This is a genomic window from Streptomyces sp. 7N604 (genome assembly GCF_052245475.1).
In the GTDB taxonomy this organism is placed as follows: domain Bacteria; phylum Actinomycetota; class Actinomycetes; order Streptomycetales; family Streptomycetaceae; genus Streptomyces.
Map to the genome: position 1 here is coordinate 164,946 of NZ_JBQQBX010000014.1, position 45,550 is coordinate 210,495.

Sequence of the window (45,550 nt, forward strand, 5' to 3'; positions counted from 1 at the left end):
CGTCGGCTCCGCCCGCGTACTCGCCCTCGTGGCCTTCGTCCGGGGCGACTTCGGCGTGCGCGGCCGCTTCGCTGAAGCCGGCCTCGGGGTAGTCGGCTCCCGGAGCCTCAGCCGGAGCCGGGGCTTCGTCGCCCGGCTCCTCCAACGCCTCGAAGACGGCGGTGTGTTCAGGCTCGGCCTCCGGCGCCGGGTCGTACGACGCCTCGGCGTACGAGTCCTCGGCGTAGGCTCCCGCGTCCCACTGCGTCGAGTCGTACTGCCCGGTGTCCTGCTGCGTGAAGTCCTGCTGTGCGAAGTCCGCCTGCGTGAAGTCCTGCTGTGCGAAGTCGTGCTGGCCGGACTCGTATGAGCCGGTGGTCCACGCCGTCGCGTCCCACTGGCCGCTGTGGCCGACATGGCCGAGGTGGCCGTCCTGCGCGCTCGTGTCCATGGACTCGACGGGCGCCGGCCCGGCCTGATGCGGAATGCCCCCGGCCCACGCCGCGCTGGCGTCGTAGCCGCCGGTCTCGTACGAGGTGGCCTGATAGGCGTCGCCGCCGTACGGGCCGTAGGAGCTGTAGGCGTCGTAACCGCCGGTCTGCTGGGCGCCCGTGCCCCATTGCGCGGCGTCGTACTGGCCCGAGGCGTACTGGCCCGAGTCGTAACTGCCCGAGCCCGAGCCGTACGTGCCCGGCAGCGCACCGAAGAGCGGGTCGTCGTCGCCGTACGCGCCGCTCAGGCTGTCGAAGGTACCGGTGGAATAACCGTCGTACCCGGCGGCATAGCCGCTGTGGGCTCCCTGCTGCTCATACGTCGTATAGAGCCCGTACGAGGCGTCGGGAGTGTGGACGGTCGGGGTCGAGCTCCCCGACGGGTGACGGTCGTTCACCACCAACTTCTCTTTCGCCTCGGCAACAGGAGCTGGGGGTCTGGGGACTCCCCCAGGGCGGTGCAGTGCGGCGACTGTACCCGGCGGTATGCGGCGCCGACAATCTTCAGCAGGTTTCGGGCTGCCGGGGAGCGGGCATTTGGCCGCCTTTCGGCGGACTGCGCACCGGAGTTTGGCCGGGCGTTCGAATTCAGTTCGACAACCCTTCACGCCCGGGCGTGGTGGTTCAGGCGACCGAGGCCGTCTCCGCGTCGCCGCCGCCGTCCGAGGCCGCGGCGTCCAGCGCCTGGCGGATCCCCGCCGCGACCGCGCCGTGCACCGGCAGTGCGAGGTGTCCGATCCCGCTGACCTGGACGTTGTGCGTGATCAGGTCCGGGTGATGGATCTGGGCGGTCTCCAGCGGGGCCATCAGCTGGTCCAGGTCGCTCCAGAAACTGACGAATTGGGTGGTGCAGCCGGGGGCGGGCTGTGTCAGTTCCTCGATCACATCGGAGTCGGGGAGCATCTGGCGCAGGATGGGGTGCGCCGACAGCAGCGCTACGGCCCGGGTACCGGAGTGCGGCGTACCGAGCGTGACCAGGGTGCGGATGCGGACGTCGCCGCCGAGTCGCTGTACGTAGTAGCGGGCTATGAGGCCGCCCAGGCTGTGTCCCACCACATCCACCTTGGCGTGGCCCGTGCGCTCGCAGACCTCCTCGATGTGCTTGCCGAGCAGGGCGGCCGCGGCCCGTATGTCGAAGCTCAGCGGCGAGTAGTTGAGAGCTTCAACCTGATCCCAGCCGTGCTGGCGGAGGGAGCGGCGCAGGAGCACGAAGACGGAGCGGTTGTCGATGAAGCCGTGCAGGAGGAGGACGGGCAGGCGGTCGGCCTGTGCCGCGTCGGTCGTGGGCAGGCGGGGCGCGTCGGGGGCGTCCTCCGATGCCTCATCCGAGGTGTCGTCGCCCGGAGTGCTGTCCGGGGCGCCGTCCGGCAGGTCGGACGGCGTCGCCGAGTCCGAGGACTGGGCGGGCACCGGTGGTCGGCCCTGCGCGTCCTGGGCGCTCGACGTGCCCGAGGGACCCGAGGGGCGCTCCTGGATTACGCCGGTGGGGTAGAGCACGGCGTGACCGGCGAGAATCGCCAGGTCCAGGGCCGTGGCCTTGATGAGCGCGGCGGAGGGGCGGAGAAGACTCGGAAGATTAGGCAAGGCCCCCATGACCGACCTCCCGACCGGCACGTGAGGGGGACGGCTCCGTCCCCCGTGTGCCCTCACGGAGAGCCCGTGTGAGAAAGGCCGGTGCGGCTCGGCTCCGGCCCTGCTGCGGCTCTCCTGCAAAAGGTGTCCCACAGTGTGATTTCCCCCTCGGCCACCTCCGCGAAACTGCCCGGTGAGGGATGCTGGAGATAACGTTCGTTCACGTATGCGTGCGGTGACGGCAGAGGTACATGGAGGCAGGGATGGGTGTGTCGGGTCCGATCCGCGTGGTGGTGGCCAAGCCTGGGCTCGACGGCCACGACCGCGGCGCCAAGGTCATCGCGCGGGCGCTGCGGGACGCGGGCATGGAGGTCATCTACACCGGTCTGCACCAGACCCCTGAGCAGATCGTCGGCACGGCGATCCAGGAGGACGCGGACGCGATCGGCCTGTCCATCCTGTCCGGTGCGCACAACACGCTCTTCGCGAAGGTGCTGGAGCTGCTGCAGGAGCGCGACGCGCAGGACATCAAGGTCTTCGGGGGCGGCATCATCCCCGAAGCGGATATCGCTCCGCTCAAGAGGCTGGGCGTCGCGGAGATCTTCACCCCCGGCACTCCGACCAGCGACGTCGTGGCCTGGGTCCAGGCCAACGTGCGCCAGCTCGCGGCGTAGCGCACCCTGGGCTGAGAGGCCGGGGGCCTCTCAGCTCTCACCGTGCCGGTTGACCGCTGACCGGCTACGGTCCGTGGCCGGCGTCAGGGTGGTCGACCGCGGGGTCGAGGTCTGCAGGCTCGAGGTCCGTGGGCTCGAGGTCCGTGGGGGCTGCGAGTTCGCGGTGCATCGTGGCGCGCAGGCGAAGGGTGCCGACGAGGCGCTGGAAAGCCTCGGACCAGTAGCCGCCCGCGCCCGGAGAGGCGCTTTCCGTTTCATCCGGTATCGCGGTGAGCAACTCCAGCCGGTCGGCCTGTGCCGGGTCGAGGCACCGCTCGGCCAAGCCCATCACGCCGCTGAAACTCCAGGGGTAGCTGCCCGCGTCCCGCGCGATGTCGAGGGCGTCCACGACCGCCCGGCCGAGCGGCTCGGCCCACGGAACTGTGCACACGCCGAGGAGCTGGAACGCCTCCGAAAGCCCGTGTGCCGCGATGAACTCCGCGGCCCATGCCGCCCGTTCGCCCGGCAGGAGAGTGGACAGCAGTTTCGCCCGCTCACCCAGCGAGGCCGTGGCGGCGGTCGCGCCGGACGGGCCGACCGCGCCGGACGCCGCGCCGGGCGGGCCGAGGAGCGCCCGTGACCATGCGCTGTCCTGCTGCCGTACCGCGGCGCGGCACCAGGCGGCATGCAGGTCCGCCTGCCAGTCGTCGGCGACCGGCAGCGCCACGATCTCCGCGGGGCTGCGGCCGCCGAGCCGGTCCTTCCAGCAGCTCAGCGGCGCCGACTCCACGATCTGGCCCAGCCACCAGGCGCGCTCACCGCACCCGGACGGCGGCTTCGGCGCGACCCCATCGCGCTGCATCGCCGCGTCGCATGCGTGCGGTGCCTCGACGGCGATCATCGAGGCGACACTCGTACGGTCGAGGGCCACGCAGGCGCTGGCCCGCTCGGCCATGCGGGCCGCGAGGGCGGAGTCCGGGAGGGCGGACAGCAGCTCGGCGGCGGTCGCCCGGACGTTGCGGCTGCGGTCCGACAGGGCCTGCTCGAGGAAGGGCTCGTCGGCGGGGGAGAGCCCGGTGCGCAACGAGTCGACGAACATCAGCCGGTCCTCGGCCCGTTCCCTGACCCAGGTCGATCCGAGCAGCGCGAGCGCGGCGGCGGGGTCGCGGCGCCGCAGCGCGGTGAGGAGCGCGACGCGCTCGGCGAACAAGCCTTCCTGCCAGGCACGTTGGACGGCGTCGGACTCGGCGTTCCCGGGCTGGCCGGTTGCGGGTTGGCCGGTCCTGGGCTGGACGCTTGTGGGCTGGGCGGCGCTGGGCTGGACGCTTCTGGGCTGGGCGCTTCCGGGCTGCCAGGTTTCGGGCAGGCCGGATCCGCCGGCCGCCCCGCGCAGTGCGAACTTCCAGTCCGGGTTGAGCCGCGCCAGCCACAGTGCGCGGGGGCCGCCGAGGGCGAGCGCGTCCTGGCGCAGGTCGGTACGGGAACGGGCCGCGTCGAGGAGCGCGGGCAGGAGTGCGGCTGGGGCGCGATAGCCGTGGTGGTTGGCGGCGGTCAGCCACTGGGGGAGGAGCTCGGTGAGGTCGGGTGCGGTGCCGCGGCGGCCACCGCTGTTGCTGGGCGCCGCGGTGCGGTTGGCGAGCAGCGCCGCCAGGCGCCGCTGCGCGGCGGGCGGCAGCGGCGGCCGCCCGTCCTCCGGCGCCACCGCGGGCCGCTCCCGCGCCGGCGCCGGGCGCAGCCCTGCCCGGCGCCGCACGGTGCTGACCGCGGCGGCGTCCAGCAGCGCGGCCGCGGGCTCCCGCTCGTGCCCGGCGCTTCCGGATACGGGCGGCCTACGCCGCTCGGTCCCCAGCAGCGCGGCGCTGACAAGTGCCTCCCAGGAGGCGGCGGGCTGTTGTGTGGTTGTCGTCATGTGTCCCCTGTGTGGTCGTCGTCATATGTCCCCCTGTGCAGTTCCCGCTGGTCCGAAGTCCGGTGCTCTGAAGCCCGCCTCGTTGAGCGTGCCCACGCGCGCGGGTCCGGCGCTGGAGGGGCGGGCGGTTGTGAGGCGGCACGCGGGGTCGCGTGAGTTATCGTTGTGGGGCTGGATGGCTGTGTCCGTGGGTGGCGGGTGGTCATAGCGGGACTGGTTCCGTTGTGGTCGGGGGCCAGGCCGTCAGAGGGGTGAAGCCGCGGTGGCCGCATTCGCCGAAGACCGTGACCGGGGTGCCACCGGAGGCGGCGGCGAGCTGCCAGAGGCCCGTACGGCCCAGGCAGCGCGGGTGCACTGGGAGGGCGTCGTCGGCCGCGTCGGCGACCTGCCATCCGTCGGGGGCTGGTATCGGTACGACGTCCGACAGCACCACTGGCCAGGCGTCCAGCCAGGGGTCGTCGCGCACCGCGTCCCCGTAGGCCGCGAGGGCCTCGCCGACCGTGCAGCCCGGCGGCGGGCCGTCCGCCGCCGGGGCGGCCGGTGGTGCGAACTGCGTGCCCAGGGCGGCGCGGAGTGGCCGGACGCCCGGGTAGAAGGCGAGGTCCGCGTCCAGCGAAAGACCAGTGGGCAGGGCGAGTTCCGGCGCGCGCCCGGCCGCGCCGAACGAGAGCAGCATCGCCACCCGCCCCGTGCCCGCACCGCGTAGCCAGATCCGGCGGGTGGTCAGCGCGCCGTCCTCGCTGTCCCTCAGGCCCAGCACCAGCCAGCGGTCCCGGATGGCCGCGCCCTCCGTGGCGAGCAGCTCCGCCTTGTCCGTCGTGAGGCCGACCCGGGAACGGATGGTTGCCGCGAGCGGCGCGGGCAACCGGGAGATTCCGAGGAACCCCACGTCCAGCAGGTGCAGCAGGGCGCACTCCTCCAGCAGCCGCCCCGGCCACCCGTCGCCCGAGGCCGCGGTCGCCCCCAACTCCCGTACCCGCGCGGCCAGTCCGGGCGCCTGGGCGTCCACCATGCGGGCGGCCGTCTCGTCCCAGGCCGCGTACCCCGCGCGGTCGGCGCCCGCGAGCCCGCCGCGCAGCAGGTCGGCGAGGCGCTGCTCCAGTTCGGACGCGCCTGCGGCCATCCGCTCCGCGCGGCGCTCAGCCCGCCGCTTCGCGGCTTCGGAGTCGGAGCCCCGGCCGCCGCTGCCCGCACCGGCGGCGGGCGCGGACGCCGTCCTCCGCTCGGCGCGCTGCCGGCGGCCCGCGAGCCACGACTCGGCCCACTCAGGGGGTTTCTCCCCGTCCGGCACCGCCGCGGGGCCGTCGGCCCAGAGGAGGAGCAGCCCCAGAGCGTGCTTGCACGGGAACTTCCGGCTCGGGCAGCTGCACTTGTATCCCGGGACCGGCGCGGATGCCGACGCCGGGAGCGGGCCCGGGGCCTGCCCCGCGGCCGTTCCCGAATCCCCCGTCCCGTCGTGGACCGCCACGACCGTCTGATACGGCTTGCTGCCGCTGCCCTTGCACAGCCCCCACACCGCCCCCTCGTCCGCCCCCGTCGCGGACCACGGTCCCGTCACCCCGAGCCTGCTTCCCGCGCTGCGTGACGCGGCGTCAGGAGCCAGTGCCAGCACCTGCTCCGCCGTCCAGCGCACCCCCAACTCAGTCATGCGAACAAAGCTACGGTCCCGCACTGACAGTGGTGCCTGACCTGCTGTTTTGTCGGGGCGCGAGGGCGGTGGAGGGCCGATTGTCAGTGGTGGGGTGCACGGTTGATGCACGTCATGCGACAAGCGCAGCCGTGCGAAGAGGGGGAGCCGTGACCGCCACCACCGCCGCGACGACCACGATCACGACAGCCACAACGAACGCAACCGCGACCACGACCACACCCACGTCCACCGCCACCGCGACCGGCCAGGCGCTCCGGCCGCACGCCGAGGACACCTTCGCCGACGAGCTCGAGGCGCTCGCCGGGGCCGACGACCGCCCGCGCCCTGCCCGCTGGCGGTTGTCGCCGTGGGCCGTGGCGACGTATCTGCTCGGCGGCACGCTTCCGGACGGCACAGTGATCACACCCAAGTACGTGGGCCCGCGCCGCATCGTCGAGGTCGCCGTGACCACGCTCGCCACCGATCGCGCGCTGCTCCTGCTCGGCGTCCCCGGCACGGCCAAGACCTGGGTGTCGGAGCACCTGGCAGCGGCCGTGAGCGGCGACTCGACCCTGCTGGTGCAGGGCACCGCGGGGACGCCGGAGGAAGCCCTCCGCTACGGCTGGAACTACGCCCAGTTGCTCGCCCGAGGCCCGAGCCGCGACGCGCTCGTGCCCAGCCCGGTCATGCGGGCGATGGCGGAGGGGATGACCGCCCGCGTCGAGGAGCTGACCCGCATCCCGGCGGACGTGCAGGACACGCTCATCACCGTGCTGTCGGAGAAGACCCTGCCCATCCCGGAGTTGGGCCAGGAGGTGCAGGCCGTCCGCGGGTTCAATGTCATCGCGACCGCCAACGACCGCGACCGCGGCGTCAACGAGCTCTCCAGCGCGCTCCGCCGCCGCTTCAACACGGTCGTGCTGCCGCTGCCCGCCACGCCCGACGCGGAGGTCGACATCGTCTCCCGCCGCGTCGACCAGATCGGCCGTTCGCTCGATCTGCCCGCCGGCCCGGACGGCATCGACGAGATCCGCCGCGTTGTCACGGTTTTCCGCGAACTCCGGGAGGGCGTGACGGCGGACGGCCGTACGAAGCTCAAGTCCCCGTCCGGCACCCTCTCGACGGCGGAGGCGATCTCCGTCGTCACGAGCGGGCTGGCGCTCGCGGCGCACTTCGGCGACGGGATCCTGCGCGCGGGTGACGTGGCGGCCGGCATCCTCGGCGCGGTCGTCCGCGACCCGGCCGCGGACCGCGTCATCTGGCAGGAGTACCTCGAAGCGGTGGTTCGCGAGCGCGAGGGCTGGAAGGACTTCTACCGCGCCTGCCGTGAGGTGACGGCGTGAGCCCGGGTTCGGGCACGACGGGTACGTGCGAGGGCGCAGGGATGGCCACGAGCGCGGGTACGGCCACCGGCGCGGAGACGGCCACCGGCGCGAGCGCGGCCACTCGTGCCGGTATGGCCGCCCGCGCGGATAGGGCTACTGGCGCGGGTACGGCCACCCGCGTGAGTGCGGCCCCTTGTGCCGGTATGGCCGTCCGCGCGGATAGGGCTACTGGCGCGGAGACGGCTGCTGGCGCGGGTACGGCCGCACGCGCGGGTGCGGGTGCCCATGCGGGCGCGCGTGTTGGCGGGTGGCCGCTGCTGCTCGGTGTGCGGCACCACGGGCCCGGGTCAGCCCGTGCCGTACGGGAGGCGCTCGACCGGCACCGGCCCCAGGCCGTACTCATCGAAGGGCCGCCCGAGGCGGACGCCCTCGTCGCGCTCGCCGCGGACGAGAACATGCGGCCGCCCGTCGCGCTCCTCGCGCACGTGGCCGACGACCCCGCACGCGCGGCGTTCTGGCCGCTGGCCGAGTTCTCGCCCGAGTGGGTGGCGATCCGCTGGGCTCTGGCCCACGGCGCGGAGGTCCGGTTCATCGATCTCCCCGCGGCGCACACGCTCGCGTTGGGCGGCAGCGGCGAGGACGGGGCACTCGCCCCCGGCTCGCCCGAGCAGCCCGACCGGGAGCCCGCCGCCGAAGGCGACGGCACAACTGAGGAGCGCCTGCGCATCGACCCGCTCGCCGTCCTCGCCGAGGCCGCCGGGTACGACGACCCGGAGCGCTGGTGGGAGGACGTGGTCGAGCACCGGACACCCGGAGACCCAACCGACCGGGCGCGCACGGCCCGTCCGCCCGCGGACGCCGCCCCGTCGCCCCGGGCAGCCGCCGACCCCGACGGCCCGCGGACGCACACCACCCATGAGCCGTCGGGCGTCGAGACCGCGCGAGCGGGACAGGCACCGCCTGGGCGCACCGCCGGTGCAGAGCGACACGGTCCGGGCTCCCGGGGTCCGAGTGCCCTTGGCGCCTTCGAGGCGCTGGCGGAGGCGATGGGCGCGCTGCGCGAGATGTACCGGGGCGGCGGGTACGAGCGCGATGCCGTGCGCGAGGCGCACATGCGGCTGCGGATCCGCGACGCGCGGCGCGTGTTCGGGGACCGCTTCGCCGTGGTGTGCGGCGCCTGGCACGTGCCGGCGCTGACCCGGCGGACCACCGCGACGGCCGACCGGCAGCTGGTCAGGGGACTGCCGAAGGCCAAGGTCGAGCTCACCTGGGTCCCTTGGACCCACCGGCGGCTCTCGCGGCACAGCGGCTACGGTGCAGGGATCGCCTCGCCGGGCTGGTACGGGCATCTGTTCAACGCCCCCGACCGCCCGATCGAGCGCTGGATGACGAAGGTCGCGGGGCTCCTCAGGGACGAGGACCACCCCGTCTCCTCCGCCCACGTCATCGAGGCCGTACGGCTCGCCGACACCCTCGCCGCGATGCGCGGCCGCCCGCTCGCGGGGCTCGCCGAGACGACCGATGCGGTGCGCGCCGTGATGTGCGGGGGCTCGGATGTGCCGCTCGCGCTCATCAGGGACCGGCTGGTCGTCGGCGACGTACTGGGCCAGGTGCCGGACTCGGCGCCCGCGGTGCCGCTGCAGCGCGATCTGACGCGGGCTCAGCGGACGCTGCGGCTCAAGCCGGAGGCGGCGGAGCGCGAGCTGGAGCTCGACCTGCGGAAGGACACCGATGCCGGCCGCAGCCGCCTGCTGCACCGGCTGCGGATACTCGGCATCGCGTGGGGCGAGCCGGTGGCCTCGCGCGGGGGGCTCGGGACGTTCCGGGAGTCGTGGCGGCTGCGCTGGGAGCCGGAGTTGTCGGTGCGGGTCGCGGAGGCCGGGGTATGGGGGACGACCGTGTCCGCCGCGGCGACGGCCAAGGCCGAGTCCGAGGCGGCCTCCGCCGCCTCCCTGGCCGAGGTCACCGCGCTCGCCGAGCGCTGCCTGCTGGCCGGGCTCCCGGACGCGCTGCCGGTCGTGATGCGGGTGCTCGCCGACCTGGCCGCACTCGACGCGGACGTCGGCCATCTCGCGCAGGCCCTGCCCGCGCTGGTCCGCTCGGTGCGGTACGGCGACGTGCGCGGCACGGGCTCCGCCGCCCTGACCGAGGTGGCCACGGGCCTGGCCGAGCGCATATTCGTCGGCCTGCCCCCGGCCTGTGGGGGCCTCGACGCGGACGGCGCCGTGGAGATGCGACGGCATGTGGACTCCGTCCACACGGCCGTGAGCCTCCTGTCCGAGACGGCGGCCGAGAGCGACACGGGCCGGCGCTCCGAGCCCGCCCTCCGTGAGCGGTGGGTCGCTGTGCTGGGCGCGCTCGCCCGGCGGGATGGTGTGGGCGGGATGATACGGGGGCGGGCCGGACGGCTGTTGCTGGATGACGGGCGGCTCGCGGAGGGCGAGGCGGCGCGCCTCATGGGGCTCGCGCTGTCCCCGGGCACGGCCCCCGCGGAGGCGGCCGCCTGGATCGAGGGGTTCGTCGGCGGCGGAGCCGGGGGCGGCATGCTGCTCGTTCACGACGAGCGGCTGCTCGGGCTGATCGACGCGTGGCTCACCGGTGTCCCGGCGGAGGCCTTCACCGACGTCCTGCCGCTGCTGCGCCGCACGTTCGCCGCGTACGAGCCGGGCGTACGGCGCACGCTCGGCGAACTCGTCCGGCGCGGACCGGAGGGGCACGGCGGTGCGGTTGGTGGCGCGGCCGGCGGTGCGGCGGTCGGGACCGTACGCGGCTTCGGCCCCGGGCTCGACCCGGACCGTGCCGACGCCGTGCTACCGACGCTGCGCTTGCTGCTCGGGCTCGACGACAACGACCTTGCGGAGGTAGGCAGATGAGTAACCGTACGTCAGCGGCCTCCGGAGCTGCCCCCATCCCTGGTACGCCGGGTGCGGGCCGGTGGTGCCCACCCTCCCCCAGCGCTTCGCCTGGGTGGGGGTCCCCCCGGCGAAGCCAGGGGGAGTACCCCCAGCCCCGCGGAACGAATGCCCACCACCTTGCTGACGGCGCTGAGCGGCTTCGGCGGTGGCGGCTCGTGCTCGGGGGTGGGGAAGGTGGCGACGGGACCGGGTGTGCGCTCGAGGGGCGGGATGCGGCCATGGACCGGACCCTGGCCGCGCTCTACGGGAGCGGCGGCCAGGGCTCCCATCGCCCGGACCGCAGCAGCCGGTCCGCCGGGCTCGGGGGCTCGGCGCCGCAAGTGGCCCGCTGGCTGGGGGACATCCGTACGTACTTCCCGACCTCCGTCGTGCAGGTCATGCAGCGGGACGCCATCGACCGGCTCGGGCTCTCGTCCCTCCTCCTGGAGCCGGAGATGCTCGAGGCCGTCGAGGCGGACGTCCATCTCGTCGGCACGCTGCTGTCCCTCGACAAGGCCATGCCCGAGACGACCAAGGAGACCGCCCGCGCCGTCGTCCGCACGGTGGTCGAGGACCTGGAGAAGCGGCTGGCGGCCAGGACCCGGGCCACCCTCACCGGCGCGCTCGACCGGTCCGCCCGCGTCAGCCGGCCCCGCCACCGGGACATCGACTGGAACCGCACCATACGGGCCAACCTCAAGAACTACCTGCCCGATCACCGCACCGTCGTGCCCGAGCGGCTCATCGGCTACGGCCGCGCGGCCCAGGGCGTGAAGAAAGACGTCGTCCTGTGCATCGACCAGTCCGGTTCGATGGCCGCATCCGTGGTCTACGCGTCCGTCTTCGGCGCGGTCCTGGCCTCGATGCGGTCCATCGCGACGCGCCTTGTCGCCTTCGACACCGCCGTCGTCGACCTCACCGACCAGCTGGACGACCCGGTGGACGTCCTCTTCGGAACCCAGCTCGGCGGCGGCACCGACATCAACCGGGCCCTCGCCTACTGCCAGTCGCAGATCACCAGGCCCGCGGACACTGTCGTCGTGCTCATCAGCGACCTCTACGAGGGCGGCATACGCGACGAGATGTTGAAGCGGGTCGCGGCGATGAAGGCGTCCGGCGTGCAGTTCGTGGCGCTGCTGGCGCTGTCCGACGAGGGCGCGCCCGCGTACGACAGGGAGCACGCGGCGGCGCTGGCCGCCCTCGGCGCACCGGCGTTCGCCTGCACGCCCGACCTCTTCCCCGAGGTGATGGCGGCGGCCATCGAGAAGCGGGCACTTCCGGCGGTGTAGCCGGCGGGTCGCGCAGCGCCGATCCATCCGACGGGCGGTGGCGGAACGAGTGTCAGGTGTCGTGTGCCAGACCTGAGATGAGTGGCTCGATAACCGCCCTGATGTTGCTCTCCTCTTGTGGCGAGTCTCCGAGACTTAGGTGGTGAAGGAGAAGCACTCCTACGTCGACGGAGTGGCGATGCAGGCCGCGCTGGCGCCTGCCGAGGCTGGCTCATGACACGCGGCGTCGGCCGCAGGACACCGGCGCCATGCGCCGGTGTCCTGGTCGTCCCTGTCTAGACGTTCGGCACCCGCAGCTTGTCCCAGCTCGTCTTGCCCGGGATACCGTCCGCGTCCTTCCCCGAGAAGCCCAGCTTGCGCTGCCACGCCGCGTAGGACTTCTTGTCCGCATCCGTCCACTCCGGGCTCGGGCCGACCTCGTAGCGTCCGCAGCCCTCGGCGACGAGGCGCTTCCCCATCGCCGTGATGATGTTGCTGGTGCGGCCGGGGCGGAAGAAGTCGGCGCCCGGGAACGGCTCGTATTTCGCCGGCGGTTTGGGCGCCGGTTCGGATGGGCCGTCCGGTTGGCCGCCCAGGCGTTTCGCGATCCGCTCGCGCATGGAGCGCATCGTGAACCCCCGCGGGTCCTGTTTGCCCGGCTGCCACTCGAGGTGCCCGATCACGGACTTCTCGGTCCAGCCGTGGGCCCGGCAGATCGCGGCCGACGCCTTCTCGATCGCCAGCTTCTGCACCTCCGGCCACGGGTCTTTCCCGTCCCCGAGGTTGATGCACTCGAAGCCGTAGAAGTGCCGGTTGCCGTCCGTGTCGGCCTCGTTGTCGGGTGGCAGGCCGGTCTCGTTGATGACTGCGCGCAGCACGTCGCCGTCGCCCAGTCCTGCGTGGTTGGCGCGGCCGTTGCCGACCAGCCACACTTCGCCCTCCTTGTCGATGACGCCGAGGCACAGGGGCCCCGGCAGGGCCGAGTGGCCCTCGTAGCAGAGCTCTACGGAGTTGCTGGTGCCCTTGGTGACGGTGTGGTGGATCATCACGCCGTTCACCGGGCCCCACGGGCCCTTGTGATTGCGGTTATGAGTGCGCCAGTTGCGGTACTCGTGGACCACAAGTCCCTCGTCGCGCAGGATTTTCACGAGTCGAGAGGCGCTTAGGGGCGTGGCCATGGTGGTGTGCTCCTTCCGGTACGGATCATCGGCTCTCCCTACAGCTGTTCTTCGGCCTCCCCCTCTGTCCACGCGCCCGCACCAGCGCTCGCCCCAGCGCCCGCATCAGGGCCACCGACCGCACCAGCGCCCGCGCGCGCCTCCGCCGCCTCGCGCGCCTCCGTCTCCGCCAGTGCCGCCGCCTCAGCCGCAAGTGCCTCCTCGCTCGCCGCAGGGACGGGCGCCGCCAGCGGACCGAAGGACTGCCGAAGGTCCGACTCCGACTGCTCGCTGAGCACCCAAGCCAGCGGCGCGTAGTGCACCTGAACGCCGAGCGGGGCCCGAAGCAGCGGCTTACGGGCCTCGTTCACCGGCCATTCGACGCTGCCCGTGGTCGTGCGCGCAGGGATCAGCCAGTAGTCCCCTGCCTTATACGTACCCTCTGCGGCGAAGTACACCTCCACGCCGTCCTCCAGAGGCAACCAGCGGCCCTCCTCGACCTTGACCGCGCCGTGCTTCAGCCGCGCCGGAGCCCCGCCCTTGCCGCGCCGCGAACCCTCCCGGTGGTCCCAGCGCCGCAGAAAGGGATGCAGTTCCGGCCGGCGCCCGACGCCCGGCTCCGGCTCGGCGGACAGCCGCACCCGCCGCCCCGGCAGGTCGAGTTCCTCGACCCGCAGCAGCGGCAGCGGCTCGAGCCGGCTGCTGTAGGCGGTGTCCACGAACTCGACCCAGTCGCCGACGTTCAGATCGAGCTTGTCGTCGCTGCCCAGCGATGCCAGCTCCACCCACGTACCGTCCAGGCCGTCCACCGGGAAGACCACGGAGCCGTTCTCCCGCGACCACTTGAACGTCGCGTCCTTCGCCGTCCCGCCGTCGTGCACCTCCACCCGGTACAGCTGGTTCTCCGGGCCCCGGTAGCGGGCGTCCGGCTTCACCAGGCACGGGTCCTCGTCCGCGTGCTCGGGCCGCTCGCTGCGCGCCGCCAGCCGCGACCCCGGCAGCGCGGCCTCCGCCGCCCACCGGCCGAACGCCGCCCGGACCGCGTCCTTGTCGCCGCTCCCGTCCTCCAGGTCCAGCTTCGAGCCCTCCAGCGCCAGCACCTGCCAGACGACCTTCGTACGGGCCGCGGTGTCCGGCAGCGCGGAGCCGAGCGCCACCTCGCGCAGCGCCGGGTCCTCGGCCGCGGTCACCGAGCGCTCCCACACCTTCAGATAGACCAGGAACGGGAGGCCCGTGGGCAGCCGGTCGCCGGGCCGCTCCGGGTCCCGGAACCCGTCGGGCTGGTCCCAGTACGTCCACGTCCTGGGCGGCTCGGGTGCCGCCCCCGCCCCGCCCTGCCCGCCGTCCTCGTCCCTGTCGTGACCGTCGTGACCGTCGTGGCCGTCGTCGTCGACCGCCGTGCCGGGCTGCGGCCGCGTCGCGTCGACCAGGATGCCGTCGACGTAGTAGCGGCCGCCGCCGATGGTCAGGTCGTCCAACTCCCGGTTGCCGCCGAGGAAGTTGATTTTGAAGCCGGTGGCCCCGGCCGGGCCGCCGTGCTGCCCGATCAGGTCGGCGGCGGTCGTACGGGCCTGGTAGAGCTGGATGGCCGTGTTCTCGTTGGCGTCGGCGTCGAGCTGTACGCGGCCCTGCTGGGCGACCACCGCCGAGTAGTGCCGGTCCGGCCGGAAGGTGATGCGGGAGATGTCAGCGTGCATGGGAAGGGGTCCCCCTCGTGAGTTTCGTCAGTCTGCTGTGGTGTGTCAGGTGACGGGGATGATCCCGGCGTCGGTGCCGGCCGGTGCGTACTCCGCGAGCCGGGCCCGCAGGCTGTCCTCGCGCTGCGGCTGGTAGAGGTCGTGGAAGGCGCCCATCTCCGCGCCGTCCTCCGCGCCCCGCCGGATCTCCTCCGCGCAGCCCGCGGCCAACTGCCCGTACGCGGGCGTCCCGTAGCGCTCGCTCGCGAACAGCGGCCGCACCCGCCGGGCCTCGTCCGGGCCCACGAGATCGGGCCGGCAGCGGTGGCGGCGCGGCGTACGGGAGCCCGGCGGCACGTAGCTGAACCGCACACATCCGACCCCGCGCCTGGCGACGTTCATCCGCCCCGTGAAGACGGAGTTCTCGGCGATCTCCACCGCGTGGGTGTGGACTTCGCCGATGACCGTGGTGCGGTGGGCGTGCAGGACGGCGTGCGCGTGCCGGCAGTCCGGGGCGGACAGCGCCTCCCGGTCGTGCCCGGTGGCGTCCAGGATGCTGTCGGCGATGTGGATGTGCAGCGGGTCGGTGTGCACTTCGTCGCCGATGACCTCGATCGTCCCGAGGATGGTGCGCTCGATCTGGACGCACGCGGTGGTGCGGTCCAGGACGAGGCTCGGCTCCTCGGGGGAGTGCGGGTCGCTCCCCCTACCTTCGGTGGGGGGACTCCCAGGCTCCAGCGACCAGCCGGGCACCAGCGTGCAGTGGCGCAGCACCACGGCGCCGACGGGGCCGGTGACATGGAGCCCCCGCCCGGTGACCAGCAGCCCGTCCAGCACGATCCGGGGCTCGTCACCGGGCTCGCAGTCCTCCTGGGCGCGGATGTTGAGCGCGTCGGGCCGGTTGCTGTACCAGTCGAGCAGCCGTATCACCGGCCGCGTCCCCTCGGCGGCGCGCAGCTCGAGCCGGTCGCCGGGGTCCAGGTCGAAGTCCAGCTGCTCCTGGTACGCGCCGCTGTGCGTGATCTCGATGATGCCGTCGGGTCCGCACCTTCCGGCCCTCCGGTCGTTCCGCCACTGCGCGTACGCGTCCATGATCCGTTGGTACGTCTGTCCTGGCCCGACCCTGTAGGTCTCCGCGGCGGGGAGAGTGACGCGGTCCCGCTCGTACTCGCCGCCGCCCAGGTCGTCGGCGAACGCGTAGTGGTAGGTGACCCAGACGCCCTGGCGCGGCGCCGAGCGCGACCCGAACGCGATCCGGCCGAGCGCCGGGTCGACCGCCACCTGCCCGCGCTTCGGCCGGTAGCGCCAGTCCGTCAGGTCGGCCACGACGATGTCCGACATCGGCACCGGCTCGTCCTGCCCGTCCCGCCAGATCGTGAAGCTCTTGCCGGGGCCGTAGTAGTCGGCGAGCCGGTCCTGGAGCTGCCTGCGCCGGATGTACGCGGGCACGTTGTCGATGGTCGCGATGTGGGAAGCCGACGGTTCCGGCTCGGGCTTGGTGACCAGCGGGGTGTCGTTGCCCAGGATCGAGAAGGTGTAGAGGTTGCGGGCCCGGTCGATGCAGTACGCGGGTGCGCTCGTGACGTGATACGGCTTCAGCCGCCAGACGAAGAGGCCGACGCCTGCCGGGGTGTAACCCCCCTGCGTGCGAGCCGAGTTCGCCCGCCGTACGTTCACCGACTGTGCGAGAGTCCCGAAAGGACCGCCCGCGAGGTCGAGCGCCGAGCCGTCCCGTACGTCCACGAGCCTCCCGCGCTCCGACCGCCGCTCGTTCACGGCCGCGGTGCCGGACCCGTAGAGCTTCACCGGCTGCTGGTGCGAGACCAGCCGGGAGAACTCCACGGCCCGCGCGGGCCATCCGGCGACCGACTCCGACAGCTCCTCCAGCAGCGCGAGCGTGCCCTTGCGCCGCCGGTTCGCGACCGTGGAGGCCACGTCACGGCGCGGGGCCAGTGCCTCGGCCAGCCGCCGCCGCGACTCGTCAGAACCCCTCCCGTCCTTCAGCCCCGTGGCCAGCACCCGCTCGTAGCCCGGCAGCGGGCGGTACCCCACCAGGTCGCCGATGTAGGGCAGCACCCACTCGGCGGCGGTCTCCACGAACCAGTCCTCGTATTGCTGCCCGACCCCGTTCCGTACGAGGTCGACCTGCTCGGCGATCACGGCCAGCAGCGCGCGCAAGGGCTCGCCCTGCTCTGCGTCCCGCAGTCGGTGCCACTGCGGGAGCAGCTCCGCGAGCCCGTCCGGCTCCCTGCTCATGTGTCCTTGACCTCCGTCAGAATCAGCGTGTCCGCGACCTGCGGCGAGAACAGCGCGAGCTGTGCCGGCCTGATGCCGCGGAAGACGAACACCGAGCGGCCCTTCTCCAGGCGCCGCGTGTCGTCGATGTCGGGATTGAGGCGCAGCAGGTCCTCCAGGGAGATGCCGTACCGGGCGGCGATGGCGGTGAGCGATTCGCCGTCCCCGGCCGTGACCCGGTGGACGTCCTCCTCGTACTCGGCGAGCCGGGCCGGGACCACGGACCGCGGTTCCGCGAGCCGCCCGGCCAGCTGCGCGAGACCGTCGGGGGTGATGCTCGCGGGCACGCCCGTGAAGGCGTCGGCGTCCACGTAGTCCACGCCGGGTACGGCATGGGCGACCGCCAGCACGTCACTCAGGTGCGCGCTCTGGCCCAGCTCCCGCCCCGGGTAGCCGAGATGGTGCAGCAGAGCCCGGCGCAGCCGGGGCTCGACCAGCTCCCAGGAGTGGTCGCGCGCCACCTTCACGCGCGCCACCAGCACCAGCAGCACCAGCTCTCGTACGTCCACGCGGACCGGCAGCCGGGTGTCCCCGTACTCGGCGAGCGAGGAGCGCAGGGCGCGCAGCACCTCGGAGTCGTCGGCCAGCGGAACGTCGTCCGCGCCCGCGACCGTCACATGCAGCATCTGCCGCCGTCCGTCGAAGAGTTCGCGCGCCGCGGCCCGGCCGATCCCGGCGCGGGAGCGGGCGAAGTCCTCGTAGTCCTGGACCGAGACGAGCCGGTCGAGGGCGGACACGGCCAGCGGGATGTTACGGCGGGTCAGCCCCGGACCGTCCGGGTCGGCGCCGCCGGTCGCGGGCAGCGGGTTGGTGACGGCGGTGACGCCCAGCGGCCGGGTGATGGCCTGGGTGATCCGGTCCGCCGCGACGTTGGCCGCCCTGCCGGTGCCGAACCGGTAGCGGGCGCGTACGTTCTCGTGGCCCGTCGGCAGCCGGGCGCCGTGGACGCCGTCGCCGAAGGTCACGGTCGTCCGCCTGTCCCCGGCGGACCCCAGGACGTAGACCCGGTCCCGCGGGCCGCGCCCGGCGAGGCTGTCCACCGGGTGCCAGAGCAGCCCGTCGACCCGCACCTCCAGCACCGGGGTCGCGCCCAGAGGGTTGTCGTCCGGGAGCCAGGTCAGCGGGGACTGCCAGAGCGTGAACGACTGGTGGGTCTTCGTGGCGTCGCCGCTGCCGATCGGCTCGTCGCGGCTCTCGCCGTGCGTGGCGGGCACGACGTTGCCCTGGATCCGGACCGTTTCGCGCCGGTAGCGGTACGCGAGGTCGGAGGTGAGCGTGAGTTTGGTGTGGATGTGGTCGCCGGGCAGGTCCGGGTCGACGGTCTGCTCGACGGCGGCGATCACGGCGGGCTCGGTGCCGCGCACCCCGGAGACCGTGTCTGGGGGTCCCCCCGCCGAAGGCAGGGGGAGGATGTCGGTGCGCTCGCCGGAGACGACGAGCAGACGGCCGGGCCGCAACCCCTCGTACAGAGCGGCGAGTTCGATCTCGTTGCCGTGCACGTCCTCGCCCAGCGGCTCGTCGGCCATGCGCAGCGCCTCGCCGCCCGCGTGCACGACCGTCTCCCGGATGTGGGAGAGCAGCACGTCGTGCTCGTCCAGCCAGGGGTCGGCCAGGGTCAGTTCGGTGCCGCGGCCCGTGATGCCGTAGTTGGTGTACGCGGCGGTGCGCACGGCGGTGACCCGGGTGGTGACGAAGGCGAGCTTCTTGTCGCCCGGGATCCCGTCCGGCGCGTCCGAGCCCTTGCGGGGGCGCTCGACGGCGACCCAGCTGCCGACCGTGATTCCGCCGTGGACGCTGTCGAGGGGGAGGACGTAGCGGTTCGGCGGGGCCGGGATGGTAGCGAGATTGATCTCGACACTGGGGGGCTCGCTCCCGGCCGCGTACCGGGCGGTCACCTCGTAGCCGCCGTGTGTGGCCTGGACGGGTGGGTCACCGGGCTTGAGCCGCCACTCCTGTGGCGGGCTGCTGCCGTCCGTGATGGCGACGTGGATCCGGCCGTCCTCGCCGGGGCGGGACACGAACAGGGTGCGCTCGGGCAGCTCGGCGAGCAGCCGGGCGGTGACGCCCGACTCCTGCGAGTCTGCCGGGCGCCTGACGAGCCAGCTCAGGTCGTGGTCCTGGCCGGCACGGGTGGACAGCTGGACCTGGCCAGGGGGGAGCTCGATGGTTGCGTCGGAGGGCAGATTCTCCGTGCGCTGCACCGAGTTGCCGGCGTCCGTGTGCTGGAACTCCGCCTTGAGCGGCACCTTGCCTGCGGTGTCGAAGACGACGCGCATGCTGGTGAGCGCGGCGCCGGTGAGCGGCCAGTCGGTCTGCCGGATGACCCGGCCGCGGTCGTCCTGGACGGGCTTGAGCGGTGCGGTGGCACCGAAGGGGGCGGTGGTTACGCGCATTGCCTGGACGGAGCGGAGGGGGGTGGGTGCGGCGGTGGGGGGTACGGCCTGGCGCCAGGCCGCGTACAGGCTGTCGGCCAGTCGCGGGTCCAGCGCGGAGAGGACCTGGGCCGCCAGGTCGGAGTCCGGGGCGAATGTGCTTCGCGGGTTGGGTGTGTGGGTGGCGGGGCGCGTGGCCCCGGTACGGAGGTACGGGACGAGTCCGTTGAGCGTCTGTACGGCTGCCGGGTGCGGGTCGGTGGTGCCCACCCTCCCCCATAGCCTGGACGGCATGGGGGTACCCCCATCGCCCTCGCGGAACGAATGCCCACCACCTTCCACCGAATCTGCCCCGCGGAACGAATGCCCACCACCGTCCTCCAACTCCGACGCGCGCTCCTGGAGGTCTACGAAGATGGCGTTCAGCTGCTCGAACCAGTCGCCCACCTCCTCGTACGGGGCCGCGAGTGCCTGGGCCTCCCACAGTCGCTGTATCGGCTCGTCCAGCCGCCGCGCGAACTTCGCGGGCGTGTCGAGGCGTTCGAGGTCCGCGCGCAGCTGGGCCAGCACCTGCTCGTCGAAGTCCTCGATCAGCGGGCTGCCCGTGGGCCGCGGGTTGGGGCTTGCCGGTCCCTCCGTGATCCACTCCTGCAACTCCTCGACCAGCTCCTTCAGCGACGGCAGGGCCGACACCGGCAGCCCCACGGCCGTCACGTCGTCGTCGCGGTCGATCCGCACCCGCGTCACCGGCAGCAGCAGCCTCTGCGAGGGATCGGCGGAGGAGTCCTCGTTGAAGACGAAGAGGAGCTTGTCGCCGGTCTGGAGGGCGTTCGCGGTCCCGGCGAAGAACAGCTCGGCGCGCTCGCGCAGGTCCTCGGGCGTCAGCAGCATCGGGCGGCGGCGCCGCACCTTCAGGTCGTTCCAGTCCCAGCGCGCGGTGAGGTCCTCGCCGGTCTCGTACGTCTGCGCGTCCTCGTCCGAGGCGGCGGGCACGCTGTGGCTGCGTGCGCCGCGCGGGATCAGCACCGGCGCCTTCCCGCCCGAGCGCGGATCGCGGTCCAGGGTGTACGCGAGGAGCGTGTTCGCGGACACGCCGGGGCGCGGCCGGTGTCCGACCAGCCTCCCCAGCAGTGCCAGTGACCGGTGCTCGTTCGCGGTCCGCAGATAGCCCTCGTCGGCGATCCGCTCGGAGTGGAAGGTCAGCAGATCGCCCAGCACCGCCCAGGCGTCCAGCAGCCCGATGGCCGGGTCGTCGGCGGTGCGTACGGTCAGGCCGCGCAGCGCCGGGTAGGCGGGCGAGGCGAGCCGGTCGAGCATGGCGGCCAGGAAGGACCCGTACTCGCCCACCCGGTAGTCCAGGGCCGTGCGGCCCGGCGGGTTGTGGAGGGGCGGCGGGGCGTGGCGCTCGTCGTGCCCGCCGCAGCCGCATCCGCAGGTGCTGCTCGTGCCGCTTCGGCTGCTCATCGGTCACCTCCGAGCGTCAGCGTGAGCTGCCCGTTCTCGGGCCGCTCGGGGTCGTTGTCGCAGCGGGCGATCTCCAGCGAGCCGAGCCGCAGCACACCTGCCTCCAGTGCTCTGTTGTCGAAGGGACCCTCGTGGAAGAGCCGTCGCAGCCGGGTCACCCGTACGCTCCGCACGCCTTGTACGGCCGCGGCCACCGCCACCAGGCGGCTGAGGCGGACCGGTTCGCCGAAGGTGAGCGCGTCCGGGTGGAAGAAGCCGAGCCGCCCGCCGGGCAGGGCGCGGCTGCCGAGCACCCGGTGCAGCTCGGCCAGGATCTGCCCGTGCTGATGGCCGGGCTCTGCGCACACGTCGAGCGCGATGTCGAGCGGTACGTGCCGCGCGGGCTCCACGACCAGGTCGTGGCCGATGCGGCGGTAGCTCTCGAGGGCGTGCGCCACCGCGTCGAGCAGTGCGGGCGGCGGATCCCCGGCCTCGTACGCGTCGATGGCGACATGCGCCTCCTGCACGCTGCCGGTCCAGCGGATCTCGGCCGCGGCGCGCTGCACGCCGGGGAGCGCCGAGGCCAGCGCCGCGTAGTCGTCGGCGGTGACGGCCCGGAGCTTCGTCCGCTTGAGGTCGAGCGGCGCGAGCTGGCGGACCTGCTCGACCGGCTCGGGCGCGGTGCCGCCGACGGCGGGCAGCGGATTGCGCACTCCGGCCACCGCCAGCGGCCCGCCCGCGTCGGCCTCCTCCTGATCCCGGCACAGCACCAGGTGGTTGATGGCCTCGGCGCCGACGTTCCCGGCCGGGCCGCCGCCCAGCCGGTAGTGCACCTCAAGTGCCGCGCCCGGCCGGGGCTTCGCGCCGTGGCGGCCGTCGCCGAAGCGCAGCGCGAGCCGCCCGTCGTCCCCCAGCTCGCCGACGAAGTGCGGATCCCGGGCCCTGCTGGTGAGCAGGTCCCGGCGTGGCTGCCACTCCTGCTCGCCGTCGGCGAGGCGTACGGCGGGAAGCGCGGCCCGCGGGTCCTGGACGAGCGCGGCTGCCGGGCCGTACAGCACCGGCTCCTGCGGGTGCAGCCCGGCCGCGTACGCCGGGCCCCAGGTGTGCGCGATCTCCCAGGCGATGCGCCCGTCCAGCACGGTGCCCGCCCGTGCCCGGGCCGTCAGCACCTCCAGGCGCCGCAGCTTCGCAGCGAGCAGCCGCTCGCTGCGGTGCAGCAGCTCGCGCAGTGCGCGGACCGGTTCCCTGTGCAGCTCGAACCGCTCCAGCACGCGGAGCCCGAACAGCACGGTCAGCTCGGCGATCTCCGCCTCCGAGAGGCCGTCGTGGTCGCGGGCGCTGCGCCACAGCTCCACCAGCCGCTGCCGGACGCTGTCCGGGATCCCGGCGAGCCGCTCGGCCTGCCCGGCCGAGACGTGCCGCGACTCGGGGAAGGGCACGGCCTGGACGACGGGGGAGCGGTGGAGCACGGGCCGGAAGCGGGGCGCGATGCCCGGGTAGACGCTCTGCGCGAGCAGCGTTTCCAGGGCCTCGGCCTGGGCGTACGCGGTGCCCGGCACGACCCTCTCCTGCCGCTGCCCGGCGAGTTCGAGCGCCAGCCCCGCCCGTATGGTCGCGTCCTCGCCGACCACCGTGAACAGCTCCCGTATGTGGTCGGCCGTCAGCAGCCGCCCGCAACGTGTCCGGTCGAGCAGGGCGTTGATGAGCTCCGCCGGTTCGTTGCCCCTCTCGCGGTCGGGGCAGCCGAAGGCGGGCGGCCCGCAGAGCGTGGGGACGGCGGGCTCGGGCGGCACGGTGACCCGCTCGGGCAGGCTCCCGCAGAAGCTCAGCGACCGGCCGTGGTCGACGAGCGTGACATTGCCGCGGGCCACGCTCACGTCCTCCACCGGCGCGCAGTCCGTACCGCCGAGGGCGGACAGGCACAGCGGGAAGGTGAGGGCGTCCTCCCGGGCCCAGGTGACCTCCAGCACCGGCTGGTCGGCCAGCCGGTCCACGGCCGGGGTCACGGAGGTGAGGCGGACCGCCTGCCGGTGGGCGGGGTCGGCGTCGCCGGGCGTGCCGGAGCGCGGGCCGAGGACCTCCTCGAACAGCAGCAGGTCGCCGGGGCGCAGATCCAGCTGCCGCTCGGCGCACTTCTCGTCGGCCCACGCGTCACGCAGGGTCGCGGAGGTGGCGCCCCTGGGCAGGGAGCACACCTCGTCGCCCCAGGTCCAGAAGCGGATGGCGTTGTGCGCGGGCCGCAGCCGCAGCGCCTCCTGGACGACCGGCTCGAAGACCTCCACCGAGCCGCGCTCGTCCAGCACCGCCAGGTCCCCGTCCTCGATGACGGTGCCCGGCTCGGGCGCGTCATGGGACCTCAGCGTACGGACGTCCACGGCGGCGAACCGGTACGTGCCCGCGGGCAGGGTGAGCGGCTCGACCGCCTCGAGGGCGACGAAGGCGCGGGCATTGCAGCCGTCGTGCATCGCGTAGTCGATGAGCCGCACGTGGCGGCGTACGGACACGCGGCGGCGGGCCGTGTCCAGATACGCCTCCGTGGCCACCGCGTCCTGTTGGTAGCTGATCTGGTCCGCGGTGTACGCGAGCATCTCGACCAGCGTCATGCCGAGGTCCGGCGCGTGCCGCTCGACCCAGTCGGGGGTCGTCAGCGCCAGCCGGTCCAGGACGAGCGTGCGCAGGGTGTCGTAGTCGCGCGCGGTGTAGTCGATGACCGGTGCGGGCGCGAAGGCGGCGGGAAGGTCCTGCTGTTCGTCCTTGCAGTCGAAGGGCGCCGGGCAGTCCGGCTGGAAGGTGAAGCCGGCGTGGAAGTACCGCTGGTCGAAGCCCGGGAACGGCTCGGTGCCCGGCCGCCCGTACGGGTCGGTGTCGACGATGGACAGCGTGTACGGGGACGTGTCCCCGGCGCGGTCGACGGTGACGTACAGCCGGTCGTCGAGCTCCGGGTCCTCCTCGCGCTCGACCGACACCTCGACGGCCTCGATGCCGATGGGGGCACTCCCCCTGGCTTCGCCGGGGGCACCCCCACCCGGTCGAAGACCGGGGGACCGGCGGCCCCCGTCGATCCGTACGTTCTCCGGGCACAGCCCGTGCGGCGCCTTGCCGATGAAGGTGACGGTGAGGGTGAGCCCGTCGTCGCTCACCTCGACGGCATCGACCCCGTTGAGACGGGCCTCCCGGATCCGCCCGCGCCTGTCTTTCGTACGGCTGCTCATGCCGCCCCCCTCCCCTCGAACACCTCGTCGCGCCGGCTCGCGGTCGAGCGCACCACGTAGCGCAGATGTACGCGTACGACGTTCTCCTCGCTCACCACGTCCAGCGACTCCACCTCGATCAGTTCGCCCAGCCAGCGCTGCAGCGACGCATGGACGGACAGCTCCAGCGCGGAGGCAAGCTCCGGGCTGTTCGGCGTGAAGACCAGGTCGAGCAGGCCGCAGCCGAAGTCGGGGCGCATCACACGCTCGCCGGGGCTGGTGAACAGCAGCTGCTCGATCAGATCCCGGACGTGGTCGTCGTACGCCGCGTGGGCGGTCCGGCCGCGGCGGTCGGGCCGGAACGGGAACGCGATGTCGGTGCGCGCCTTCCTCGTCCTCATCGGCACACCACTCCTTGCTGTGTGACGGAGACGACCGGTGGTCCCTGCGGCACGAGCCCCCCTGCGCCGAAGCACTGCGCGTGGGTGGTGTCCAGGAGCACGGCCGCTCCGTCGACCGTCACGCTGTCGGAGTGCGGACTCCAGCGGATGGTGGTGCAGGGGCGCGGCACGCCGTCGACGGTGTGCGTGCAGCCGGTCACGGCGAAGACATCGGAGGCCGTGTGCACGGGCAGGCCGTCGAGGCTCACGGCGGTGGGCGCGGAGGCGGCGAAGGCCCGGCCGCCGTGCGGGCAGTGGAGCATGGCTGAGCCGCTCATGAGATTCCCGGAGTTCCCGGAGTGTCCGGACAAGACTTCTCTCCCCGTTTCCTGGCTACTGCTTCTTGGGCACGATCAACCGGCCCTCATTAATGATCACTTGATTGCCGATCAGCTCAACCGAGGCCCCCTGGCCGTTGGCGATGGTCACGCCCTTCTCGTCGATCTGGATGTACGCCCCGCTCGCCGCCTGGAGCCGGATCCCCGTGCCGCCCGGCACGGTTCCCATCACGGCCTTGTGCAGGTCGGAGGTCTGGATCACGACGTTGTCGTGCGGCGGCGGACCGGCCAGCGCGTCCGGCGGCAGCTCCGTACTGTCCCCGTACCAGCACCCCGTCCAGATCGGGAAGCTCGGATCGCCCTGCTCGAACTCCACCCATACGCCCGCGCCGACCTCCGGGACCGCGTACTGGCCTGCCTGGCGACCGGTGAAGGGCAGGCAGGGCAGCGCCCAGGTGGACGTCTCGTCACCCAGCACGTCCGGGACCTGGACCGTGACCCGGCCGATCCGGAGCGGGTCCTTGTTGTCCATCACCCGCCCACGGAACTTGCCGGGGAAGCGGTTGTTCGGTGCCGCCATACGAAGTTCTCTCCTGATCTCTGCGCCGCTACGGGACGCCGCTACGGGACGTCGCTACGGGCGTACGGTGCCGCTCCGGGCGATGAGTCCTTCGCGCGAGAGCGTGAAGTTCTGCTGGTACGAGCCGGGTCTGAGGTTGTGGGTCACGCTCTTGACGTAGTAGTCGCCGTCGTACGTCACTCCGGCGCCGCGCACGCCGACCAGCTCGCGCGGCCGCAGCACGTACCCGTGCCGGTTGACGTCCAGCGACCCGGAGCCGGAGATCGCGTCCGCGGAGGTCGCGGCGCGGGCCAGAATCTCGGCCTGGGCCTGCTCCTGGTCCTTCTTGGCCGTGCCGGAGAGCGTCCTGCGCTTGAGAGCGGGGGTGGCGCGGCGGCCGAGGGGTGGCCGGAGCGGGTTGATGTCGGGCTGGGGGAGAAGGGTCGCGTCGCGGGTTCGCGGGTCCTGGACGCGCGCCTGCGGCTCTTCGCGGGCCGTCCCGTCGTAGGCGAAGGTCAGCTGGTCGACGGTGGAGTTGACGTCCATGTTGACGTTGAGGGCGTGCTGGCGCTGTCCGAGCCGCTGCTCGGGCCCCCAGAAGGCGGTGGACCGGCCGGGGCGGGGACCGGGTTCGAGATAGAAGGTGTAGCCGTTGGCTCGCGCCAGCTCATTCAGATACTGCAGATCGGTCCCGGTCTGGTAGTCGACGCGGAGCTGCTCCCGGGGCGGCTGCTGGATCTGCTCGCGGATGATGCGGGTGTCGATCCCGTAGTCCGCGTACTTGGCGAGGATCCTCTCGACGCGCTGGGAGGGCGCCAGGTTGGGGTAGCGGTCCGTCCGCTCCTCCAGATCCATGAGGAGAGTCAGGTCCTCGCCGGTGACGGTGAGCGTGGTGTGCCCGGGCTGGTTGCTGGCGCCGACTTCCTGCCGAACGATCAGCCCGTCGAGGATGACGGTCGGCGTGCCCTTGATGGACGTGGTGACGATGATGCGGGTCTTCGGGTCGAAGAACCCTTCGGGCAGCAGCCGCTGCGTGAGCAGTCCCTTCTTGGTCAGATCGAACGCAAGCTGGAAGCCGGAGCGTTCGCCCGCGGTGCTGGTGATCTGCGCGGAGAGCAGGGCCTCGGTCACCTCGGCGGGCACGGGGCGGGTGAGCTTGGGCCCCATGTGCAGGGTGAGGTGAACGGGCCCCTCCCCGATCGGCTCGTCACCCATGTCCGGTCCCCGCGAATCCACCCGGCAACGGAATGTCGATCTCCTGGCCGGGTTCGGAAGTCAATTCGCGTGGATCGAGGACGGGGTTGGCGTCCGCAATCTGCCACCACTGGGCGGGGTCGCCGAAGTAGCGCTGCCCGAGGTGGTCGGGGCGCTCACCGGCGTTGACGGTGTGCGGGGCGGTGTCGTCGTCGCTGCCGGTCTCGCTGAGCCGGGGCAGCAAGCGCCGCTTGGCGTAACGGACTTCGGTCCCGTCGGTGAGGCGGTGCACCCCGATCTCGGCGTCGTGGTACCGGCTGGTGCGGGGGTAGGGGTGCGACCCCGGTATCGCGTCCAGCGCACTCTCGTATGGCTCGACCATGGTGTTTGCTACGCCCTCCCCGCTCCGATATCGGCCCCGGTCAGCCCGAGCGCTCCGAGCCGTCCGGCTCTTGCCATCCCGGCGAGCCTTTCCTTCTGCGCGAGATGCGCGAGATAGAGCTCGGCGCCGCGGTGCCCGGCGGGCAGATCGCTGACGGTCAGCACCTTCATCCCGATGCTGAGCGAGGCTCTGATCGGGTTGAGGTTGACATCGAACGCCGACTCATTGACCGACAACTCGGTCAGCCGCACGGGCATGACGCGCTTGCTGCCCCAGGTGAAGAGGGTGAGGGGGGTCTCGATGGGGCTGATCTCGATGGTCCCCTTCTGCGTGAGCCGGGAGGCGGCGCGGAGTTGCGCGGTCGTCGGCTGCACGAGCATTTCGAGCGTCGCGAGCTGCGGGTGAATTCCGTCGGGTGCCGGGATCTCGAACTGATCGGTGGCGTCGATCTCGGCGGTGAACTTCCAGGACTCCTGGGCGGGTCCTTTGAGCCGCAACGCCTCATTCCGATCCCCGCCGCTTCCTCCTCCTCCGCCTCCTCCTTCGCCGCCTGCGGCTTGGGGCGCGACGGAGCGCTCGAGCGTGTCGGGGTTGAACTGCAGCACGATGATGCGCTGCGGTGTCCCGCGCTCGGGATCGACGATGACGATGCCGGAGCGGATGGGCTTGGGTATGTCGGCGTAGCGGGTCACAGGCGGGCCTCCAAGCGAGCCTGCAAAGGCGCGTAGTCGTAATCCGGGAAGTGCTCGGGGAGGATCTGAAGCATCATCCTCAGGCTTTCCAGGGTGGAGTCGTACTCTCTGGCGCCGAGCGTCACATCGGCGAAGAGGTACTGCCAGCCGGTCACGCCCTTCGTGATGACGAGATTGTCGAGGTAGTCGCGGTAATCCAGGTCGAGTTTGACAAAGGTGTGGAACCTGTCGAGGAACCAGATCTCCGGACTTGATACGCCTGGCAGGAACCTCATGGTGGCCAGTTGTCCGCCACCGCCTCGTGAGATGTCATCGAGGATGGAGAGTTCCGAGAGCAGCTTTTCGTCGCTCTTTTCCCAGGCGAAGTCCTTTACCGGCAGCCTGACTTCGCTACTGGCGTCGATGTTCATAACGTTGAACTCGCCGAAGAGCGGCACATCGTGGTCTGCGGCACGCCAGTGCAGTGCCTTGTACCGGTAGGGGAAGTACGCTTCCTTGAGCCTTTCGGTGAGCGGAAATCCTTCCTCGACCATCAGCTCGAAGATCCCTGTCGGATCTTTGCCCGGACCGCCCGGGCCCACCTCCTCGTACATGACATCGAAGAACGGTGACTCGCGCACCTCGCTCATGGCCTGGGACAGGCGGAGATCATACGGAAACATTCGATCCTCACTTTTCCTTGTGCAGCGGGTCCCAGCCGACCTTCCCCGCCCTGTGGAGCTTTATCAGCCGGGTGATCGCATCCTCCAGCTGGAGTAGCGTTCCCGGCCGGCCGGCTGCGATGCCTTTGTCCCGCCGTGCGCGCATGGTCGAAATGAAGTCCCGCAGCGAGGTGAACTGGCGTCCGGGCTGCTTGGAGCGCTCATCCACAATGTTGTCTCCCACCGACAGCGGAACCCTGAGCCATTTACGGACCTGTGTGGCCCCGTAGGTGTTGATATGGAGCTTTCTCTTCTCGTCGTGCTGCGGCGGTTCGAGGTCGAGGCCGAATGACTTCGTAGCACCCTTCCGCTGCCAGTCGCTTCGCTTCGTACCCGTTCCCCTGATCTTTTTGTACTGGCCAAAGGTGGAGCGTATGTACGTCGGGATGTCCGCGACGGCCCCTGAGTTGCCGAACTTCGCCCTGGACTCGTACCAGATGGGGGCCTCGAACTTGTTCCCGAAGGCTTTCCACGCCGGCTCCTCGATGTTGAGTTCGAGGTCCTTGTTCACTCCGCGGCGGGCCGGCACGAGATTGTTCTCGGTTCCCTTGCCGCCGAGACGCTCCGGGAGGAGGTGGGCCCTGACCCAGGCTCCGCCCTGCTGGAGCTTGCGTATGGGATCCGTGATGTAGTCCCAGCCGGGCGGACTGGTGTGGGGCTTGCTGCCCTTTGTGGCGCGCCGCGCGCTGAGGAACTCCGCGCTGATCGTATTGGCCCGGCCGCCGTGGAAACTGGGGAGTTTCGGCTTCGGCATGTCGTCGATCGCTCTCGGCGCCCCAGGCGGATTGGGATAGGCCGATGGCTCGGACCGGGGCTCCGAATAGTCCCCGCCCAGCACGGGGCGCGACGGGTTGAGGGATGCCACGACGGTGAACGGATCGCCTCCGACAGGCCCGAGTCCCGTGAGCCTGTAGTAGAGCTTCATCGACTCCAGGAGGCCGAGGAACGGCGAACGGGGAATGCCGTGGCGCATCCGCTCGTACAGCTTGGGCCGGATGCGCGCCACGATCTTCTTCAGCCGGTCGTCCTTGGACTCCTTCGAGTTCTCGTCCTTCTTCGTCCGGTCCTTGTCCGGCTTGGACTTGGGCCTGCCCGGACCGCGCTTGTCGGGGCGCGGCTTGGGCTTGCCCGGGCCCTTCCTGCCGTCCTTGGGCCGGGGCCTGCGCGGACCGTCCCGGTCCGGCTTCGGGCTGTTCTTGCCGTCGCCGTCCTTGTCCTTGGGCTTGGGCTTTGTGCCGTCCCCGTCCTTGCCGTCCTTGTCCTTCGGCTTGTTCGGGTCCTTCGGCTTCGTCGGATCCTGGTCCTTGGGCCTGCCGGGGGCGTCCTTGTCGTCGTCCTTCGGCTTGGCGGGGTCCTGGTCCTTGGGCGTGGCCGGCGTGCCCTTGTCGTCCTTCGGCTTGGTGGCGTCGGGACCGTCCTTGTCGCCCTTGCCGTCCTTGGGCTTGTCCGGAAGCTGGTCCTTGGGCTTCGGCTTCGCGTCCTGGTCCGGCTTCGGCTTCGGCTTGGATTCCGGCTTCGGCTTGGGCTTGGGTGCAGGGGTCGGGCGTGTTTCCGGTTTGTCGCCGGGCTTGTCGGACTTCGGCCTGCCCGGCTTGCCGGGGCCGTCCTGGTCCTTGGGCCTGCCTGGCGCGTCCTTGTCGGCGTCCTTGGGCTTGCCCGACGGCGCGTCCTTGTCCGGAGTCTTCGTCGGCGGCTTCTTCGGGTCCACCTTCGGATCGGGCTTGGCGTTCGGCTTCGTGCCCGGGCCCGTGCCCTTGCCCGGTTTCGGGAGAGTCGGGGTGGGGCGGCCCAGTGGCAGCTTGGCTCCGGGGGCCGCGGCGGGAGTTCCCTTGGGGGCTCCCTTGGAGTCCTTGTCGTCCCCGCCCTGCCCGTCCTTGCCCTTGCCGCCCTTCCTGCCCTTGTCTCCCTTGCCCAGCTTCGCCGCCACGCCCTTCAAGCGGCGGCCGACCTTGGCGACGTACTTGCCGATGCCGCTCAGCAGGAACTCGTAGGCGAGTTCGAGCAGGGCCACGATGCCCGCTGCCACTGCCTTCGCGAAGAGGACGCCCGCGCCGCCCTGGCGTACCGCCTTCAGCCACTCGATGACCGCGCCGATCGCGCGCAGGATCTCGCTGAGGGCGCCGATTGCCGTGCGGATCGCGTCGATCACCGCCATCACCCAGCCCGCGCCGGGGATCAGCTTCGAGATCACCTTGACGATGACGATCTCACCGATGATGAAGGGGAGCATGGGGACCACTGCCTCCCATGTCTCCTTCACGATCTTCTCGAGGGTGTAGCCACCCTTGATGAGCTTGTCGAGGATCGCCTTCGGGACGCCGATGATCTCCTCGATCTTGGCCTGGAACCACGTCTTGACCGCCGCCTGCACCTCGCGGAACAAGTGGTTCTTCGCGCCGTCGACCGCCGAGTTCTTCGCGCCACTCAGCCAGCCGCCCGGGTCGTCCATGAAGTCGATCGCGATCATCATGAACTCGCCGAGGGCGCCGAGGAGTTTGGATGCGTACTCCAGGACCGTCTTGATCGCGTCCACGACCGCCTTGATGACGTCCATGAGCATCTTCTTCAGAACGTTCAGGATGTCGCTGAGGAGCTTCGCGATCCGGTTGAGGAGGTCTGTGATGACCTTCTTCAGGAGCGCCGCGAGCTTCGTGACCAGGGCTATCGCTGCCGCGATCAGGTCCGTGATGAACTTCCTGATGCGGTTGGCCAGTTCGATGATGGCCTTGACCATGTTCTTTGCGAACTCGATCAAGTCATTGATCAGGTTCTTGATCGTGTCGACGATGAACTTACGGGCCTCGTTGATCCAGCGCTCGACGTTCTCCTTGAAGTTCTTGATGAAGTTGACGACCGCGTCACGAGCCGTCCGGATGATCCGGACGATCTCGTTCTTGATCTCGATGACCTTCTGCTTGATCCAGTCGAAGGCCTTCGTGAGCCAGTTGCCCGAGTCTTCCGCCGCGGTGTCGGTCTTCTTCTTCGCGTCCGTCTCCGCTTGAGTGCCCTTGTCCTTGATCTTCTTGTCGCTGTCCTCCTTCTCCTTCTTGGTGTCGTCGTCGGTCTTCTTCTCCCGGTCCTTGACGTCCTTGCGGACCTTCTCGTGCTTCTCGGTCTTCTTCGTACCGAGCTTCTTGAGCTCCTCGTCCTGGTCCTTGCGCCAGTCGGCGCGCTGCGACGTGACCTCGGCCCGGGCCCTCGCGCGCTCGCCCGCCTGCTCCGCAGTGTTCTTCGCTATCTCGCCGTCGACCTGCTGCTTGTGCTTCTGCTGCGACTCGCGGAACCCCTTGTCCTTGGTCTGGCGACTCTCGGACATGTCCTTGTGGCCCTTGCTGAACGCCGCCTGGAATTGCGGCTTCCGGTCGTGTTCGGCCACGGTCGACGCCGCCTCGGCGGGTACCGCGCCCGTCGACGCCTTGCCCGTCCGCACCCCGCCCTTGCCGCCCTCACGGCCCGGTACCTTGCCCTTCAACTCCTCCTTGGGGGCGTTGGGGTAGACCTGGTTCTCGCCCATCGGACGCCCGGCGTCGTCACGGCCCGTCGTGACGGCCTCCTGGCCCTTGGCGTCGACCGCCTGGCCCTGTTCACCGGCCTTCTCGTCGGCGGCGCTCTGCATGTTCACGCCCGGAGCGTTGCCCGCCTGGGCCTGCTTGAGGGCCTCGTCCTTAGTGGGGAGCCCCGCGAACTTGGCGGCCAACTCCTCCTTGTTCACCTTGAAGCCGAGCTTCTCCGCGACCCAGCCGACGCCGAAGCCGAGCGCCATCTTGAAGGTGTCCCAGCCGCTCGGCTCCTCCGCCTTCTCCGCCTCGATCTGACCCTCGGGCTTCTTCTCGCCCTTGACCTCGGCCTTCTCGTCCTTGGGTGCGTCGGACTTCTTCGCCGGATCCTGGGAGTACTGCGCCGCGTCGGCCGCTTTGGGCTTTCCCTCCAGGGTCTGGGGCGCGCCTGCCGGGCGCTGCATGTTCGGCGGTGCCGAGGCGAGCTGCTTGTGCTCGTCGCCAACCGTGCGGTCAGCCGAGCCGCCCACTCCGCCCATGGCCTCAAGTGCCTTGTGCGGCTTGAGCTTCGAGGCCGAGGACAGGCCCGCCTCGGGGGACACCTGCGAGAGGTTCGGGGCCGGGCCCGAGTCCTTCTTCCTGCCCTTGCCCGATGCGGCTCCCTTGCCGCCTCCACCTCCGCCTCCGCCACCGCGCGGCGCCTTCGCCGCGGGGGCCGCCTTGGGCGCGGCGGCCTTGGCACCCGGCTCCTCCTTCGCCCCCGGCTCTTCCTTCGGTGCCTTCGACGGCTCCGGGTTCTCCTTCGGCGCGGGCGCGGGCTCCTTCGCCCGTTCCTTCGCCGCCGGTTCCTTCCCGCCCTCCGAGCCGGCGCTCTCCGAGGCCGAGTTCGTCCCGCTCTTGTCCGTCTCCGACGTGCCGCTCTGCGTCCCGGAGGCCGCTTCGCTGCTCGCGCCCCCCGGCGTATCCGCGTTCGAGCCACCAGTGGTGTGCGAATCCCGGGCGGGCGACGGCGACTTGCTGTCCTGGTCCTTGCCGTCCGAGTCCTTGTCGCCGCCCTTGCCTGCCGTGTCGCCGCCACCCTTTTCCGCGGTGGCCGGTTCCGACTTCTTCTGGCCGTCGTTCTTCTGCTGGTCCTTCTTCGGCTCCTCGCCCTTGCCCGCGGTCTCAGGAGCCGCCGCCTTGCCGCCCGAGGCCTTCTGAGACTCCTTCTCCTGCGCGCCCGCAGCCTTGTCGCCCGCGGCCTTGGTGCCCTTCTCCTCCTTGCCGGCGGGTTCCTTCGCCTCGCCGCCGCCCTCCGTCTTGCCCGGTGACTCCTGCACCGTCTTCTGCGCGGCGACGGGACCCGCCTTCGGGTCGTCCCCGCTCTTCGGGTCCTTCGCCGGGGCGCCCGCGCCTGGCCGGGACTCGGCGGTGCGCTCCGCATCCGGATCGCCGGAGAAGGCGTCGTCGGGCCCGCCCTCGGTCTCCGCCGACGGCTCGGACTCCAGGGGCGCCTCGGCCTCGTCCTCCTCCGGCCCGGCCTCGGCCGCCTCGTCCTCGGCGTCCTCCGCTTCCCGCTCGGCCTGCACCTTCTCGGCCTTGGTCGGCGGGGGAGCGGGGAAGGAGGGCACCGCCTGGGCGGTGGACGTGGCCGGGTCGAGCGTCTCCGCCGTCGGCACCTCGGACACGTCGAGGTCCTGCTCGGGCAGGAAGTCCTCCGGCTGGAGCTTGGTGTCCCAGGCGCTCTTCTCGGCGCCCCCGATCTCGACCTCCGAATCACCGCCCGCGCCGGCCGGGTCCCCCTCGGCCTCCTCTGGGCCGTCGAGGTCCTGATTGCGTACGCCGTCGAGCTTGCTGGTCCTGCTGGGCAGCTCGGTGTCCTTGCCCGCCGCCGTCGGCGAGCCCTCGGGCTTCTCCTTGCCGCCGTTGTCCTCCTGCTTGGAGTGCTGGCCCGCTGCGTGCTGCTCGGCGGCTCCCGGGCGGTTCTTGGCCGCGGACTCCTCCTTACTCGCGGACGCCGCGCCCTGCTGCCCGGTCTCCTCCTTGCCCTCCTTCTCCTCCGCGGCCTTCTTGTCTTCCCCGGCCTTCTTGTCTTCCTGGCTCTTCTGTTCCTCGGCGTCCTTCTTGCCCTCCTGGGCACCCTCGGACTTCTGCTCGCCGCCGCTCTCCTTGCCGCTCTCGGCCGGTCCGCCGCCGCCCGCCGACTCCTTCTCCTCGGCGGCCGAGCCTCCGGCGGACCCCGACTGACCCTTCCCTTCGGACGCGGCGCCCTCCTTGCCGCGGCCCGCTTGGGTGCCCGGCGCGGACTCCTGCTCGCCGCGCGGCGCGCCCCCGCCCTGCGGCGTGCTCCCGCTCTCCGCTGTACCGCCGTTCTGTGGCGTACTGCCGGGCGCGGCCGGCGCCTCGGCCCGGTCCTTCTCCGGGCCGGGCGCCAGGGCGGGCTTCTGCTCCCGGGTCCGCTCGTCCTCGGCCGAGCGGCGCTCGCTGTCCCGCTCGATGCGCAGGTCTTCGGCCGCGTCGGGCCCCACCGCCGGGGCGTCCTGCGCCGCCCACGCCGCGCTGTCGGCCCCGAGCTCGCCCTGCGTCTCGATCTCCTCGACCAGGTCGAGGACCCGCTCGTGCTCCGAGCTGAGCAGCCTCCTCTCCAGGTGGTCGAGCACACCGTCCAGCAACTCGTCGGGCAGCCGGGCAAGTTGCTTGCGCGTACGCTTCGACAGGTCCTCGGGGTCGCCGCGCAACGAGCGCACGACGGAGCTCGTCAGCCGGTCCACCAGGGTCGCCGGATCCAGTTGCTCCATGCGCTGCTGGTCGGCGTCCACCCTCGTGTACCGCAGCCAGCCGGGGGTCGCCTGTCCCGGCTCCACCTCGAGAGCGGGGGATCCCTCGTCCCGTACGGCCTCCTGCGCCGCCGACTCCGCCTCGCGCTCGATCCCCTCCTGCGGCAGGCTCACCGCGCCCAGGTCCCGGCCCGCGCGCAGCGCGCCGAGCCCGTGCGGGTTCTGCACGGTGTGCAGCAGCTCATGCGCCAGCAGCCGCTGCCCGTGGGCCGTCCCCGGCTGGTACGTGCCCTCGTGGAAGAAGATGTCCCGGCCGACCGCGACCGCGTCCGCGCCCAGCATCTCGGTCAGCGCGCCCGCGTCCCGGTCGGTGTGCAACCGCACCTGGCTGAGGTCGTGCCCGAGCTGCTCCTCCAGCTCCCGCCGCACGCTCAGGTCCAGCGGCTGCCCTGCCCCGCTGACGATGTCCTTCGGCTCGGGCGTACGGGCCTTGGCGGCGCGGTCCTTGCGCTTGCGACGCTTGTTCGCCTGCGCCGACTGGGCGTCCTGAGCGGGGACTTGGGACGTACTCATCGCGCATCACCGCGCCCCGAAAGACCCGCGTGCACCGCGCGCGCCAGCGCCTCGCCGAGCCGCCCCGGCGAGGTGGTGGCGGGCAGCGCGGGCAGCGCGGGCAGCCCGGACAGGCCCTCCAGCGCCCGGTCCGCGCCGTCCGCCGCGAGCGGTACGCCACGCTCCCGTACGAGCCGGGCCAGCTCCGCCTGGAAAGCGACCGAGACCCGGTCCGGGTCGACCCGGTGGTCGAAGCCGTCGAGCACCAGCTCGCCGATCTCCACCCGTACGGTATGCGGCGCCTTGTTCCTGACGTCGTTCCTGACGTCGTTCCTGATGTCGTACCTGACGTCGTTCCCAACGTCGTTCCTGACCTCGTTCAGACCCATCCGTGGACCTCCGAGGGCGTCAAGGAGCGTTCCAGCTTCAGGTATTCGGTGCGCGCGGCCGCCAGCATGTGGCGCATCTGGAGCCGCTCGCCCTCCTCCGCGGCGAGGAAGGCGCCCGACAGCGCGATGTTGCGGATGGAGCCGCCCGCCACGGTCAGCCGGGCCAGCAGGTCGGGTTCGATGTCCTTCATCGGCGCCTGCCCGGGCAGCACCCGGCGCCAGATCTCCGCGCGCTCGCTCTCGCCGGGGAAGGGGAAGTCGACGACGAAGCGGATACGGCGCATGAAGGCCGAGTCCAGCGCCTTCTTCATGTTGGTGGTGAGGATCGCCAGGCCGCGGTACGCCTCCATGCGCATCAGCAGATAGCTGACCTCCAGGTTGGCGTACCGGTCGTGGCTGTCCTTGACCTCGCTGCGCTTGCCGAACAAGGCGTCCGCCTCGTCGAAGAGGAGCAGCGCGCCGCCGCGCTCGGCCGCATCGAAGACCTTCCGCAGGTTCTTCTCCGTCTCGCCGATGTATTTGCTGACGACCTGGGACAGATCGACGATGAAGAGGTCAAGACCCAGCTCCCTGGCCATCACCTCGGCCGCGAGCGTCTTGCCGGTGCCGGAGCCGCCCGCGAAGAGCGCGGTGACGCCGAGGCCGCGGCGCAGCGTCTGCGCGAAGCCCCACTCCTGGTAGACGGTGGCCCGCTGCCGTACGTGCGCGACGATCTCGCGCAGCACGCGCAACTGCCGCTCGTGCAGTACGAGATCGTCCCAGCCCGCCTCGGGCTCGATCCGCCGCCCCAGCTCGTCCAGGCCGATCCGCGCCTCGGTGAGCCCGGCCCGCCAGGCCAGCCCCGTGGCATCGAGGTCGTCCTCACCCGGGAGGTCGCTGCGTACGGTCGCGGCCGCGGACCGTATGACGTGGGGCGGGAGCTGGAACTGCGCGACGAGGTCCCGCAGATCGGCCTCCGACACCTCCGGCACGCCGGCGAAGGCGTCCGCCCACAGGCCGAGCTGCTCCTCGGTGTCGAGCGCGGGCACGGTGACGCGCTCGCCGCGCGCGCGGGCGGTCTGCCGCGGGTCGGAGCTGGAGACGACGAGCGGTACGGCCGCGCTGTCGATGAACGCATCCGTGGCGGCGGCCTGTTCGCGGTCCATGTCGCCGGCCTCGACGAGGAGCGCGGCGGGCAGCAGGATCGCCTCGCGCTGCCAGAGACGGGCGAGGCGGTCGCGCTCGGCGGGGTCGGTGGGCACGTCGTCGGCGGCCATCGCGTACAGCCCGAGCCCGGATCGGCGGGCGGCGGCCGCGGCGATGTCGGCGCGGGTACGGAGGTCGCCGCCGACGAGCTCGACGCGCAGCGGTGCGTCCCGGCCCCCGCCCCGCGCCCAGCCCGCGGCGACGCGGGACGCGGCGAGGTCGTACGAGGCGGGGAGGGGTTCCGGCGCGGGCGCGCGGCGCAGCATGCCGTGGAGGCGGGCGTCGAGGTAGGGCGAGCCGAGCAGGAAGTGCAGGATCCGCTCGTCGATACGGAGGCGAGAGGTCGTCAGCCGCGTCTCGTCGTCCAGCTCGACGAGCCGCCAGCGGCGCAGCGGAGCAACGGGCGTGAGCGCGCTCCAGTGCGGCTCGCCGAGCGCGGCGAGCGCGAGCGAGAAGGTCGGGTGCGCGCGGTCCGGGTCGCCGCTTGCGGCGGCGCAGCGGCCGGCGGTGGTGGGGTCCAGCTCCGCGGCGGCGGCGAGCAGAATCACTTCGCGCTCGAAGGGGCTGAGCCCGAAGCAGGCGACGAGCGCATCGAGAGCGGCGGGCCCCGGGGGCGGCGCGGCATCCCCTACGGCCTTATCCCGTACGGCCGTCCCTTCGCGGGAATGCGCCACCGCGGGCGCGGTCGCGTCGAATTCCGGGGCGGGGGCTGGGGGTTCGCTGCTCGCAGCCGCATCAGCCGCATCAGCCGCATCAGCCGCATCAGCGGACCGGCGGTTGTGCTGGGCGCGCCTGGCGTGGGTGTCGAGGCGGGCCAGGACGGACTGGACGGCAGCGGCCAGTGCCCGGCCGTCCGTGCCCGTGCCCGTCGCGCCGGGCCCCGTTCCGTTGAACCTGCTGCTCATGTCCTCACCCACCCCCGTCTCTCGCACCTGCCTCAGTTCTCCTTGTCGTCCTTGCCGTCCTTGCCGTCCGCGCCGCCTCTGCCGTCCGCGCCGCCTCTGCCGTCCGAGCCGCCCCTGGCGTCCGAGCCGCCCCTGGCGTCAGGGCCGTCCTTGGTGGAGCCGCCCTTGGCCTCCGAGCCGCCGCCCGTGGAAGAGCCGGGCCGGCCGCCGCCGCGCCGGGAGGTGCCCGACCCCTTGCCGGAACGTGCGGGTGCGGCAGCCGTCTTGGACGTGGAGCGCTTCCTGGCGGCCCGAACCGCGGGGGCGGCGGATTCCGTCCGAGTGGCCGCGGCCTTCGTGGGCACGGCCTTCGCGGCTGGGGCATCCGCGGCGGGGACGTCCGCGGGCTCCGCCACCGCTCCCGCCTCCGCGGGACCGGCCTGCGCGGGATCCGCACCGGCCGTCGGCGGCTCCGGCGCACCCGGGGCGCCGAACGGCAGCACCCGCACCGTGCGGGTCTCCACCGGCTTCGCCGGAACCGGCTTTTCGCGGCCCTCTATGAGGACCAGCGACGCCTGGTAGACCACCGACAGCGAGTACGGCGTCTGGTGGAGCATCCCCCAGAGCTTGGAGGTCTCGTCGACGTCCATCACCGTCGGCGTGAAGCGCACCTTCTGAACGGACTCGGCCAGGTCGCTGCCCGCCAGATACGGCCGCTCGGCGGCCGTCTCCATCACGTCCTTCGGCAGCAAGGGGATTTCGTGCAGCGTGCGCACCACGGAGCCGATGAGCCGCTGGCCGACCAGCTCGGTCTCCTCCCCGTACGCGCTGATCACGTAATGCAGGTCGAGCGCCGCGGCCGGCCGCTTGAGCAAGGTGCCGTCCGGTGCCCGGGTCACCAGGTCGTTGTTGCGCATCGAGGGGTTCGGGGTGACCTGGTAGAGGAAGACCGTGATGGTGGGCTCGGTGGGCGGATCTGCGTAGGGCTTGCGGGTCTCGACGGAGACCGCTATGTCGATCTCGGGTTGCAGATTGTTCTCGATCAGCAGCGCAAGGGCCTGGGTGACATGCGCGATGGCGAGTGCGTTGCTCATGAAGTCCGCCCCCTGTCCAGGCAGTTCGCGCGGTCGGTGCGGTTGACGCAGCTCATGCAGTAGATACCGGTCATGACGTGAGTCCCTCAGCCCCTCTTCTCGCCGCGTGACAGGTAGTCCTCCAGGCTCAGCGCGGGCGCGGGCCGCCCCGCCCGGTCGCCCAGCGCCGGGCCCCCGCGGCCGCCGCCCTGCGCACCCGCGGCGCTGACCTCGAGCCGCCCGATCTGGACGTGTACGACGCGCTCGGCGGCCGGCCGGGACCCGCGGCGCGCCGCCGCGGCCCGTGCGGCCCCCCGGGCCGCCGTCGCCGCATCCGCGCGCGGCCGCGCAGGCACGGCCGCGGCCGTGGGTGCTGCGCCGCGGCCGCGAGGGCTGGGCGCGGGCGCCGCGGTACGGGGCGCCCCGTCGGCGGCCGCGGGTCCACCGGCCCGCCGCCCGGGGCGCGGTGCGTCCGGCGCGGCGGGGCGTGGCCCCGGCGTGACCGGTGCCGCGGGCCGCAGCAGCGGCGCCGCGGGGCGCGGGGCCTGGGCCCGTGGCTCCTCAGCACCGCGCGGCGCGGCCTCGCTCCGTACGACGGTGCGGTGGTCGGTCCTGATCTCGCGCTCGTGCCGGATCAACTCGCCGGTGGGGCCGGCGGTCCGGGGCGCCGCGGGGAGGAGCGGCGCGGGCTCGTCCGGCTGGGGCGGCCCGGCCCGGAGCGCCTCCACCCGCTCGTACGGGCCCGGCAGCCGCGGCCGTACCCGCACCGCGGCGCGCGGCTGCGCCCCCGGCGCGGGGACGTGCCGCGTCAGCAGCCGGTCGAAGTAGTCGGGCACGTCAGGCATCTGCGCACAGCTCCAGGTAGTAACGGCGCCGCAGCGGGCTGAGCGCCAGGATCTCCGGCTCGCTCCAGCCGTACGCGGTGGCGAGCAGGTGGACGTCGAGCAGCAGGTCCCGTGCCCAGGCGTCCAGTTCGGTCCACAGGTAGGAGGCGATGTCCAGCTCGGCCGGGGTGGCCTCGCCGCACTCGGGGCAGGCGACGTTCAGGGTCAGCTCGGCGGCCGGGTCGGCCCGTCCCGCGGCCTCGGCGAGCCGCAGCTGCACGGCCTCGGGCAGGAGCGCGGGCAGCTCGGAAAGCCGGTCCGCGGGGACCGGCTCCCCGGCCCGTACGGCCGAGAGCGTGCAGCGCGCGAGCAGCGCCTGCCGGGCCGCAACCCGCGCGGCGCCGGCCGCATCCGCGCCGGCCGCAAGCCCGCGGGGCGTATCCCCGCAGACCGCATCCGCGCCCGCCGTACCCGAGTCGCCTGCTGCCCCGAGCCCCGTGCCTGCACCGCCGTCCGACCCAGCCGCCGCCTCATCAGCCGCCGCACCGGCGACCGTTCGGCCTGCCGCGCCGGCGGCCGCCGCAGCCGCCGCGGCCGCCGCGAGGTCGGCGACGGTGGGCAGCCGGAACTCGACCACCCAGCCGTCCGCCTCGACCCGCAGCGGACCCGCCGGCCTCCGTGGCCGCTGGGCGAGTTCACCCGCGTCGAGGTCGAACTCCATGGCCTCGCCGCACGCCCGGCACTCCACCAGCACCTGCATCCGGTCGCCGAACAGCGCCCGGCGCAGCGCCAGCAGATCCGCCTCCCGCTCGCCGACCGGCAGCGACAGCAGCTCGTCGCCGCTGCTGTCCGGGCGGGCCACCCGGTGCAGCAGCAGCGCGCGGTCGCCGTCATGCCGGGCGGCAAGTCCCGCCTCCCAGGCGGCCAGCAGGTCCGTGGGCCCCGCAGGCCCCGCGGACACCGCAGGTCCCGCGGCCCCCGTGTGCGCCATCCCTCACCCGCCCCCGCTCAGGCGGGGTGCGTGAACGAGGGCTCGGTCGGCTCCGGCACCTCGTAGTCCCGCTCCCAGCCCTCGCACTCCAGCTTGAGGCTCTGGATCGCGACCGCGTTGGCGTTCGCGTCCAGCTCGCCCAGCACCTGGTACTCGCTCGGCCAGCTGCGGTAGAGCTTGTGCGAGACGGCGACCTGCCCGGCTTCGTTGAGGACCTGGATGACGATGTCCTTGCGGAAGTCGGCGAGCGAGACCTCGGAGCCGAGCCCGGCGCCGACCTGCCAGACCTTGTTGGCCCAGCGGTCGAACTCGGGGTCGTGGGTGACACCGCGCTCGAGCGTGATGCCCTCGAACTCGGAGCGGCCCGGCGACTTGCGCGGCGAACTGGGGTCGCCGCCGTGCCGGTGCTTGACCACCTCGGTGGTGCGCTTCAGCGGGCTGATCTTGCTGATGCCCGCGACCGTACGACCGTCCCAGCGGACCAGGAACTTGAAGTTCTTGTACGGGTCGAAGCGATGGGCGTTGATCTGAAACTCAGCCATCGGATTCCTTCGGTTCCTTCGGGTTCCTTCGAGTTCCTAGAGCTCGAACTGGCCGGCCATCTGCTGGAGCTTGACGATCACGAACTCCGCGGGCTTGACCGGCGCGATGCCGACCACGACGTTCACGACCCCGCGCTCGATGTCGGCGTCGGTCGTCGTGTCCTTGTCGCACTTCACGAAGTACGCCTCGCGCGGCGTGCCGCCCTTGAAGGCGCCCTGCCGGAAGAGCGTGTGCAGATACGACGAGACGTTGAGCCGGATCTGCTGCCACAGGTCCTCGTTGTTCGGCTCGAACACCACCCACTGCAGCCCGCGGTGGAGGCTCTCCTCGACGTGCAGCGCGAGCCGCCGCACCGGCACGTACTTCCACTCGCTGTCCAGTGCGTCCGAGCCCTCGAGGGTGCGGGCACCCCAGACGACCGGGCCCACGACGGGGAACGTGCGCAGCACGTTCACGCCCAGCGGGTTCAGCAGACCGTTCTCGCGGTCGGTCAGCCGTACGGTCAGCGAGCGCACCCCGGCCAGCTTGGCCTCGGTGCCCGCCGGTGCCTTCCAGACGCCGCGCTCGGCGTCCGTACGGGCGATGACCCCGGCGATGGCGCCGGACGGCGGGAAGGAGCGCAGCCTGCCGGTGAGCGGGTCGGTCAGCTGGATGTGCGGGAAGAACAGGCCCGCGTGGTTGCTGCGCACCGGCTCGAAGGCGGAGAGCCCGGCCCGCGCGGTGTCGACGCTGACCCAGGTCGCGGGTGAGTCGACGAGCAGGAAGATCCGGCGCTCCTGGGCGAGCCGCTCGGCTGCCGAGATCACGGTGATCGCGTCCTCGGTGGACTCGTACGCGGCCAGCTCGGGCAGCGAGAGCAGGTTGACGTCGTCGACGTCGCGCAGCGCCTGGATGCCGGTCTTGCGGGCCTCGCTGCCGATGAGGTCGCGTGGTCCCGGCGGGTCGCCGTCCTCGCCGCCGCACAGCGGGAAGACGGGCGGGTTGACGGACGCCTCCAGGCCCAGGTCGTTGGCGCACTCGCCGACGAAACGGACGACGTCCTCGGGGTCGGTGGACCCGGCGACGACCTGGATCCGCCGGCCGAAGGCGGTGACCTCGGCGCCCGCGAACGCCCGCTTGCCGGGGGCGTCGGGCAGGGCGCGGAGCTTGCGCTCCAGCAGCAGGGCCAGCTCGGTGACGGTCGTCGGGGCCTCGCCGTCCTGGGCCGGGTCGTAGAGCGTGAAGTCCCGCTCCACATCCCCGATCTTGACGGTGAGGTCGACAGCGAGGTCGGGCAGCTCGGCGGCGAACGGCTTGGAGACCGTGCCGGAGGGGTCCGGCCTGCCGTCGTCGCCGACGAGCTCGACCCGGATGAGCGAGGAGCCCGCGTTGACCACGGTCTCCACGAAGCGGCCGTGGCCGGGGGTGACGGACAGGCCCGTGAAGGTCTCGCGGGCGCCGCCGCGGGCGTCGAAGACGTGGAGGTTGAAGGTTTCGTCAGGCTCCGGGGTGTCGTAGTCGACCGCCACCCGCAGGCCGTTGCCCCAGACACCGGGCTCCTTGGCGTGCACGGTCAGCACCGCGCACTCGCTGCGGCCCTCGGTGGACTCGAGCGTGACCTCGGCTTCCTTGCCGGAACCGGCCGCGGCCACGCGGACGATCACCGCGACCGAGCCGCCGTTGCCGAAGAACTGGTGGACGGCGTAGCTGACCGCGCTCTGCGAGCTCAAGGACCCGAAGCGGCGCTCGAAGTCGGCGAAGCTGGTGACCCGCACGGGGTGGTTGAGCGGACCGCGACGGGTGTGTCCCACGAACGCCGTGACCGAGGTGGTGACCGCGGCGATGGTACGGACGCTGCTGGGAAGTTCCTCGATGTATACGCCGGGATAGCCCGTTTGCACCGGCATTCCCCTCCATTCCCTTCGCGCACCAAGAGATGAGGAGAGGAAGTGAAGGAATTGCGTGTGCATGGCGCGCAGGTGCACACTTCTCCAACAGTTCCCCCGTCGCACACCCCCGTGCGATATCGGTATCGCAGGACCTCAACACGCTTGCGTGTGGCTCCTGTTGATGAGTGCCTCCTGGAGTCTCGGTTGCGCCGAAGGCCCTTGTCAAATGGGCTTTCCGGTCATGTCTCCAGCGCCGTGGCGCCAGATCGATAAGGCCGGTTTTGCGTGATCAAAGACGTTTGCGCTGGCGAAATATGGCATTTCGTTTGACGCCGTTCAGCCGGGCGGGCGGTTTCCACCGATGGAAACAAGTCGAATGCGTGAAAGCCCCGGCGCGCCGGTTTGCGGCCCGTCTCAAGTCCTGAAGGCGAATAATGGCCGAGTCATGGCGTTTGCCCGCGCTTCGTAAGGGTTGGCGCCTCGGCGGCAGGGTTCGTCTCGCCATGTGGCCACCTGCGGCCACCATGTGACCACCATCACCGCTCACATGTGACCTGTGATTTAGGGACCCACGTCCTACGGGGCTAATCTGCGAGACGGACATGCCGCGTACCCGGCCAACGTGTGTGCGCCTCCGTTGTGACCGCGTCGTCACGCTGCCCGTAGCGGCACGCCCACGCAGACAACGAACCGCATCACCACGACAGCGGTATTCAAGACGCAAGGGACGGACGCGCGTGGACCTGTTCGAGTACCAGGCGAGGGACCTCTTCGCCAAGCACGGTGTACCGGTGCTGGCCGGTGAAGTCATCGATACGCCTGAGGCGGCGCGCGAGGCGACCGAGCGTCTCGGCGGCCGTGCCGTCGTCAAGGCCCAGGTCAAAACGGGTGGCCGCGGAAAGGCCGGCGGCGTGAAGCTGGCGTCCGACCCGGCCGACGCCGTCGAGAAGGCCGGCCAGATTCTGGGCATGGACATCAAGGGCCACACGGTCCACAAGGTCATGCTGGCCCCGACCGCGGACATCGCGGACGAGTACTACGTCTCCTTCCTCCTCGACCGCACCAACCGCACCTTCCTGGCCATGGCCTCGGTCGAGGGCGGCATGGACATCGAGGAGGTCGCGGCCACCAAGCCCGAGGCCCTGGCCAAGATCCCGGTGGACGCCGTCGAGGGCGTCACCCCGGAGAAGGCCGCCGAGATCGTCGCCGCGGCCAAGTTCCCGGCCGAGGTCGCCGACCAGGTGGCCGAGGTCCTCCAGCTGCTCTGGAAGGCCTTCATCGCCGAGGACGCGCTCCTCGTCGAGGTCAACCCGCTCATCAAGTCCGGCGAGGGCAAGATCATCGCCCTGGACGCCAAGGTGACGCTGGACGCCAACGCCGAGTTCCGCCAGCCGCACCACGCGGCCCTGGAGGACAAGCTCTCCGCCAACCCGCTCGAGGCGGCGGCCAAGGCCAAGAACCTCAACTACGTCAAGCTCGACGGCGAGGTCGGCATCATCGGCAACGGCGCGGGTCTGGTCATGTCGACCCTCGACGTCGTCGCGTACGCGGGCGAGGACCACGGCAATGTGAAGCCCGCCAACTTCCTCGACATCGGCGGCGGCGCCTCCGCCGAGGTGATGGCCAATGGCCTCGAGATCATCCTCGGCGACCCGGACGTCAAGTCCGTCTTCGTCAACGTCTTCGGCGGCATCACCGCCTGCGACGCGGTCGCCAACGGCATCGTCCAGGCCCTGGAGCTCCTGAAGTCCAAGGGCGAGGACGTCACCAAGCCGCTGGTCGTGCGCCTCGACGGCAACAACGCGGAGGTCGGCCGCAAGATCCTGACCGACGCCAACCACCCGCTCGTACAGCAGGTGGACACCATGGACGGGGCGGCCGAGCGCGCCGCCGAGCTGGCTGCTGCCAAGTAAGAAGGACGAGGACACCGACAACCATGGCTATCTTCCTCACCAAGGAAAGCAAGGTCATCGTCCAGGGCATGACCGGCTCCGAGGGCCAGAAGCACACCCGGCGGATGCTCGCCTCCGGCACCAACATCGTCGGCGGCGTGAACCCGCGCAAGGCCGGTACGAGCGTCGACTTCGACGGCACCGAGATCCCGGTCTTCGGCACCGTCGCCGAGGCCATCGACAAGACCGGCGCGGACGTCACGGTCATCTTCGTCCCGGAGAAGTTCACCAAGGACGCGGTCATCGAGGCGATCGACGCCGAGATCCCGCTGGCCGTCGTGATCACCGAGGGCATCGCGGTCCACGACACCGCCGCCTTCTGGTCGCACGCCCAGACCAAGGGCAACAAGACCCGCATCATCGGCCCGAACTGCCCCGGCCTGATCACGCCCGGTGCGTCCAACGCGGGCATCATCCCGGCCGACATCACCAAGCCCGGCCGCATCGGTCTCGTGTCCAAGTCCGGCACGCTGACCTACCAGATGATGTACGAGCTGCGCGACATCGGCTTCTCCACCTGCGTCGGTATCGGCGGTGACCCGATCATCGGCACCACCCACATCGACGCCCTGGCCGCCTTCGAGGCCGACCCCGAGACCGACCTGATCGTGATGATCGGCGAGATCGGCGGCGACGCCGAGGAGCGGGCCGCGGACTTCATCAAGGCCAACGTCACCAAGCCGGTCGTCGGCTACGTCGCGGGCTTCACCGCGCCGGAGGGCAAGACCATGGGCCACGCAGGCGCCATCGTCTCCGGCTCCTCCGGCACCGCCCAGGCGAAGAAGGAGGCGCTGGAGGCCGCGGGCGTGAAGGTCGGCAAGACCCCGTCCGAGACGGCCCGGCTCGCGCGGGCTGCGCTCGCCGGCTGAGCGCGGCTGAACGCTCGAGCGGCTGAATGCTCGAGCGGCTGAGCCTGCGGCTCGGCACAGCAAGCA

30 protein-coding genes (1 of these 30 running past the window's edge) are annotated in these 45,550 nt (G+C 71.8%); 6 read left to right on the forward strand and 24 right to left on the reverse strand.

The annotated features are described in order from the left end of the window. Positions 1-868 carry the 5' portion of a peptidoglycan DD-metalloendopeptidase family protein gene (locus tag ACTWP8_RS17510; protein ID WP_443323064.1) on the reverse strand. The gene continues 809 nt to the left of window position 1, outside the view, so only the first 868 of its 1,677 coding nucleotides appear in the window; its start codon is at positions 866-868; the stop codon falls past the left edge of the window. Between the two features lie 226 nt (positions 869-1,094). Beyond that, positions 1,095-2,063: an esterase/lipase family protein gene (locus ACTWP8_RS17515; RefSeq protein ID WP_443323065.1), complete on the reverse strand. Its 969-nt coding sequence runs from the start codon at positions 2,061-2,063 to the stop codon at positions 1,095-1,097. A 242-nt stretch (positions 2,064-2,305) separates the two neighbouring features. Between ACTWP8_RS17515 and ACTWP8_RS17520 the strand changes: the two genes are divergently transcribed. After that, a complete protein-coding gene (locus tag ACTWP8_RS17520) occupies positions 2,306-2,716 on the forward strand; it encodes a cobalamin B12-binding domain-containing protein (RefSeq protein WP_443323066.1) in 411 nt (136 codons plus the stop codon). Positions 2,717-2,780: 64 nt separating this feature from the next. Here the strand turns inward: ACTWP8_RS17520 and ACTWP8_RS17525 are convergent, their stop codons facing one another. Both ACTWP8_RS17525 and ACTWP8_RS17530 read right to left on the reverse strand, forming a co-directional pair. Next, positions 2,781-4,604, reverse strand: a complete 1,824-nt coding sequence (locus ACTWP8_RS17525) for a DUF5691 domain-containing protein (RefSeq protein WP_443323067.1) — start codon at positions 4,602-4,604, stop codon at positions 2,781-2,783. A 202-nt stretch (positions 4,605-4,806) separates the two neighbouring features. Next, positions 4,807-6,252 carry an SWIM zinc finger family protein gene (locus ACTWP8_RS17530; RefSeq protein ID WP_443323068.1) on the reverse strand — a complete coding sequence of 482 codons (1,446 nt, stop codon included), beginning with the start codon at positions 6,250-6,252 and terminating at the stop codon, positions 4,807-4,809. Between the two features lie 179 nt (positions 6,253-6,431). Between ACTWP8_RS17530 and ACTWP8_RS17535 the strand changes: the two genes are divergently transcribed. The 3 genes from ACTWP8_RS17535 to ACTWP8_RS17545 all read left to right on the forward strand — a co-directional run bounded on the left by ACTWP8_RS17535 (position 6,432) and on the right by ACTWP8_RS17545 (position 11,742). Further along, positions 6,432-7,577, forward strand: a complete 1,146-nt coding sequence (locus ACTWP8_RS17535) for an ATP-binding protein (RefSeq protein WP_443323096.1) — start codon at positions 6,432-6,434, stop codon at positions 7,575-7,577. 185 nt (positions 7,578-7,762) lie between these two features. Then, complete coding sequence (locus ACTWP8_RS17540) at positions 7,763-10,432, forward strand: DUF5682 family protein (RefSeq protein ID WP_443323097.1); 2,670 nt, start codon at positions 7,763-7,765, stop codon at positions 10,430-10,432. A 197-nt stretch (positions 10,433-10,629) separates the two neighbouring features. Beyond that, the gene (locus ACTWP8_RS17545) at positions 10,630-11,742 is read left to right on the forward strand and encodes a VWA domain-containing protein (RefSeq protein WP_443323069.1); all 1,113 of its coding nucleotides are present in this window, start codon (positions 10,630-10,632) and stop codon (positions 11,740-11,742) included. A gap of 275 nt (positions 11,743-12,017) precedes the next feature. Here the strand turns inward: ACTWP8_RS17545 and ACTWP8_RS17550 are convergent, their stop codons facing one another. From ACTWP8_RS17550 to ACTWP8_RS17645, 20 genes are all read right to left on the reverse strand, one after another. Continuing rightward, entirely contained in the window at positions 12,018-12,899 is an 882-nt protein-coding gene (locus ACTWP8_RS17550; RefSeq protein ID WP_443323070.1) for a peptidoglycan-binding protein, read from the reverse strand. Positions 12,900-12,937: 38 nt separating this feature from the next. Next, on the reverse strand, positions 12,938-14,575 hold the full coding sequence (locus tag ACTWP8_RS17555) for a DUF6519 domain-containing protein (protein ID WP_443323071.1): 1,638 nt from the start codon (positions 14,573-14,575) through the stop codon (positions 12,938-12,940). Between the two features lie 45 nt (positions 14,576-14,620). Beyond that, on the reverse strand, positions 14,621-16,810 hold the full coding sequence (locus tag ACTWP8_RS17560; protein ID WP_443323072.1) for a hypothetical protein: 2,190 nt from the start codon (positions 16,808-16,810) through the stop codon (positions 14,621-14,623). Then, complete coding sequence (locus ACTWP8_RS17565) at positions 16,807-20,685, reverse strand: putative baseplate assembly protein (protein ID WP_443323073.1); 3,879 nt, start codon at positions 20,683-20,685, stop codon at positions 16,807-16,809. The genes ACTWP8_RS17560 and ACTWP8_RS17565 overlap by 4 nt, the downstream gene beginning before the upstream one ends. Then, on the reverse strand, positions 20,682-23,876 hold the full coding sequence (locus ACTWP8_RS17570) for a putative baseplate assembly protein (RefSeq protein WP_443323074.1): 3,195 nt from the start codon (positions 23,874-23,876) through the stop codon (positions 20,682-20,684). Before ACTWP8_RS17570 ends, ACTWP8_RS17565 begins: the two co-directional genes overlap by 4 nt. After that, the gene (locus ACTWP8_RS17575; protein ID WP_443323075.1) at positions 23,873-24,256 is read right to left on the reverse strand and encodes a GPW/gp25 family protein; all 384 of its coding nucleotides are present in this window, start codon (positions 24,254-24,256) and stop codon (positions 23,873-23,875) included. Before ACTWP8_RS17575 ends, ACTWP8_RS17570 begins: the two co-directional genes overlap by 4 nt. Beyond that, positions 24,253-24,573 (reverse strand): hypothetical protein, encoded by a 321-nt coding sequence (locus ACTWP8_RS17580; protein ID WP_443323076.1) that lies wholly within the window; start codon positions 24,571-24,573, stop codon positions 24,253-24,255. Before ACTWP8_RS17580 ends, ACTWP8_RS17575 begins: the two co-directional genes overlap by 4 nt. 55 nt (positions 24,574-24,628) lie before the next feature. Beyond that, the gene (locus ACTWP8_RS17585) at positions 24,629-25,153 is read right to left on the reverse strand and encodes a phage baseplate assembly protein V (protein ID WP_443318819.1); all 525 of its coding nucleotides are present in this window, start codon (positions 25,151-25,153) and stop codon (positions 24,629-24,631) included. Positions 25,154-25,207: 54 nt separating this feature from the next. Next, complete coding sequence (locus tag ACTWP8_RS17590) at positions 25,208-26,347, reverse strand: hypothetical protein (RefSeq protein ID WP_443323077.1); 1,140 nt, start codon at positions 26,345-26,347, stop codon at positions 25,208-25,210. Further along, positions 26,340-26,708, reverse strand: a complete 369-nt coding sequence (locus ACTWP8_RS17595) for a LysM peptidoglycan-binding domain-containing protein (RefSeq protein WP_443323078.1) — start codon at positions 26,706-26,708, stop codon at positions 26,340-26,342. The genes ACTWP8_RS17590 and ACTWP8_RS17595 overlap by 8 nt, the downstream gene beginning before the upstream one ends. An 8-nt stretch (positions 26,709-26,716) precedes the next feature. Further along, positions 26,717-27,400, reverse strand: coding sequence for a hypothetical protein (locus ACTWP8_RS17600; RefSeq protein WP_443323079.1), 684 nt, complete (start codon positions 27,398-27,400; stop codon positions 26,717-26,719). Continuing rightward, positions 27,397-28,029: a hypothetical protein gene (locus tag ACTWP8_RS17605; protein WP_443323080.1), complete on the reverse strand. Its 633-nt coding sequence runs from the start codon at positions 28,027-28,029 to the stop codon at positions 27,397-27,399. The genes ACTWP8_RS17600 and ACTWP8_RS17605 overlap by 4 nt, the downstream gene beginning before the upstream one ends. 40 nt (positions 28,030-28,069) lie before the next feature. Continuing rightward, positions 28,070-34,927: an eCIS core domain-containing protein gene (locus ACTWP8_RS17610; RefSeq protein ID WP_443323081.1), complete on the reverse strand. Its 6,858-nt coding sequence runs from the start codon at positions 34,925-34,927 to the stop codon at positions 28,070-28,072. Next, a complete protein-coding gene (locus ACTWP8_RS17615; protein WP_443323082.1) occupies positions 34,924-35,295 on the reverse strand; it encodes a hypothetical protein in 372 nt (123 codons plus the stop codon). The genes ACTWP8_RS17610 and ACTWP8_RS17615 overlap by 4 nt, the downstream gene beginning before the upstream one ends. Then, entirely contained in the window at positions 35,286-37,385 is a 2,100-nt protein-coding gene (locus ACTWP8_RS17620; protein ID WP_443323083.1) for an ATP-binding protein, read from the reverse strand. Before ACTWP8_RS17620 ends, ACTWP8_RS17615 begins: the two co-directional genes overlap by 10 nt. Positions 37,386-37,417: 32 nt before the next feature. Beyond that, positions 37,418-38,458 (reverse strand): Pvc16 family protein, encoded by a 1,041-nt coding sequence (locus ACTWP8_RS17625; RefSeq protein ID WP_443323084.1) that lies wholly within the window; start codon positions 38,456-38,458, stop codon positions 37,418-37,420. Between the two features lie 86 nt (positions 38,459-38,544). Next, a complete protein-coding gene (locus ACTWP8_RS17630; RefSeq protein ID WP_443323085.1) occupies positions 38,545-39,282 on the reverse strand; it encodes a hypothetical protein in 738 nt (245 codons plus the stop codon). Next, positions 39,275-40,252 carry a T4 family baseplate hub assembly chaperone gene (locus ACTWP8_RS17635; protein ID WP_443323086.1) on the reverse strand — a complete coding sequence of 326 codons (978 nt, stop codon included), beginning with the start codon at positions 40,250-40,252 and terminating at the stop codon, positions 39,275-39,277. The genes ACTWP8_RS17630 and ACTWP8_RS17635 overlap by 8 nt, the downstream gene beginning before the upstream one ends. 17 nt (positions 40,253-40,269) lie before the next feature. Further along, positions 40,270-40,794 carry a phage tail protein gene (locus ACTWP8_RS17640; RefSeq protein WP_443323087.1) on the reverse strand — a complete coding sequence of 175 codons (525 nt, stop codon included), beginning with the start codon at positions 40,792-40,794 and terminating at the stop codon, positions 40,270-40,272. Between the two features lie 36 nt (positions 40,795-40,830). Continuing rightward, a complete protein-coding gene (locus tag ACTWP8_RS17645) occupies positions 40,831-42,681 on the reverse strand; it encodes a phage tail sheath family protein (RefSeq protein ID WP_443323088.1) in 1,851 nt (616 codons plus the stop codon). 719 nt (positions 42,682-43,400) lie between these two features. Between ACTWP8_RS17645 and sucC the strand changes: the two genes are divergently transcribed. Together sucC and sucD are read left to right on the forward strand one after the other, a co-directional pair. Next, positions 43,401-44,576, forward strand: coding sequence for an ADP-forming succinate--CoA ligase subunit beta (sucC, locus tag ACTWP8_RS17650; RefSeq protein WP_443323089.1), 1,176 nt, complete (start codon positions 43,401-43,403; stop codon positions 44,574-44,576). A 23-nt stretch (positions 44,577-44,599) separates the two neighbouring features. Further along, on the forward strand, positions 44,600-45,484 hold the full coding sequence (gene sucD, locus ACTWP8_RS17655; protein ID WP_443318832.1) for a succinate--CoA ligase subunit alpha: 885 nt from the start codon (positions 44,600-44,602) through the stop codon (positions 45,482-45,484). Positions 45,485-45,550 lie beyond the last annotated feature (66 nt).

Coding starts and splice junctions, on each gene's coding strand:
- ACTWP8_RS17515 (WP_443323065.1), bottom strand. CDS start 2,063: ATGGGGGCCTTGCCTAATCTTCCGAGTCTTCTCCGCCCCTCCGCCGCG.
- ACTWP8_RS17520 (WP_443323066.1), top strand. CDS start 2,306: ATGGGTGTGTCGGGTCCGATCCGCGTGGTGGTGGCCAAGCCTGGGCTC.
- ACTWP8_RS17525 (WP_443323067.1), bottom strand. CDS start 4,604: ATGACGACAACCACACAACAGCCCGCCGCCTCCTGGGAGGCACTTGTC.
- ACTWP8_RS17530 (WP_443323068.1), bottom strand. CDS start 6,252: ATGACTGAGTTGGGGGTGCGCTGGACGGCGGAGCAGGTGCTGGCACTG.
- ACTWP8_RS17540 (WP_443323097.1), top strand. CDS start 7,763: ATGGCCGTCCGCGCGGATAGGGCTACTGGCGCGGAGACGGCTGCTGGC.
- ACTWP8_RS17550 (WP_443323070.1), bottom strand. CDS start 12,899: ATGGCCACGCCCCTAAGCGCCTCTCGACTCGTGAAAATCCTGCGCGAC.
- ACTWP8_RS17555 (WP_443323071.1), bottom strand. CDS start 14,575: ATGCACGCTGACATCTCCCGCATCACCTTCCGGCCGGACCGGCACTAC.
- ACTWP8_RS17560 (WP_443323072.1), bottom strand. CDS start 16,810: ATGAGCAGGGAGCCGGACGGGCTCGCGGAGCTGCTCCCGCAGTGGCAC.
- ACTWP8_RS17565 (WP_443323073.1), bottom strand. CDS start 20,685: ATGAGCAGCCGAAGCGGCACGAGCAGCACCTGCGGATGCGGCTGCGGC.
- ACTWP8_RS17570 (WP_443323074.1), bottom strand. CDS start 23,876: ATGAGCAGCCGTACGAAAGACAGGCGCGGGCGGATCCGGGAGGCCCGT.
- ACTWP8_RS17575 (WP_443323075.1), bottom strand. CDS start 24,256: ATGAGGACGAGGAAGGCGCGCACCGACATCGCGTTCCCGTTCCGGCCC.
- ACTWP8_RS17580 (WP_443323076.1), bottom strand. CDS start 24,573: ATGAGCGGCTCAGCCATGCTCCACTGCCCGCACGGCGGCCGGGCCTTC.
- ACTWP8_RS17585 (WP_443318819.1), bottom strand. CDS start 25,153: ATGGCGGCACCGAACAACCGCTTCCCCGGCAAGTTCCGTGGGCGGGTG.
- ACTWP8_RS17590 (WP_443323077.1), bottom strand. CDS start 26,347: ATGGGTGACGAGCCGATCGGGGAGGGGCCCGTTCACCTCACCCTGCAC.
- ACTWP8_RS17595 (WP_443323078.1), bottom strand. CDS start 26,708: ATGGTCGAGCCATACGAGAGTGCGCTGGACGCGATACCGGGGTCGCAC.
- ACTWP8_RS17605 (WP_443323080.1), bottom strand. CDS start 28,029: ATGAGCGAGGTGCGCGAGTCACCGTTCTTCGATGTCATGTACGAGGAG.
- ACTWP8_RS17610 (WP_443323081.1), bottom strand. CDS start 34,927: ATGAGTACGTCCCAAGTCCCCGCTCAGGACGCCCAGTCGGCGCAGGCG.
- ACTWP8_RS17615 (WP_443323082.1), bottom strand. CDS start 35,295: ATGGGTCTGAACGAGGTCAGGAACGACGTTGGGAACGACGTCAGGTAC.
- ACTWP8_RS17620 (WP_443323083.1), bottom strand. CDS start 37,385: ATGAGCAGCAGGTTCAACGGAACGGGGCCCGGCGCGACGGGCACGGGC.
- ACTWP8_RS17625 (WP_443323084.1), bottom strand. CDS start 38,458: ATGAGCAACGCACTCGCCATCGCGCATGTCACCCAGGCCCTTGCGCTG.
- ACTWP8_RS17630 (WP_443323085.1), bottom strand. CDS start 39,282: ATGCCTGACGTGCCCGACTACTTCGACCGGCTGCTGACGCGGCACGTC.
- ACTWP8_RS17635 (WP_443323086.1), bottom strand. CDS start 40,252: ATGGCGCACACGGGGGCCGCGGGACCTGCGGTGTCCGCGGGGCCTGCG.
- ACTWP8_RS17640 (WP_443323087.1), bottom strand. CDS start 40,794: ATGGCTGAGTTTCAGATCAACGCCCATCGCTTCGACCCGTACAAGAAC.
- ACTWP8_RS17645 (WP_443323088.1), bottom strand. CDS start 42,681: ATGCCGGTGCAAACGGGCTATCCCGGCGTATACATCGAGGAACTTCCC.
- sucD (WP_443318832.1), top strand. CDS start 44,600: ATGGCTATCTTCCTCACCAAGGAAAGCAAGGTCATCGTCCAGGGCATG.